51 protein-coding genes and 3 tRNA genes (2 of these 54 only partly in view) are annotated in these 57,223 nt (G+C 69.3%); 37 read left to right on the top strand and 17 right to left on the bottom strand.

Features of this window, described 5'->3' with window-relative positions; translation table 11 throughout:
- A protein-coding gene (locus tag ACFO6S_RS06165) for an alpha/beta fold hydrolase (RefSeq protein WP_378415068.1) crosses the window boundary here: on the bottom strand, window positions 1-526 show its 5' portion. The gene continues 338 nt to the left of window position 1, outside the view; the window shows 526 of its 864 coding nt (coding positions 1-526); the start codon lies at window positions 524-526; its stop codon lies beyond the left edge, outside the window.
- Between the two features lie 283 nt (window positions 527-809).
- Between ACFO6S_RS06165 and ACFO6S_RS06160 the strand changes: the two genes are divergently transcribed.
- From ACFO6S_RS06160 to ACFO6S_RS06150, 3 genes are all read left to right on the top strand, one after another.
- Complete coding sequence (locus tag ACFO6S_RS06160) at window positions 810-2,045, top strand: PucR family transcriptional regulator (RefSeq protein ID WP_378415066.1); 1,236 nt, start codon at window positions 810-812, stop codon at window positions 2,043-2,045.
- Window positions 2,046-2,052: 7 nt separating this feature from the next.
- Window positions 2,053-3,057 (top strand): endonuclease/exonuclease/phosphatase family protein, encoded by a 1,005-nt coding sequence (locus ACFO6S_RS06155; protein ID WP_378415065.1) that lies wholly within the window; start codon window positions 2,053-2,055, stop codon window positions 3,055-3,057.
- Between the two features lie 448 nt (window positions 3,058-3,505).
- Entirely contained in the window at window positions 3,506-3,676 is a 171-nt protein-coding gene (locus tag ACFO6S_RS06150) for a hypothetical protein (RefSeq protein WP_378415063.1), read from the top strand.
- A gap of 42 nt (window positions 3,677-3,718) precedes the next feature.
- On the opposite strand, the gene ACFO6S_RS06145 is transcribed toward ACFO6S_RS06150, so the two are convergent.
- On the bottom strand, window positions 3,719-4,315 hold the full coding sequence (locus ACFO6S_RS06145) for a hypothetical protein (RefSeq protein ID WP_378415061.1): 597 nt from the start codon (window positions 4,313-4,315) through the stop codon (window positions 3,719-3,721).
- On the opposite strand from ACFO6S_RS06145, the gene ACFO6S_RS06140 reads away from it, so the two are divergent.
- Window positions 4,314-4,493, top strand: a complete 180-nt coding sequence (locus tag ACFO6S_RS06140) for a hypothetical protein (RefSeq protein ID WP_378415059.1) — start codon at window positions 4,314-4,316, stop codon at window positions 4,491-4,493. The genes ACFO6S_RS06145 and ACFO6S_RS06140 overlap by 2 nt on opposite strands.
- Before the next feature lie 326 nt (window positions 4,494-4,819).
- Window positions 4,820-5,788 (top strand): glycoside hydrolase family 43 protein, encoded by a 969-nt coding sequence (locus ACFO6S_RS06135; RefSeq protein WP_378415255.1) that lies wholly within the window; start codon window positions 4,820-4,822, stop codon window positions 5,786-5,788.
- 99 nt (window positions 5,789-5,887) lie between these two features.
- Here ACFO6S_RS06135 and ACFO6S_RS06130 read toward each other — a convergent pair.
- Window positions 5,888-5,964 (bottom strand) — tRNA-Arg (locus ACFO6S_RS06130).
- A gap of 124 nt (window positions 5,965-6,088) precedes the next feature.
- Here ACFO6S_RS06130 and ACFO6S_RS06125 point away from each other — a divergent pair.
- Window positions 6,089-8,119 (top strand): bifunctional copper resistance protein CopD/cytochrome c oxidase assembly protein, encoded by a 2,031-nt coding sequence (locus tag ACFO6S_RS06125; RefSeq protein ID WP_378415057.1) that lies wholly within the window; start codon window positions 6,089-6,091, stop codon window positions 8,117-8,119.
- Here the strand turns inward: ACFO6S_RS06125 and ACFO6S_RS06120 are convergent.
- Window positions 8,113-9,060: an oxygenase MpaB family protein gene (locus tag ACFO6S_RS06120; RefSeq protein ID WP_378415055.1), complete on the bottom strand. Its 948-nt coding sequence runs from the start codon at window positions 9,058-9,060 to the stop codon at window positions 8,113-8,115. The genes ACFO6S_RS06125 and ACFO6S_RS06120 overlap by 7 nt on opposite strands.
- 107 nt (window positions 9,061-9,167) lie before the next feature.
- On the opposite strand from ACFO6S_RS06120, the gene ACFO6S_RS06115 reads away from it, so the two are divergent.
- From ACFO6S_RS06115 to ACFO6S_RS06045, 15 genes are all read left to right on the top strand, one after another.
- Entirely contained in the window at window positions 9,168-9,821 is a 654-nt protein-coding gene (locus ACFO6S_RS06115) for a TetR/AcrR family transcriptional regulator (protein ID WP_378415053.1), read from the top strand.
- Between the two features lie 164 nt (window positions 9,822-9,985).
- Window positions 9,986-10,501, top strand: coding sequence for a single-stranded DNA-binding protein (locus tag ACFO6S_RS06110; RefSeq protein ID WP_378415051.1), 516 nt, complete (start codon window positions 9,986-9,988; stop codon window positions 10,499-10,501).
- 100 nt (window positions 10,502-10,601) lie between these two features.
- Window positions 10,602-11,738 (top strand): lipase family protein, encoded by a 1,137-nt coding sequence (locus ACFO6S_RS06105; RefSeq protein WP_417714996.1) that lies wholly within the window; start codon window positions 10,602-10,604, stop codon window positions 11,736-11,738.
- Window positions 11,739-11,746: 8 nt separating this feature from the next.
- A complete protein-coding gene (locus ACFO6S_RS06100; RefSeq protein ID WP_378415048.1) occupies window positions 11,747-12,898 on the top strand; it encodes a lipase family protein in 1,152 nt (383 codons plus the stop codon).
- 76 nt (window positions 12,899-12,974) lie between these two features.
- The gene (gene ettA / locus ACFO6S_RS06095) at window positions 12,975-14,654 is read left to right on the top strand and encodes an energy-dependent translational throttle protein EttA (protein WP_378415046.1); all 1,680 of its coding nucleotides are present in this window, start codon (window positions 12,975-12,977) and stop codon (window positions 14,652-14,654) included.
- A 3-nt stretch (window positions 14,655-14,657) separates the two neighbouring features.
- A complete protein-coding gene (locus ACFO6S_RS06090; RefSeq protein ID WP_378415045.1) occupies window positions 14,658-15,077 on the top strand; it encodes an acyl-CoA thioesterase in 420 nt (139 codons plus the stop codon).
- A 196-nt stretch (window positions 15,078-15,273) separates the two neighbouring features.
- Window positions 15,274-20,205, top strand: a complete 4,932-nt coding sequence (locus ACFO6S_RS06085; RefSeq protein WP_378415044.1) for an NAD-glutamate dehydrogenase — start codon at window positions 15,274-15,276, stop codon at window positions 20,203-20,205.
- Complete coding sequence (locus ACFO6S_RS06080) at window positions 20,202-20,654, top strand: acyl-CoA thioesterase (RefSeq protein WP_378415042.1); 453 nt, start codon at window positions 20,202-20,204, stop codon at window positions 20,652-20,654. The genes ACFO6S_RS06085 and ACFO6S_RS06080 overlap by 4 nt, the downstream gene beginning before the upstream one ends.
- Entirely contained in the window at window positions 20,647-21,330 is a 684-nt protein-coding gene (locus ACFO6S_RS06075) for a DUF8010 domain-containing protein (protein ID WP_378415040.1), read from the top strand. The genes ACFO6S_RS06080 and ACFO6S_RS06075 overlap by 8 nt, the downstream gene beginning before the upstream one ends.
- A gap of 230 nt (window positions 21,331-21,560) precedes the next feature.
- Complete coding sequence (locus ACFO6S_RS06070) at window positions 21,561-22,841, top strand: metal-dependent hydrolase family protein (protein WP_378415253.1); 1,281 nt, start codon at window positions 21,561-21,563, stop codon at window positions 22,839-22,841.
- A gap of 103 nt (window positions 22,842-22,944) precedes the next feature.
- Window positions 22,945-23,685: an ATP-binding cassette domain-containing protein gene (locus ACFO6S_RS06065; RefSeq protein WP_378415038.1), complete on the top strand. Its 741-nt coding sequence runs from the start codon at window positions 22,945-22,947 to the stop codon at window positions 23,683-23,685.
- Between the two features lie 3 nt (window positions 23,686-23,688).
- Entirely contained in the window at window positions 23,689-25,674 is a 1,986-nt protein-coding gene (locus tag ACFO6S_RS06060) for a YhgE/Pip family protein (RefSeq protein ID WP_378415037.1), read from the top strand.
- 94 nt (window positions 25,675-25,768) lie between these two features.
- Entirely contained in the window at window positions 25,769-27,145 is a 1,377-nt protein-coding gene (locus tag ACFO6S_RS06055; RefSeq protein ID WP_378415035.1) for a glutamate decarboxylase, read from the top strand.
- Window positions 27,146-27,366: 221 nt separating this feature from the next.
- On the top strand, window positions 27,367-28,356 hold the full coding sequence (locus tag ACFO6S_RS06050; protein WP_378415034.1) for a linear amide C-N hydrolase: 990 nt from the start codon (window positions 27,367-27,369) through the stop codon (window positions 28,354-28,356).
- 42 nt (window positions 28,357-28,398) lie between these two features.
- Window positions 28,399-30,084 (top strand): MFS transporter, encoded by a 1,686-nt coding sequence (locus ACFO6S_RS06045; RefSeq protein ID WP_378415033.1) that lies wholly within the window; start codon window positions 28,399-28,401, stop codon window positions 30,082-30,084.
- Window positions 30,085-30,687: 603 nt separating this feature from the next.
- Here the strand turns inward: ACFO6S_RS06045 and ACFO6S_RS06040 are convergent.
- From ACFO6S_RS06040 to ACFO6S_RS06030, 3 genes are all read right to left on the bottom strand, one after another.
- Window positions 30,688-31,329: a hypothetical protein gene (locus ACFO6S_RS06040; protein WP_378415031.1), complete on the bottom strand. Its 642-nt coding sequence runs from the start codon at window positions 31,327-31,329 to the stop codon at window positions 30,688-30,690.
- A 93-nt stretch (window positions 31,330-31,422) separates the two neighbouring features.
- A complete protein-coding gene (locus ACFO6S_RS06035) occupies window positions 31,423-33,012 on the bottom strand; it encodes a glycoside hydrolase family 13 protein (protein WP_378415030.1) in 1,590 nt (529 codons plus the stop codon).
- A gap of 67 nt (window positions 33,013-33,079) precedes the next feature.
- Window positions 33,080-33,475 (bottom strand): globin, encoded by a 396-nt coding sequence (locus ACFO6S_RS06030; protein ID WP_378415028.1) that lies wholly within the window; start codon window positions 33,473-33,475, stop codon window positions 33,080-33,082.
- Window positions 33,476-33,642: 167 nt separating this feature from the next.
- Between ACFO6S_RS06030 and ACFO6S_RS06025 the strand changes: the two genes are divergently transcribed.
- From ACFO6S_RS06025 to ACFO6S_RS06015, 3 genes are all read left to right on the top strand, one after another.
- Window positions 33,643-34,302, top strand: a complete 660-nt coding sequence (locus ACFO6S_RS06025) for an HNH endonuclease (RefSeq protein WP_378415027.1) — start codon at window positions 33,643-33,645, stop codon at window positions 34,300-34,302.
- Window positions 34,303-34,412: 110 nt separating this feature from the next.
- A complete protein-coding gene (gene ctaJ / locus ACFO6S_RS06020; RefSeq protein WP_378415025.1) occupies window positions 34,413-34,673 on the top strand; it encodes an aa3-type cytochrome oxidase subunit CtaJ in 261 nt (86 codons plus the stop codon).
- Window positions 34,660-35,130 carry a DUF5130 domain-containing protein gene (locus ACFO6S_RS06015; protein ID WP_378415024.1) on the top strand — a complete coding sequence of 157 codons (471 nt, stop codon included), beginning with the start codon at window positions 34,660-34,662 and terminating at the stop codon, window positions 35,128-35,130. Before ctaJ ends, ACFO6S_RS06015 begins: the two co-directional genes overlap by 14 nt.
- A 105-nt stretch (window positions 35,131-35,235) precedes the next feature.
- Here the strand turns inward: ACFO6S_RS06015 and pepN are convergent, their stop codons facing one another.
- Window positions 35,236-37,815 carry an aminopeptidase N gene (gene pepN, locus ACFO6S_RS06010; protein ID WP_378415022.1) on the bottom strand — a complete coding sequence of 860 codons (2,580 nt, stop codon included), beginning with the start codon at window positions 37,813-37,815 and terminating at the stop codon, window positions 35,236-35,238.
- 96 nt (window positions 37,816-37,911) lie between these two features.
- Window positions 37,912-38,079, bottom strand: a complete 168-nt coding sequence (locus ACFO6S_RS21260; protein WP_417714995.1) for a hypothetical protein — start codon at window positions 38,077-38,079, stop codon at window positions 37,912-37,914.
- A 2-nt stretch (window positions 38,080-38,081) separates the two neighbouring features.
- Between ACFO6S_RS21260 and ACFO6S_RS21255 the strand changes: the two genes are divergently transcribed.
- Window positions 38,082-39,497 carry a TetR/AcrR family transcriptional regulator gene (locus tag ACFO6S_RS21255; protein WP_417714994.1) on the top strand — a complete coding sequence of 472 codons (1,416 nt, stop codon included), beginning with the start codon at window positions 38,082-38,084 and terminating at the stop codon, window positions 39,495-39,497.
- Window positions 39,498-39,517: 20 nt separating this feature from the next.
- Here the strand turns inward: ACFO6S_RS21255 and ACFO6S_RS05995 are convergent, their stop codons facing one another.
- The gene (locus ACFO6S_RS05995) at window positions 39,518-40,750 is read right to left on the bottom strand and encodes an NAD(P)/FAD-dependent oxidoreductase (RefSeq protein ID WP_378415018.1); all 1,233 of its coding nucleotides are present in this window, start codon (window positions 40,748-40,750) and stop codon (window positions 39,518-39,520) included.
- Window positions 40,751-40,973: 223 nt separating this feature from the next.
- On the opposite strand from ACFO6S_RS05995, the gene ACFO6S_RS05990 reads away from it, so the two are divergent.
- Entirely contained in the window at window positions 40,974-41,582 is a 609-nt protein-coding gene (locus tag ACFO6S_RS05990; protein WP_378415017.1) for a mycothiol-dependent nitroreductase Rv2466c family protein, read from the top strand.
- Between the two features lie 68 nt (window positions 41,583-41,650).
- On the opposite strand, the gene ACFO6S_RS05985 is transcribed toward ACFO6S_RS05990, so the two are convergent.
- The 3 genes from ACFO6S_RS05985 to ACFO6S_RS05975 form a co-directional block, all read right to left on the bottom strand.
- Entirely contained in the window at window positions 41,651-42,712 is a 1,062-nt protein-coding gene (locus ACFO6S_RS05985; protein WP_378415016.1) for an alcohol dehydrogenase catalytic domain-containing protein, read from the bottom strand.
- Window positions 42,709-43,926, bottom strand: a complete 1,218-nt coding sequence (locus ACFO6S_RS05980) for an LLM class flavin-dependent oxidoreductase (protein ID WP_378415014.1) — start codon at window positions 43,924-43,926, stop codon at window positions 42,709-42,711. Before ACFO6S_RS05980 ends, ACFO6S_RS05985 begins: the two co-directional genes overlap by 4 nt.
- 164 nt (window positions 43,927-44,090) lie before the next feature.
- The gene (locus tag ACFO6S_RS05975) at window positions 44,091-44,729 is read right to left on the bottom strand and encodes a TetR/AcrR family transcriptional regulator (protein ID WP_378415012.1); all 639 of its coding nucleotides are present in this window, start codon (window positions 44,727-44,729) and stop codon (window positions 44,091-44,093) included.
- A gap of 106 nt (window positions 44,730-44,835) precedes the next feature.
- Between ACFO6S_RS05975 and ACFO6S_RS05970 the strand changes: the two genes are divergently transcribed.
- Window positions 44,836-45,162, top strand: coding sequence for a hypothetical protein (locus ACFO6S_RS05970; RefSeq protein ID WP_378415010.1), 327 nt, complete (start codon window positions 44,836-44,838; stop codon window positions 45,160-45,162).
- Window positions 45,163-45,202: 40 nt separating this feature from the next.
- Here ACFO6S_RS05970 and ACFO6S_RS05965 read toward each other — a convergent pair whose 3' ends face one another.
- The gene (locus ACFO6S_RS05965; RefSeq protein ID WP_378415009.1) at window positions 45,203-46,072 is read right to left on the bottom strand and encodes a M48 family metallopeptidase; all 870 of its coding nucleotides are present in this window, start codon (window positions 46,070-46,072) and stop codon (window positions 45,203-45,205) included.
- A gap of 107 nt (window positions 46,073-46,179) precedes the next feature.
- Between ACFO6S_RS05965 and ACFO6S_RS05960 the strand changes: the two genes are divergently transcribed.
- Window positions 46,180-46,653, top strand: coding sequence for a ribose-5-phosphate isomerase (locus tag ACFO6S_RS05960; RefSeq protein WP_378415007.1), 474 nt, complete (start codon window positions 46,180-46,182; stop codon window positions 46,651-46,653).
- A 9-nt stretch (window positions 46,654-46,662) separates the two neighbouring features.
- Window positions 46,663-47,460, top strand: a complete 798-nt coding sequence (locus ACFO6S_RS05955) for an Fpg/Nei family DNA glycosylase (protein WP_378415005.1) — start codon at window positions 46,663-46,665, stop codon at window positions 47,458-47,460.
- 65 nt (window positions 47,461-47,525) lie between these two features.
- Here the strand turns inward: ACFO6S_RS05955 and ACFO6S_RS05950 are convergent, their stop codons facing one another.
- Window positions 47,526-48,299, bottom strand: a complete 774-nt coding sequence (locus ACFO6S_RS05950) for a DUF1542 domain-containing protein (RefSeq protein ID WP_378415251.1) — start codon at window positions 48,297-48,299, stop codon at window positions 47,526-47,528.
- Window positions 48,300-48,441: 142 nt separating this feature from the next.
- Between ACFO6S_RS05950 and dinB the strand changes: the two genes are divergently transcribed.
- Complete coding sequence (gene dinB, locus ACFO6S_RS05945) at window positions 48,442-49,728, top strand: DNA polymerase IV (protein WP_465269189.1); 1,287 nt, start codon at window positions 48,442-48,444, stop codon at window positions 49,726-49,728.
- A 163-nt stretch (window positions 49,729-49,891) separates the two neighbouring features.
- Here dinB and ACFO6S_RS05940 read toward each other — a convergent pair.
- Window positions 49,892-49,965, bottom strand: a tRNA-Gly gene (locus tag ACFO6S_RS05940).
- Window positions 49,966-50,122: 157 nt separating this feature from the next.
- Between ACFO6S_RS05940 and ACFO6S_RS05935 the strand changes: the two genes are divergently transcribed.
- The 7 genes from ACFO6S_RS05935 to ACFO6S_RS05905 all read left to right on the top strand — a co-directional run bounded on the left by ACFO6S_RS05935 (window position 50,123) and on the right by ACFO6S_RS05905 (window position 56,525).
- Window positions 50,123-50,199: transfer RNA gene (locus ACFO6S_RS05935), tRNA-Pro, on the top strand.
- A gap of 76 nt (window positions 50,200-50,275) precedes the next feature.
- Window positions 50,276-51,634, top strand: coding sequence for a trigger factor (gene tig / locus ACFO6S_RS05930; protein WP_378415002.1), 1,359 nt, complete (start codon window positions 50,276-50,278; stop codon window positions 51,632-51,634).
- 147 nt (window positions 51,635-51,781) lie between these two features.
- Window positions 51,782-52,369: an ATP-dependent Clp protease proteolytic subunit gene (locus ACFO6S_RS05925; protein WP_378415000.1), complete on the top strand. Its 588-nt coding sequence runs from the start codon at window positions 51,782-51,784 to the stop codon at window positions 52,367-52,369.
- Between the two features lie 46 nt (window positions 52,370-52,415).
- The gene (locus tag ACFO6S_RS05920) at window positions 52,416-53,078 is read left to right on the top strand and encodes an ATP-dependent Clp protease proteolytic subunit (RefSeq protein WP_378414998.1); all 663 of its coding nucleotides are present in this window, start codon (window positions 52,416-52,418) and stop codon (window positions 53,076-53,078) included.
- A gap of 232 nt (window positions 53,079-53,310) precedes the next feature.
- Window positions 53,311-54,588: an ATP-dependent Clp protease ATP-binding subunit ClpX gene (gene clpX / locus ACFO6S_RS05915; RefSeq protein WP_378414996.1), complete on the top strand. Its 1,278-nt coding sequence runs from the start codon at window positions 53,311-53,313 to the stop codon at window positions 54,586-54,588.
- A gap of 219 nt (window positions 54,589-54,807) precedes the next feature.
- Window positions 54,808-55,896, top strand: a complete 1,089-nt coding sequence (locus ACFO6S_RS05910; RefSeq protein ID WP_378414994.1) for an S-(hydroxymethyl)mycothiol dehydrogenase — start codon at window positions 54,808-54,810, stop codon at window positions 55,894-55,896.
- The gene (locus tag ACFO6S_RS05905) at window positions 55,893-56,525 is read left to right on the top strand and encodes an MBL fold metallo-hydrolase (protein WP_378414992.1); all 633 of its coding nucleotides are present in this window, start codon (window positions 55,893-55,895) and stop codon (window positions 56,523-56,525) included. The genes ACFO6S_RS05910 and ACFO6S_RS05905 overlap by 4 nt, the downstream gene beginning before the upstream one ends.
- A gap of 205 nt (window positions 56,526-56,730) precedes the next feature.
- Here the strand turns inward: ACFO6S_RS05905 and fdhD are convergent, their stop codons facing one another.
- On the bottom strand, window positions 56,731-57,223 hold the 3' portion of the coding sequence (gene fdhD, locus ACFO6S_RS05900) for a formate dehydrogenase accessory sulfurtransferase FdhD (RefSeq protein ID WP_378414990.1). It continues 332 nt past the right edge of the window; the window shows 493 of its 825 coding nt (coding positions 333-825); its start codon lies beyond the right edge, outside the window — the gene reads right to left on this strand; it ends in the stop codon at window positions 56,731-56,733.

Here is a 57,223-nt window from a genome sequence, read left to right as displayed (position 1 = left end):
GGCCGGCGTCCGCCAGCAGCAACCGCTCGGCGCGGTCGCCGTCGCGGAAGAGGTCGATGTAGCGCGAGCGGTCGCGTTGGTCGTCGTTCTCGCGTCGCGCGCGGCTGAACGCGCCGGGGTGCGGGACCGACACGGCGGTGAGCGTGCGGACCCGCTCCGGATGCGCCGCGGTGAGCGCCCAGGCCACCGCGGCGCCCCAGTCGTGGCCGACCAGGTGGACCGAATCGATGTCGAGGGCGTCGAGCAGGCCGACGACGTCGGCGACCAGGTGCGGCATCGCGTAGTGCTCGACCCCGACGGGCCGGGCGCGGGGGGAGTAGCCGCGTTGCGCCGGGGCGATCACCCGCAGCCCGGCGGCGGTGAGGAGCGGCGTCAGCGCCCGCCAGCAGGCCGGGGTCTGCGGGAACCCGTGCAGCAGCATCGTCGGGGGGCCGTCGGGTGGTCCCGCGGCGGTGACGTCGAAGGTGAACTCGCCCACCTCGACCGAGTCCGTCGGGACGTCGTTCGCGGCGCTGCGTGGCCTCATGGTGCGAACCTACCGGGCGGCCGGTCGCTCGAATTCGAACCCGGCGCCGACGGGGCGCGCGTCGCGTACCCGGCCGAGCGCGGTTCGGTGCGGTCGTCGACGAATTCGCTGGGCAGTGGCCGGTTCGTCACCGCCTCGGCGGGTTGCACTGTGTTGTGCATTTCATTCGTGCGTTTCCATTGCGAATGGACGAGACACCATGATATGCATCACCTGCATAGTGCTGACCAGCGATGTTGCCCGGATTCTCCAGGGGATGGTTGTGACAGATAACAATAGAGTGGTGTGGCAAGACCAGCCCCTGCGGATCGCGGGTCGACCGGTCGCCAACTGGCTCAACTCCGTCGCCGCGGATCTGACGGCGAGGGTCCTCGCCGGTCTCGTCGACGAGCTGCCGATCTACCGTGCGCTGCCGCGGGAAGAGGTGAACGGCGAGATCGCGGCCATCATCCAGTACAACATGGAGCTCTTCGCCACCCTGGTGCGCGAACGCCGCGACGCCTTCGACTCCGAACTGGTCGAGCAGCGGAACTCGGCGGCCCGGCGGGCGGAGGAGGGCGTGCCGCTCGACGCCATCCTGCACGCCTATCACGCGGGTATCGGCGCGGCGTCCAAGGAGCTGTTCGAGGGGGCCGGCCCCGAGGACATGGACGACGTGCAGGTCGTCATGGGCATGGTCCTGGACTACCTGCGGCGGCTCACCATCGCGGTCAGTGCCGCGTACCTCGAGGAACGCCAGATCATGGACAGCCAGGAGAACTCGGGCCGCCGGTCGCTGATGTCGGCGCTGGTCTCGGGCGAGCCGGTGGACGCGGTGGTGCGCCGCACCGGGCTCCGGGTGGCGCCCCACTACCTGGCGCTGAGCCTGGCGATCGACGAGACCAGCGACGAGCGTGGGTACGGCGTCAGCGGAACCGTCGCCGGCCGACGCAAGCTGCGGCGCCTGCAGGCCGAACTGGACCGGATCACCGGCGAACCCGCGCTCACCGTCGTCGACAGCAGCGGCGGGACGGCGCTGATCCCGTGTCCGTCCTCGCCGCCGGACTGGGAGGAACTGCGGCAGATGATCGACCAGGCCCGGGTGGTGGTCGGTGCGGACCTGCGGGTTGCCGGGGCGGTCGCCACACCGGACAACGTGCCCGCCGCGGTGCACGAGACCTCGGAGATCATCGCGCTCGTCGCCCGTTCGGGCCGGGGCCCGGGGCTGTACCGGCTCGCCGACGTCCTGCTCGAGTACCAGTTGAGCCGGCCGAGTCCCGCACACGTGGAACTGGCGCGACTGCTCGAGCCGCTGGCGGCGAAGCCGGAGCTGATGCAGACCCTCGAGGCCTACGTGGCCAGCGGGCTCAACCGCCGGGCCACCGCGGCCACGCTGCACGTTCACGCCAACACCGTCGACTACCGGATGCGCAGGGTATTCGAGCTGACGGGACTGAACCCGTCGGATCCGGCGGACCTGCCACAGGTCGGCGCGGCGCTGGTCGCCAAGCGCGCGCTGGGCCGGCCCGCGCGGGCATAGTCGGCCGATGACCTCGACGGGGAATTCGATGCGGTGGGTTCGGCGTGCGGCGGTGGCGCTCGGTTCGTCGGCGGTGCTGGTGGCGGCGGTCGGGGTGGCGGCGCACTACCTCGACACCTCCGCGACCCTCCTGGTGGTGCTGGCCTCGGCGGCGCCGTTGCTGATGATGTGTGGGCTTGCCGGGTTGGTGACGCTGGCGGTGGCTCGGCAGTGGGCCGGGACCGCCGTCGCGGCGGCGGTTCTCGCGGCCGCGGCGTGGACACAGTTGCCGCTCTACACCGCGGACCGGGTCGACGCCGCCCCGTCCGCGCTGACCGTCCTGCAGGCCAACATCTTCTTCGGTAATGCCGATCTGGAAGGTATTGTCGCGCAAGTCCGTTCGCGAGACGTCGACGTGCTGACCGTCAATGAACTGACCGACGCCGCGGTGCCCCGGCTCGGTGCGGCGGGACTCGACGAGGAACTGCCGTTCCGATACCTGCGCCCGACCGCGGAACTGGCCGGCGGCACCGGGATCTGGAGCAGGTATCCGCTGTCCGACCAGGTCGAGCACCTCGGGTTCGCCCTGAACATGGTCTCGGCGCGGGTGCAGCCGCCGGGGCAGCCGTCGTTCGTCGCGGTCGCCGCCCACCCACTGCCGCCGGTCCCGCGGGCACAGACCGACACCTGGTCGAGGGAACTGGGGCAGCTGCAGCAGATCCTGCGGGGTCTGCGCGCCGGTGGCGATCCCGTCGTCGTGGGCGGGGACTTCAACGCGACCTTCGACCACTCGCAGTACCGGGCGCTCACCGGTGACGGGTTCCGCGACGCCGCAGAGCAGTCCGGCGCGGGGATGCTGCGTACCTATCCCGCGGACCGCTGGTGGCCGCCGGCGCTGGCGATCGACCACGTCCTGGTCGCCGGCGCGGACGTCACCGGCGCGGAGGCGGTCGATCTGCCGGGTTCGGATCACCGAGGGGTGCTTGCCGCCGTCGTGCTGCCGACGGGTGGGGACCAGCCCGGCTCGGACTGAGCCTCGCGCCGCGTACCCTCCCGTGGTTTGACGTACCGATTCGTCGGTAACGGGCACTCACCAGCTGTTACCGTCGGGCGTTCGACGCGCCGCGGTGGGCGGAAGGTGCTCCCGGATCGGCGGCGTGCGGCCGGGTTTCGGCCTCCGTGGGGCGACCTCGCGGCGACGTGCCGCCGTGGTCGAGAGGATCGGGAGCACCGTGGTGAATCCTGCCCTTCGTCGTCGCCGGACCCCGAGAGCTGTACTGCGACGAACGGCGGGGCAGGGCCGGGGCGCGGTTTCGGGCGCAGTTGGAACCTCGGGTGAGGGTCCGACCGGTGACGGTTCGGGTGGTCCGCAGGTGAGGGCCGCGACGCGGCACATGATAATTGTCGGTACCGACATCGAAGTGTCGGTGTCGGTGGCGCGCGTCTGCGCGCCTGGCAGGAGCGTGGAGACGGAGAGTCAGATGAGCGAGACCGTGCGGGTCGGAGACCTGGTGCAGATTTCCGACACGGCTGGAACCTGGTCGGTCGAGGAGGTCCGGTCGGGCATCGCGCTGCTGCGCGACGGCGAGGACCGGCGGATCTCGTCGCGGCTGTCCAAGCTGACGGTGGTGCGCAGGGGCGCGCCGAGCTGACGCGCTCGCCCGACGCACCACCGTCGGCCGTGCTGTGGGTGCCTACGGGGTGGCGAGGAACGCCTCCACCGCGGGCCGCGCCTTCGGATTGCCCTCGTCGATTCCGATGACGGCGCCGACGCCTGCGCCGACCACGTTGCCGATCATGCAGCCGGCCATGAAGTTCGGGAAGATTGCCACGCAGCCGACGAGCGCGCCGACGACGGAGCCGATCATCATCTTCTGCTGACCGCCGTTGGCCCAACCGATGTTGATTTCGTCGGCCGCATTCTGGAATGCGGCCTTCTTGGTCGGATTGTCGGGGAAGGCCTGGTCGGCGATCATGTTGACCACCGGCGGTGCCGGCGGTGCTTCGGGGGCGCCGGGCATCGGGGGAAGCCCCGGAATGGCCGGCATCGGTGGCAGTTGCGGCAGCGGGGGTAGCCCGGGAATGGCCGGGCCCGCGACGGGGGTGCCCAGGGTCGGGAGTTCGGGCAGTGCCGGGAGCGCTGGCAATGTCGGCAGGATGGGTGCCTCGACGTTGACCGGCAATGCGGGAAGTGCTGGGAGTGCGGGCATTTCGGGAAGCCCGGGCAGGATCGGTTGTGCGCTGGCGGTGCCCGCCGCCGCAGTGACTGCGGCGAAGACGAGCGCGGGCATGACAAGAGCCTTGGCCATTTTCATGGCAATCCCCAATGTTGATCTCGACGATCGAACTCGAATCGCCGGCGGCTCGATCGAGGGCCGCTCGACGGCGGTGCCGCTGCTCGCGCGGCGTCGTGTCTCGGTGAAGGCGAAATCTCGCACGGTCAGGGCGCGCGCGGCAGACCTTGGGTGATGTTGCGGCCCAGATGTTTTCGACGCCTGCCGGTGGTAGCGCATCGACCGCTGTCGATGCCCAGCTCGCTGGCTGCTTCCATATAGCGCTCCTCATGAGGTCGCCAAATGTCAGTGTGACTGTACCGCGGAGGCCGGGTTGTTATACGGCAAACGAATGCTTCGGTGCCAGATCGTCGGTTCGAGTTCGGCAGGATCTTCCCCGGTATCCGGGTCGAATCCTGCCGAAGGTCGTCGGCAACCACACATCGCCGTCGATAACGATCCGCCGCGCCCACGGTCGAAGTTGCGCATTGTGCGCGTGCCCTCGGAGATACTGCACCGGTGATGCTGACAAAGCGAGGGTGCTTTTCTGCAATATCAACGGTGACGCTCGCTGTGGCGGGCTTACTGGTCGCGGTCCCGGGGAACAGTGGCGCCGCACCACCGGACTGGCGGTACACGATGGTGGCGTTCAGCAACACCAGCGACCGCGACTTGGATGTGTACGGGTCGGGGGACGGCACCAACTTCCAGCCCCTCCGACTGTCGGCCTATCGGCCTCCGTCCGGGGTGGTGCGCGACTCGAGCATATTCCGGCACACGGACGGGTTCTACTACCTCACCTACACGACGGTCGACGGGGCGAACATCGGCTTCGCGCGCAGCAGCGACCGCATCAACTGGAGTTTCCTGGGGGCCTGGCCGGTCCCGTTCTGCTGCGCCTTCCAGCCCGGCACGGGGGACGGCACGGGTTCCGCGAGTCCGCCGGGCTTCTCGGGGTCGGCCGGTTTCAGCGACGGACCGTCGCTGTCGCCGTTCACCACGAAGGCCTGGGCGCCCGAATGGTTCGTGGACGGCGACCGCGTCCACGTCATCCTGTCGATGTCGACCGGCGGCGGATTCGTGCCGTATCTGATGACCGCGCTGGATCCGGGGCTCCGAATCTGGAGCCCGCCGGTTCCGCTCGACGGAATCGGCGCGGACCACATCGACACCACGGTGGTCAAGGTGGGATCGACCTATCACGCGTTCACGAAGAACGAGACGAAGAAGGTCATCGAGCACGCGGTCGCGCCGTCGGTGACGGGACCCTACTCGTTCGTCCCGGCCGGGAACTGGGGCACGCTGCGCGAGGGACCGGCCGTGGTCCAGTTGCCGAACGGGGACTGGCGGATGTACTTCGACGCCTACGCCGAAGGTAAGTACTTCTACTCCGACAGCACGGACGGTCTGCGCACCTGGTCGCCCGCGCAGGAGCTGCCGGGCCTGTCCGGGACGGTGCGCCATGTCGGTGTGATGAGGGAGCCGGCCTGACGACGATCCGGTGACGGTCGCGCCGTCGGCCCGCGCTGACGACGCGACTACTTCCGTCCCCGTCGTGCGGTGGGGACGGGGGTTCTGGCCTGTACGGACTGGTGCCCCCGGCAGGAATCGAACCTGCGACCTAGAGATTAGAAGGCTCTTGCTCTATCCAACTGAGCTACGGAGGCGTGGTCCCCGGGGGGACCGGCACAGGAGTCTACCGGCACCCCCGCGGCGCCATGGGGGAGGCGTGCGTCACGACGAGTCGACCTGGCAGGAACGCACCGGCGCTGGACTCTTACCCTGGTAGTCATGGCATCACCCGAGCTCGCCCCGTCTCCAGCGCCGAACCCGCGAAGGGTCGGTGAGAGCTCGGCACCGATCTTCGTCACGCTCGGAATCGTCGCCGGACTCGTCGCGGCCATCGTGGTCGGTCTGTCCGCGTCGGAGGCACTGATCCGGCTCGGCATTCCCGACCCGGGCGCGCTCACCACCTATGGACTGCCGGCCGTCAAGGCCGCCGGCGAGGTGGCCGCCGTCATCGCCGTCGGGTCCCTGTTGCTCGCGGCCTTCCTGGTGCCGCCGCAGCGCAGCGGCGTCCTCGACGTCGGTGGCTACCGGGCCGTGCGGATCGCCGGCACCGCAGCGATCGTGTGGGCGGCCTGCGCGCTGGTGATGGTGCCGCTGACCGTCTCCGACACGGCCGGGCAGCCGTTGGCGGAGGCGATCAAACCGGACAACCTGTGGAAGGCCGTCCCGCAGATCGAACTCGCCGGGGCCTGGCAGACCACGGCGATCCTCGCGGTGCTGCTGGCCATCGGCTGCCGCATGGTGTTGCGCTGGTCCTGGACGCCGCTGCTGCTGGTGCTGAGCCTGGCGACACTGCTGCCGCTCGGCCTGACCGGGCACTCGTCGGCGGGTGGCGGACACGACGTCGCGACCAACAGCCTGCTGTGGCACCTGGCCGCGGCGGCGCTGTGGGCCGGCGGACTGGTCGCGCTGCTCGCCCACGCCCGACGCCGCGGCGAGCACACCGACCTCGCGGCCAGACGGTTCTCGCTGGTGGCCACCTGCGCGTTCGTGGTGATGGCGGTCTCCGGCGTCATCAACGGGCTGGTTCGGCTCCCGCTTAGCGACCTGTTCACCAGCACCTACGGACTGCTGCTGGTGGCCAAGACCGTCGCGCTGGTGATCCTGGGCGTCTTCGGCTTCATGCAGCGGCGACGCGCGCTCCCGGCGCTGGCTGCGGACCCCAACTCGCGGGGCGCGCTGATCCGGTTCGCCGGTGCGGAGGCGTTCGTGTTCGCGGCGACGATCGGTATCGCCGTCGGCCTGGGCCGGACCCCGCCGCCGCCGACGGACGTCCGTCCCACCCCGGCGGAGGTGCAGTTGGGCTACAACCTCGACGGCCCGCCCACCCTCACCAGCCTGGCGTTCGACTGGCGCTTCGACCTGATCTTCGGGACCGCGGCCATCGTCGCCGCGGTGCTCTACGTCCTCGGTGTGCGTCGGTTGCGCAAGCGCGGCGACAGCTGGCCGGTGGGGCGGACCGTGACCTGGCTGCTCGGGTGCGCGGTGCTGTTGGTGGCCACCTCGTCCGGCCTCGGCCGGTACTCGCCCGCGGTGTTCAGCGTGCACATGGGTGCGCACATGGCGCTGTCGATGCTGGCGCCGGTGCTGTTGGTGCTCGGCGGTCCGATGACCCTCGCGTTGCGGGCGCTCAAGCCGGCCGGACCCAACGGCGCGCCGGGCCCGCGTGAGTGGATGCTCGCCGCGCTGCACAGCCCGGTCTCGCGTTTCCTCACCCACCCGCTGGTGGCGTCGGTGCTGTTCGTCGGCGGCTTCTACGCGCTGTACCTCGGTGGCATCTTCGGCGCGACGCTCGACTCGCACGGCGCCCACCTACTGATGAACCTGCACTTCATCCTCAGCGGCTACCTCTTCTACTGGGTGGTCATCGGCATCGACCCGGCGCCGCGCACCGTGACTCCGGTGACCAAGCTGGCGATGGTGTTCGGCTCGCTGCCGTTCCACGCCTTCTTCGGAGTCGCGCTGATGAGCATGGGCGAGGTGATGGGCGGCTGGTACTACGGCGCGCTGGCGCTGGGCTGGAACAACGACCTGCTGGGCGACCAGCAGCTGGGCGGCAGCATCGCCTGGGCGACCGGCGAGATTCCGCTGGTGCTGGTGATGCTGGCGCTGCTGGTGCAGTGGTCCCGTGCCGACCGGAAGACGGCGACCCGGGTCGACCGGGCCGCCGTCCGCGACGACGACGCCGAACTCGCCGCGCACAACGCCATGTTCGCGGAGCTGGCCCGGCGGGACCGTCAAGCCGGTCAGTGAGCCCGCGCCCCGTGGCGCTCGCGGGCCTGGGTCGGCGTGAGCGTCTCGGCGCGGACCGGCGGCGCCCCGTGGAAGTGCTGGTCGAGCACAGCGTGGGTCGCCGGGAGCAGCCGCCCGACGACGGCCAGCTCGGCCCTCGGGGCGGCGGTGACCCGCACGGCGGCGCGGGCGAGCGGGGCGACGACCCGGTCGAGCGCGCCGGGTTGGTCGAAGTCGCCGAGTCGACGCATCCACTTCGGGAGCGTCGAGATCGTGGCCGGCGCCATCGCCCGGCTCGCCGCCCACAGGGGGAGTCGGCCCTTCCCACCCGGGGTGCGCAGCAGGTAGTGCATGCCCTCGAGGGCGGGCTCGGAGACGCACAGCCGCGGCCGGACCGCCGCGAAGTACGCGCGCACCTCCGCCCGTGAGCGGGGGACGTCGGCGGGCCTGCAGGTCTGCAGTTCGGCGGCGATCGCGCATTCGGCCCAGTACCGGGTCTCCTCGGCCGGGCTCAGCGGCCCGGGGCCGAACATCTCGTAGCACTTGAGGACGGAGTGCCAGCCCGTCACGTGGATCCACAGCTGGCTCTCGGGGCTGTTCGCGCTGTAGCGCTGCCCGCTGATCGGTTCGATGCCGGTGGCCTTGGTGTGCACCCGCATCAGCAGGTCGGACGTCTCGATAGCGGTGCGGGTGTCGCCGACCGCCACGATCAGGAAGTAGGACAGGGTGCCGTCGAGCCGGCCGCGCGGGTCCTGGTAGATCCCGCGCGCATCGGCGACCGCCGCGGTGAGGAACGGGTCGAAGTGTTCGAGGGTGACCGCGCGCTGGAATCCGAGCAGGGCGGTCGGGTGCGTCCAGACCTTCCACGTCGGCGAACCGGGTCCGAAGAAGCCCTGGTCCTCGCGCCGTCGTGTCGGGTCGAAGGGCCAGCCGCGGTCGGCCAGCATGCGGGGTTCGCTCATCGTGCTCTCCTGCCGAGGGGCAGCGGCCACGCCGGTGCCGGACTTGAATACAACGCGACCGTAGCAATGGGTGCCGGCAAATACAACGGTTGCGTAGGATTGCCGTCGTGAGTACGAGCCCGCAGTCGACGGACCGGCCCCGCCGCAGGTATGCGCCCCGGCTGCCGCCCGAGCAGCGGCGCGCGCAGCTGCTCGACGCGGCCTTCGAGGTGACCCGCCGGTCCGGGCTGCACGAGTTGAGCATGGAGGCCGTCGCGGACGCGGCCGGTGTGGGAAAGCCGGTGCTGTACACGGTGTTTCGCACTCGTGCGGAGCTCGTGGCCGCGCTGCTGCAGCGCGAGCACGAGCGCGCCGTGGCGCAGGTGCTGACGGCGATGCCCACCGACCTCCGGCCGCTCGGACCGGCCGCCGCCTACGCGGGCACGGTCACCGCCTTCGTGCGCGTGGTCCTCGAGAACCCCACCCGGTGGCGGCTGATCCTCACCACTCCCGACGACGCCCCCGGCGAGTACCGGGACCACCTGCGGAAGGCCCGGGGGGCGGTGCTGGCCCGGGCCGAGGAGCTCGCGCACGCGGGGATCGCACTCGAGCCGGGGCTGGCCGGGCTGGACCCGGTGCTGTTGGCCCACACGATGCTCTCCTTCGCCGAGATGCTGGGCAGGCTGGCGGTCGCCGATCCCGAGAGGTACACCCGCGAGCGGCTGGAGGCCTATGCCGCCGCCCTCGCCGCGACGATCGGTGGACGCGGTCCGCAGGCCTAGCACGCCGGTACGACGAGTTGTCCCGTCCGGGAGCCGAATTCGGTCGCCTGTGGACAACCGGATCCGTTCTCCACAGATCCGCGCCGGCCCACCGTTGCGCCGCCGATCGGGGCACCGTTGTCTCCCGAGGGGCCGAGCGGCCCACGGCAGGCAAAGGGGTGGACATGTACGAGACACACACGGCGGTGGTCGGCACCGTCATCACCAATCCGGTCAAGCGGCCCACGAACTCCGGTGACGAGGTGCTCAGCTTCCGGATGGCGAGCAACGTCCGACGCTGGGACCAGGCGACGGGGGAGTGGACCGACGGCGGCACCCTGTACCTGACGGTGACCTGCTGGCGGCGTCTGGTGGCCGGCGTGGGCGCGTCGATCATGCGCGGCGACCCGGTCCTCGCGTACGGCCAGCTGCGCACCAACGAGTACACCACCCGGGACGGCGTCGAGCGCGCGGACCTGGAGATGCGTGCCAGCGCGGTCGGCCCGGACCTGGCGCGCTGCATCGCCAGGCTCGACCGCGGTCCGCGTGGCGCGCAACCGACGCCGGACGCGGCACGCCCGGGCGCGGACGGGGCAGGCGCGGGGGTCGACGACGGCGAGCCGGGCGCCGAGCCGGGCACCGATCCGGAACCCGGCGAGGGCTCGACCGTCGAACTCGAGGAGGTGGCACGCGCGAGCTGACTCGGCGATTCGCCGGCCGGGCGGGAACTGCAGGCCATACTGTGGACCCGTTCGACCGGCGGTCCTGTCCGAGACGTCCAGCGGGGAGACGATCACGATGGTGCACACGAGGTTTGATGCTCTGATCGCCGCAGTCGCGGCCCTTGCGCTGGCCGCGATCGCGGTACCCGCCGTCGCGCTCGCTGCGCCGGCCGTGACGAACGCGCCGGGGGCAGTCCTCTCGACCGCGGAGATGCCTGCCGCGGTGGCGGTTCCCGGCGCAGGCCCGTCGTACCGGCTGACCTACCGGACCGTCGACCACTTCGGCGGGCCCGCGGAGAGTAGCGGGTCGGTGTACCTGCCGCCCGGTCCGGCGCCGGCCGGCGGCTGGCCGGTGATCTCGTACGCGCACGGCACCATCGGCGTCGCGGACGCCTGTGCGCCGTCCGTGGTCGGGCTCTACCAGCCGGAGGCGCAGTACGTCTCGAAGTGGTTGACCCGCGGGTACGCGGTGGTGGCCACCGACTACATCGGGCTCGGCACACCGGGACCGCTGCCGTACCTGGACGGGCTCGCCGCCGCGCATGCCGTGATCGACATGGTGCGGGCGGCGCGGACCGCCGTCCCCGACCTGGCACCGCGGTGGGTGGTGGCGGGGCTCTCGCAGGGCGGTCAGGCGACGATGTTCACCGCGCACGAGGCCACGAGGTACGCGCCGGAACTCGACTACCGCGGCGCCGTCGCGCTGGGCGTGCCCGCGAACCTGGAGCAGATCTTCCCGCTGGCGGGTCCGGGTATTCCGGACATCGGGGTCAAGGGTCTGACGCTGTTCCTGCTGTACACGGTGATGGGCCTCGGTCACGTCCGGCCGGACCTGGGGATGGACGGATACCTCTCGCCGCTCGGACGATCGCTGGCGGCGAAGGCGGAACAGGTCTGCACCGTGGACCTGCGGCCGATCATGGGCAACCCCGCGGTCGGCGAGCTGTTCTCGAAGTCGTTGAACAACCGCACCATGCGGCAGGCCTTCACCGACTACCTCGCCATCCCGACCAAGGGCTACGACCGCCCGGTCTTCCTCGGGCAGGGCGTCAGTGACCTGGTCGTGCCGTTCCCGCTGAACGTGAAGCTCGCCGCGGACCTGAAGTGGAGCGGCACGGACCTGCGCTTCCGGATGTACCCGGGCGCCGACCACGTCGGGACCCTCACCGCCTCGTTCGACGACTCGACGCGGTTCGTCGACGCCGTGCTGCGGTGATCCGGGTGGTGACGAGAACGAGGGCTACTGGTGCCGCGCCCGCGCGCCGCCTCGGCTCCCTCGCGGTCGCGTTGACCGTGCTGGCGTTGGTCGCGCCCGCCGCCGCGTCGGCGGCTCCCGGCCCGGCCGGGGCGCCCGGCGCGGTGGTGTCCGTCGGGTCGCTGCCCGCCGATGCCCAACTCGTCGGCGCCCGCGACTCGCAGCTGCTGAGCTACTGGACCGAGGGGCCGACCGGGGCACCCGCGGTCAGCTCCGGCGCGGTCTACCTGCCCGACGGCCCGGCACCGACCGGTGGCTGGCCGGTGGTCTCCTGGGCGCACGGCACCACCGGCGTCGCGGACGCCTGCGCCCCGTCGCGCGGGGAGATCTCCGACTTCGCCCAGGCCTACCTCGGGACGTGGTTGGCGAAGGGCTTCGCGGTGGTGGCCTCGGACTTCGTCGGCCTCGGCACCGACGGCACCCACGCCTACCTGCACGGCCGCAGCGAGGGACGCGCGGTCATCGACATGGTCCGCGCAGCCCGTGCGGTGACGCCCGAGCTCTCGCCGACGTGGGTGGCGGTCGGGCACTCGCAGGGCGGCCACGCCGCCATGTTCGCCGCGCACGAGGCGACCCGGTACGCACCGGAACTCGACTACCGGGGCGCGGTCGCCACCGGGACGCCGGCGAACCTGGAGGAACTCTTCCCGCTCGGCGGTCCCGGGTTCCCCGACCTGGGGCTGGACGGGCTACCCGCGTTCGCCGCCTACGTGGTCGACGGACTTCGGGTGGCCCGGCCGGACCTGCGTGTCGACGACTACCTCACCCCGGTCGGCGCCGAACTGGTCGGCAAGTCCGAGCAGCTCTGCTTCACGGAGCTGCTCGCCGCGGCGGGCGACGTCGGGGTGGGCGAGATGCTGTCCCGTCCGCTCAGCGACGACGCGTTCCGCACGGCCGTCCGCGACTACCTCGCCGTGCCGACCACCGGCTACGACCGGCCGGTGTTCGTCGGTCACGGGGTGCAGGACACCACGGTGCCCTACCCGCTCGGCGCGAAGCTGGCGGCGGACCTGGCGCTGAACGGCCAGGACGTGACATTCCGGACTTATCCGGGCCCGCACCGGGCGTCGGCGTTGGAGTCGCTGCCGGACGTCACCGCGTTCGCGCGGGCCCTGATCTGACCTGCGGCGCGGCCGGAACCGGTCGCGGTTTCGCGTGGATTGGGGTGCCGACCGCACTGCCGATACTCTGGTGCGCATGGCGGAGTTCATTTACACGATGAAGAAGGTGCGCAAGGCGCACGGCGACAAGGTCATCCTCGATGACGTCACGATGAGCTTCTACCCGGGTGCCAAGATCGGTGTGGTCGGCCCGAACGGCGCGGGTAAGTCCAGCATCCTCAAGATCATGGCCGGCCTGGACCAGCCGGGCAACGGCGAGGCCTTCCTCGCGCCGGGCGCGTCGGTCGGCATCCTGATGCAGGAGCCGGAGCTCGACGAGACCAAGACCGTCCGCCAGAACGTCGAGGACGGCCTGGGCGAGGTGATGGTCCAGCTCAAGCGGTACAACGAGATCGCCGAGCTGATGGCCACCGACTACTCCGACGAGCTGATGGAGGAGATGGGCGAGCTTCAGGAGAAGCTCGACCACGCCGATGCCTGGGAGATCGACTCCCAGCTCGAGCAGGCCATGGACGCCCTCCGCTGCCCGCCGCCCGAGGACATGGTCACGCACCTCTCCGGTGGCGAGAAGCGCCGCGTGGCGCTGTGCAAGCTGCTGCTGAGCAAGCCGGACCTGCTGCTCCTCGATGAGCCCACCAACCACCTCGACGCCGAGTCGGTGCTGTGGCTCGAGCAGCACCTCGCCGCCTACCCCGGCGCCATCCTCGCCGTCACCCACGACCGGTACTTCCTGGACCACGTCGCGCAGTGGATCTGCGAGGTCGACCGCGGTCGGCTCTACCCGTACGAGGGCAACTACTCCACCTACCTGGAGCAGAAGGCGCAGCGCCTCGAGGTGTCCGGCAAGAAGGACCAGAAGCTCCAGAAGCGCCTCAAGGAGGAGCTCGCCTGGGTGCGTTCGGGCGCCAAGGCCCGTCAGGCCAAGAACAAGGCCCGCCTCGACCGTTACGAGGAGATGGCCAACGAGGCCGAGAAGACCCGCAAGCTCGACTTCGACGAGATCCAGATCCCGGCCCCGCCGCGGCTCGGTGACGTGGTGGTCGAGGTCAAGAACCTGGACAAGGGCTTCGACGGCCGCGTCCTGATCAAGGACCTGTCCTTCACGCTGCCGCGCAACGGCATCGTCGGCGTCATCGGCCCCAACGGCGTCGGCAAGACGACGCTGTTCAAGACCATCGTCGGTCTCGAGGAGCCGGACGCGGGCGAGGTGAAGATCGGTCAGACGGTCAAGCTCAGCTACGTCGACCAGAACCGCAGCGGCATCGACCCGAAGAAGACGGTCTGGGAGACGGTCTCCGACGGACTCGACTTCATCGTCGTCGGTCAGGCGGAGTTCCCGTCCCGGGCGTACATCAGCTCGTTCGGCTTCAAGGGTCACGACCAGCAGAAGCCGGCCGGGGTGCTCTCCGGTGGTGAGCGCAACCGCCTGAACCTGGCGATGACGCTCAAGCAGGGCGGCAACCTGATCCTGCTCGATGAGCCGACCAACGACCTGGACGTCGAGACCCTCGGGTCGCTGGAGAACGCGCTCGAGGAGTTCCCCGGTTGCGCCGTGGTCATCTCGCACGACCGCTGGTTCCTGGACCGGACCTGTACCCACATCCTGGCGTGGGAAGGCGGCTTCGGCGACAACGAGGCGGCCTGGTACTGGTACGAGGGCAACTTCGAGGGCTACGAGGCCAACAAGGTCGAGCGCCTCGGCCCCGACGCCGCTCGCCCGCACCGGGTCACGCACCGCAAGCTCACCCGGGACTGATCTGTGCCGGACAAGAAGTACACCTGCGAGATTCAGGTGCGCTGGGGCGATTCCGACCGCCTCGGCCACGTGAACAACGTGCTCTTCCTCGAGTACGCGCAGGAGGCGCGGATCAAGTTCTTCCGCGACTGCATCGTGGCGGCCGGCGTGCCGGCCGCCGCGATGGTGGTGCGCAAGATGGAGATCGAGTACCTGCGGCCGGTCACCGACGAGTCGGCTCCGCTCACGGCGGAGGTGTACATCCTGCGCATCGGTAACAGCTCGTTCGAGATCCGGAACGTCATGCGGGACCGGCACGGCAACACCTGTGCGGTCGCGGACGGCGTGCTGGTCGGCTTCGACGCCGAGACGGGGACCTCGGTGCCGCTGACCGAGGCCGCCCGGGCGGCGCTGGCGGAGTACGCGGTCACCGTCACCGCCTGAGTCGCCACCGAGGCGGTGCCTCGACGTCGCCACCGAGGCGGTGCCTCGACGAACACCACCGAGGCGCTGCCTCGACGTCATTGCGATGCGCGCCTCGCCGCCGTGTCACCCGGCCATCGGATACCGCCGGGTGACACGGCGCGCGGCTACGCTGTGTGGGCACACCTGTCACATCGACCAGGGGGTGGACCGCCGCATGACCGTATCGGCAGATCGTTTCGACGAACAGTGGGCCATGAGCCTGCCCGCGGCCCTCGTCGGCCACCTCCCCGAGGTGGCGGACGCCTACTTCCGCAACACCGACTTCGGTTGGACCGGCGGAGTGGTCACGGACATCGCGATGCGGGGCTTCCGCGAGCACCTGATCTTCGCGCGACATCGCGCTCCCGGTACGTCCCTGTCCCGGGTGTACTCGCCGGCGGTGGGTGCGGCGGCCGTGCAGATAGTCACCGACGACATGCCGATGCTGGTCGAGTCGGTCACCGCCCTGCTCACCAGGCTCGGCGTCACCGTCGTGGAGATCGTGCACCCGGTGCTGCGGGTGCGCCGCTCCGTCGCAGGCGACCTCGAGGACATCCTCGTCAACGGTGCCGCGACCGACGAGGAGGCAGGCCCCGACGTCGACGGGACGCTGTGGTCCGAGTCGTGGATGCACCTGCAGTTGCACCCCGCCACCGACGCGGCCCTGCTCGCGCAGATCGCCGAGGCGGTTCACGACGTGCTGCTCGACGTCCGCCAGGTGATCGCGGACACCGACGCGATGCGCTACAGCCAGCTCGCGCTGGCCGAGGAGCTGGAGGCGCACGCGGACCGCGGGGACTGCCGGTACCCGGAGGACGAGGTCCGGGACTGCGCCGAGCTGCTGCACTGGCTCGCGGGCGGGAACTTCGCCCTGCTCGGCTACCGGCGTTACGAGTTCGAGGACACCACCGGCACCGACCGGCCACGGGCGGTCGCTGTCCCCGGTACCGGACTCGGGGTGCTCGGCTCCCACACCCGAACCGACCACGGCATCGACCTGCCCGCGCCAGTGCTCTGGCCGGAGCGTCCGCTGCTGATGTTCTCGCAGGGGCCGGCCCCGGCGACCGTGCACCGCTCGGTGTACCCGTTCTTCGTCGCGGTCACGGCACTCGGGGAAGACGGCCGGACCGTCGGCGAACACCGATTCCTCGGCGTGTTCACGGTGACCGCGCTGCACGAGAACGTCCTCGACATCCCGGTGATCGCCCGGCGGACCCGCTCGGTGATCGAGCGGGCCGGCTTCGAGCTGCACTCGTTCTCCGGTCAGGCGATGCTCGAGGTGATCCAGTCCTTCCCGCGCGCGGAGCTGTTCGCCAGCGACGAGGACACGCTGTACGAGACGGTGCTGTCGGTGCTGGCCATCGGCGTGCGCCGACAGTTGCGGCTGTTCCTGCGTGACGACCGCTACGGTCACTTCACCTCGGCGCTGGTGTACCTGTCCCGAGACCGGTACAACACCCGGGCCCGGCTGGCGATGCAGTCGATCCTGATGCACGAGCTGCGCGGCGCGAGCCTCGAGTACAGCGTGCGGGTCACCGAGGCCGACCTCGCGATGGTGCACTTCACCATCCGCCGGACCCTGGAAGACGGTGTCCCGGTGGATGTCTCGGCGAAGAATCGGGAACGCATCGAGGGCCTGCTGGCGTCGGCGACCCGGGCGTGGGACGACGACCTGATGGACGCGACGGTGGACGAGCCGCGGGTGACGACGCTGACCGCGCAGCGGTACGCCGCCGCGCTCCCCGAGGGCTACAAGGAGGACTTCGACCAGGCCCGTGCCACCCACGACATCGTCCGGCTCGAGGCGTTGTCGGGCGACGCGATCGACCTCCAGCTCTACCGTCGACGCAACGCGGCACCCGGCCAGTGGCGGTTCACGCTGTACCTCGCCGGCGGCGACGGGGTGTCCCTGAGCCAGGTGCTGCCGGTGCTCCAGTCGATCGGTGTCGAGGTGATCGACGAACGGCCCTACGAGGTGACCCGACCCGACGGAACGAGCTGCTGGATCTACGACTTCGGCCTGTCCGCGGCCCCGGAGCTGATCGACGCCTCGGTGGAGGAGGACCTGGACCGGGAGCTCGACGAGGCCGACGACCTGGACGAGTCGGTGGCCGCCCGCGAGCTGCAGCGGCGGTTCACCGAGGCGTTCACGGCGGTCTGGCAGGGCCGGTCCGAGCCGGACCGGTTCAACGAACTGGTGCTGCGGTCGGGCCTCGAATGGCGACAGGCGGTGGTGCTGCGGGCGTACGCAAAGTTCCTGCGGCAGGCCAGGTTCCCGTACAGCCAGTTCCACATCGAGGGGGTGCTGATCGACCACGCGCACACCACCCGGCTGCTCAGCGACCTGTTCTGCGCGATGTTCGACCCCGACACGGCGTCCGCGGACCGCGCCGGTGCCCTGGTCGCCGAACTGCAGTCCCGGATCGACGCCGTGCTCAGTCTCGACGAGGACCGGATCCTGCGCGGCATGCTCGGGCTGGTGCTGGCGACACTGCGCACCAACGCTTACGTCACCGATGCCGACGCCGAGCACCGGGACGTGCTGGTGTTCAAGCTCGATCCGAGCCAGATCGCCGACCTGCCCAGGCCGCGACCGCGTTTCGAGGTGTTCGTCTACTCGCCGCGGGTCGAGGGCGTGCACCTGCGGTTCGGCCCGGTGGCCCGCGGCGGGCTGCGCTGGTCCGACCGCCGGGAGGACTTCCGCACCGAGGTGCTCGGGCTGGTCAAGGCGCAGGCCGTGAAGAACGCGGTGATCGTGCCGGTCGGTGCGAAGGGCGGGTTCGTGGTGAAGCGTCCGCCCGCGCCCACCGGGGACGCCGGGGCGGACCGGCAGGCCGCCCTCGCCGAGGGACAGGCCTGCTACCGGTTATTCGTCTCCGGACTGCTCGACGTCACCGACAACGTCGACCGGGCGAGCGGCGCGGTGCTGCCCGCGCCGCGGGTGGTACGGCGCGACGACGACGACACCTATCTCGTGGTGGCCGCGGACAAGGGCACGGCGTCCTTCTCTGATCTCGCCAACGACGTTGCGGCGCAGTACGACTACTGGCTCGGTGACGCGTTCGCCTCGGGCGGCTCGGTCGGCTACGACCACAAGGCGATGGGCATCACTGCGCGGGGCGCCTGGGAGTCGGTCAAGCGGCACTTCCGGGAGCTGGGGCTCGACACCGCCGCAGAGGACTTCACGGTGGCCGGCATCGGTGACATGAGCGGCGACGTGTTCGGGAACGGGATGCTGCTCAGCCGGCACATCCGCCTGGTCGCGGCGTTCGACCACCGGCACATCTTCCTGGATCCGAACCCGGTGGCCGAACCGTCCTTCGTCGAGCGGGAGCGGCTGTTCCGGTTGCCGCGGTCCTCGTGGGCGGACTACGACCCCGCGCTGATCGGTGCGGGCGGCGGGGTGTGGGAACGCACCCGCAAGTCGGTCCCGATCAGTGCCGAGGCCCGCGCGGCGCTCGGACTCGACGACGACGTCGTCGAGCTGTCCCCGCCCGAACTGGTGCGCGCGATCCTGCGGGCCCCGGTGGACCTGCTGTGGAACGGCGGCATCGGCACCTACGTCAAGGCGGCCGACGAGACCGACGCGGAGGTGGGCGACAAGTCGAACGACGGGGTCCGGGTCGACGGCGGCGAGCTGCGGGCGCGGGTGGTCGGTGAGGGCGGCAACCTCGGGTTCACCTCGCGCGGTCGCATCGAGTACGACCTGGCCGGCGGCCGGATCAACACCGACGCGGTGGACAACTCCGCAGGCGTGGACTGTTCCGACCACGAGGTGAACATCAAGATCCTGCTGGACGCGGCGGTGCACACCGGCGCGCTGCCGAGGCCGGAGCGCAACGAGCTGCTCGCCTCGATGACCGACGAGGTCACCCGGCTGGTGCTGGCGGACAACGTCCTGCAGAACGAGCTGATGGGGGCCTCACGGGCGGACGCGCCGTTGATGCTCTCGGTGCACGAGCGACTGATCGAACGGCTCGAGCGCACCCGGGGCCTGGACCGCGCGCTCGAGGCGCTGCCCACGACCGCGGAGATCGCCCGCCGCCGCATCGCGGGGATCGGGCTCACCTCACCGGAACTGGCCACCCTGCTCGCCCACGTGAAGCTCGACCTCAAGGACGACCTGCTCGCCAGCGAGCTTCCCGACAGCGACACCTACGCCGGGCGCCTGCCCCGGTACTTCCCGGTCCCGTTGCGGGACCGCTTCGCCACGCAGATCCGGGGGCACCGGCTGCGGCGGCAGATCGTGGCCACCCTGCTGGCGAACGAGACCGTCGACCGCGGCGGCATCAGCTACGTGTACCGCCTCCGGGAGGAGGCCGGGGCGAACAGCACCGACGCCACCCGGGCGTTCAGCGCCGCGGCCGAGATCTTCGACCTGCGGGCGGTGTGGGCCGAGATCGGCTCGGCACCAGTCGATTCCACGGTCAGCGACGAGTTGACCCTGGAATCGTGCCGGCTGCTCGACCGGGCCTCGCGCTGGCTGCTGTCCAACCGGCCGCAGCCGGTGGCCGTCGGCGCCGAGATCAACCGGTACGCAGCCCGGGTGCGGGAACTGACACCGAGGATCGCCGACTGGCTCACCGGGCACCACGTGACCTACCTCGAGGCCCGGATGGCGGGGGTGATCGAGCGTGGCTGCCCCCGCGAGCTGGCGGATCGCGTGTACCGGCTGCTCGACGTGTTCCCGGTGCTCGACATCATCGACATCGCGGACATCACCGAGCGGGAGCACGAGGAGGTCGGTCCGCTGTACTACGCGCTCGACGAGCACCTCGGGATCGACGAACTGCTCACGGCCGTATCGGGTCTCGAACGCGGCGACCGGTGGCACTCGCTGGCCCGGCTGGCGTTGCGTGACGACCTCTACGGTTCGCTGCGGTCGCTGACCATGGACGTACTGGTCGCGGGCGAACCGGACGAGAGCGCGGCCGAGAAGATCGCGGACTGGGAGTCCACGAACTCGTCCCGGCTCGCCAGGGCACGGGCCGCGCTCAGCGAGATCATCGAGTCTGGGACGCTGGACCTGGCGACGCTCTCGGTGGCGGCGCGTCAGGTTCGGAGCATGGTGCGCGGAGCGGGCACCCGATCGGAAGGAACTCGATGACTGTCGAGGCTGTAGGCACCACGACGGCGGGAGCGGTGGGCTTCCACACGAAGGTGCCGGTGCGGTGGTCTGACATGGATGTCTTCCAGCACATCAACCACGCCCGGATGGTGACGCTGCTCGAGGAGGCCCGAATCCCGTGGCTGTTCGAGGACGGCCGGCCGACGGTGTCGCTGCGGGACGGCGCGGTGATCGCGGACCTGCACGTGCGGTATCGCGGTCAGCTGCGGCACGACGACGGCCCGCTCGACGTGCTGATGTGGATCGAGGCCGTGCGCGCGGTGGACTTCACCATCGCATACGAGGTGCGGGCCGGTGGCGCGGATCCGGCGTCGGCGCCGTCGATCGTCGCGTCCACCCAGATCGCGGCGTTCGACATCGACACCCAGCGCCTGCGTCGGCTCACCGCTGCCGAGCGTGAGTACCTGGAGCTCTGGCAGCGTGGTTGAGCGTGGCCTGACGGTGTCGGACCGGGGGGACCGGGAGAACCTGGCGACCTTCGTGGCCCGGGCCGTGCGGCTCGACGAGGCTCTGGTGGTGCGGCTGCGTCAGCGGGGGACCGACCGGGTGGAGGCCTGGGCGACAACCGGTTTCGATGCGCTGGCGTCCCGGGTGGTCGCGGGCACGGTGGCGCCCACCGACACCACGGCGGCCGGTGACGCCCTGCTGGCCACGCTGACCGCGTCGCCCGGCGCCGAGGTGGAGCTGGGGTTCTCGATGGACTCGGCCTGGCAGGGCGCGCTGCCGCCGGTCGACGGCTTCGTGCACGTCGACGACGTGCCGGCGCGGGTGCTCGTCGAGCTGGCCCAGCAGGGTGTGGCCGTCTCCCGCGACTTCGGCAGCAGCCAGGGTCCGCCGGCGTCGCTGCTCGCGCAGGAGGTGCTCACCGTCGACGGTGCGGGGGAGCGTGTCGCGGTGTCCATGCGGACCGTGTTCGCTTTGGTTGCAATGGGATTCATCCCGCAGACCGGTACCGAGCCGGTGTCGCTGGACGCCGACCTGGCCCGGATCGACGCGACCGAGATGGTCCGGGTCCGGGCGAGTCGTACCTGGCTGCGGCTCGACGCCCGGTTCGGGTCGGTGTTCGCGCGGCGTGGTGGCGAGATTCCGCTGTCGGTGCTGTAGGCGCGAACCCGAGGGGTAGTGCGCCTGACCTGCTGATCCACGATTTCCGCAAGTGAAGTGTTCTGTAATTACTACGGATTCATTGTTGCCGGAAATAATGTGTATAGCCGAAAATTACATAATGCATCGGTTTGAAGCGAATGCTCGGTCGGTCTCGTTTGCATAACATTCACCTGATCTTTTGGGTGGCTTCCTGTCTCCGCTTTGGAGATTGCTTACTGTTTGCTCGCATGACGACTTCATCGAAAACCAAGAAGCGGGTTGTTTTCCGTGACGTACGTGTGTTCGACGGAGCTTCCGAACGACTCGTTGTCGGGGATGTCCTGATCGACGGCGATCGGGTGGTAGCGGTGTCGGAGTCCCCCGTCGGCGACGAGCCGGGTCGGGAGACTGAGGTGATCGATGGCGGCGGCCGGGTGCTCATGCCCGGCATGAGCGATGCCCACGTGCATCTCGTGGGCAACGCAAATACCGTTGTCGACATGGTTGCGGGCTCGGCAACGCACATTGCGATAAATGGTCTTGCCGAGGCCAAGAGCATGCTGTTGCGCGGGTTCACTGCCGTTCGCGACATGGCCGGAGATACGAGCGGAATCAAGTCCGCCATCGATCGAGGGCTTTTTCCCGGACCCCGGATCTATCCCTCCCAGGCCGCGATCTCGCAAACGAGTGGACACGGCGACTTCGGATTCGTCTACGAGACTCCGACGACGCTGGGCGGTGAGGAGTCCCGGGCCGAGCAGATCGGATTCATGCGTGTCGCCAATGGTGCGCCCCAGGTGCTGGCCTCGGTTCGGGAACAGTTGAAGAAGGGCGCCTCGCAGATCAAGGTGATGGTCGGTGGCGGCGCCGCGTCGATGTACGACCCGCTGTACACGGTGCAGTTCACGGACGCGGAGTTGCGCGCCGCGGTGGACGCGGCGACGGACTACGGCACCTACGTTGCCACCCACGTCTACAACGTCACCGGCATCCGGCGGGCGGTGGAGGCCGGCGTCAAGTCCATCGAACACGGACACCTCGCCGACGAGCCGACCATCGCCATGCTCGCCGAGCGAGAGGTGTGGCTGTCCATGCAGCCGTTCGCACTCGGCGACCATCACTATCCCGACGCCGACCGCGCCGGCAAGGACCGCGAGATCTGCACCGGGACCGACAACGTCTACGAGTGGGCAACGAAGCACGGCGTAAAGGTTGCATGGGGCACCGATCTTCTTCTCGAACCGCAACTGGCGCCCCGACAGAGTGAGATGGCGGCGCGACTCGGTGACCACTACAGCAATCTCGATGCGCTGCGGATGCTGACCTCGGGCAATGCGGAGTTGTTCCGGCTGTCCGGGGAGCGCGACCCCTACCGCGACGCGCCCTTCGGCGTCATCACGAAGGGGGCGTGGGCGGACGTGCTGCTCGTCGACGGCAATCCGCTCGAGGACCTGAACCTGCTGGCGGACCCGGGCAAGAACCTGTCGGTCGTCGTGAAGAACGGTGAGATCGTCAAGAACATCCTCTGACCGGCTCATCGAGCCGTCAGCGTTGAACCTGAACAGCACTGTCGAGTATGCGCGTCGCCGCCTGTCGAACGGCGGGGCAGGCACTCGGGAAGAGAGGTGTGAGTTGGTCGAAATCACTACAGCGGAACCGGAGAAGTTCTGGGATCCGATACCGGGATCGCTGGTTTCCGCGCGGGGGGTCGAGCTGAAAGGTCCGTGGGGTCACGTCTTCGGACCCCTCGACCTGGACATCGACGAGGGCGGAGTGACCGTGATCGCGGGTCAGGCGGGTGCCGCCCGGACCGCACTGCTCATGGCACTGTGCGGCAGGATGCGCCTGACGGGAGGGTCGTTGACCGTGTTCGGGCATGTGAACCGCCCGGCCAAGGTGTTCGCGCAGTCGGCCATCGCATGCCTGAACGAACTCGACGAGGTGCGGCCCTCGGTGACCGTGCGGGACATGGTCACCGAGCAGCTTCGGTGGGACTCCGCGTGGTACAAGCTGGTTCCGCGGGTTCACGAGGATGCCGTCGAGCGCATGTGTGCAGAGGTGTTCGGTGACGTACCGCTGCCCGCACTGAACGCGTTCGTCGACGACCTCCCCGAGATTTCGCAACTTTTGTTGCGCATAGCGGTAGCCAACACCCGGCGCCCACCGCTGCTGGTCGTCGGGCGAACGGACCGGATCGCCGATGACGACGAACGGTTGGTGTTCCTCGAACGCCTGGTGGCGCTGGGGGAGAGGCAGTCCGTCGTCACCGCCGATGTCAATCCGGTGCCGCCCGGCGTCGGGGTTCGCGGGACAGTCGACCTGCGCGGACTGCTCGGCGCCGGCGATGTCGGTGTCATGACCGAGGGGAGGTGACCCATGCTCGCAGGAGTGTCACTCGGTAGCGATTCCAAGCGGTACTTCCGCGGCACCATGCCGCGGATCGCGATCATCACCATCATCCTGATGCCGCTGCTCTACGGCGCGATGTACCTCTGGGCTTTCTGGAATCCGTTCGGCGAGGTGAACAAGATCCCGGCCGCGATCGTCAACAACGACACCGGTCGCACTGCCACCGGGGAGCAACTCGACGCCGGCGACCAGGTCGTCAAGTCCCTCATCGCGTCCGGCCAGCTGGACCTGGCGGAGGTCTCCGAGGAGGAGGCGGCCAATGGGCTCTCGGACGGCAAGTACTACTACACCATCACCCTGCCCGAGAACTTCAGCGTCGCAGTCGAATCGCCGAACGGCGACAACCCGGAGAAGGCGGAGCTGATCTTCACCTTCAACGACGCCAACAACTACCTGGCGACCATCATCGGTCAGGACGCCTCCGAACAGGTCATCAACCAGGTGAACTCGACCATCGGTGCGCAGGGGGTCGGGCAGGTCCTCACCGGACTGCAGAGCGCGGGTTCGGGTCTCAAGCAGGCGGCCGCCGGTGCGGATCAGCTCGCCTCCGGTATCGACACCGCGAAGAGTGGAGCAGACCAGCTCAGCTCGGGCGCGAACGAGTTGTCGGCGAACATGGTCACCGCGGAATCCGGATCGGCGCAACTGGCCAGCGGAGCAGCCCAGCTCGCAACCGCGATCGACGGGGCCACTACCCCGCTGATCAATGCACTGGGCAGCGGGGCCGTCCCGAACGTCAGCGGCCAGGTGTCCGAGCTGCGGCAGTCACTGGAGACACTGGGGAGCCTAATCCCGGACTCGGGGGAACCCGCACCGGCCACCGCGGTCTCGCAGGCCCTCGACATCCTCAGGCAGAGCTCGGATCCCCTGGTGCAGCGGGCGGTCGCAGCACTGTCGCCGCTCACCGCCGGGCAGGTCCGCACCGACACCGCGGAGTTGCAAGCGGAGATCAGCCGACTCAGCGGCGAGGCACGTGCCGTCGAGTACCAGCTGACCGACCCCAACAGTCCACTGCAGTCCGGTCTGGCGATGCTGCAGAACGGCGGGATCGCGCCGGATCTGCAGCAACTGCGCAGCGGCGCAGACGAACTCAGCAGTGGTGCCGCAACACTGAGCTCGGGAATGGTCCAGTTGACCGACGGCAGCAAGCAGCTTGCCGGCGGCGCAGGTCAGCTCGCGTCCGGGATGGTCGAACTGCAGTCCGGGTCAGGCGAACTCGCCACCGCGCTCGAGCAGGGAGCCGGACAGGTTCCGAGTTGGACTGAGGAACAGAAGACCGCGACGGCGGAGACCCTCTCGACTCCGGTCGATCTCAAGCAGGGTTTCACGAACGTCGCACCCACCTTCGGTACCGGTTTTGCGCCGTTCTTCCTGTCGCTGGCACTGTTCGTCGGCGGCATCATCACCTGGATGCTGCTGACTCCGTTGCAGTCGCGCCCGACGGTCAGTGGCGTCGGGCTGTATCGGACGGTGCTGGCGTCCTACTGGCCGGCGATGCTGGTCGGCTTCCTGCAGGTCGTCGCCATGTACTCGGTTGTGCACTTCGGCGTCGGCCTCGACGTCAAGCACGTGCTGGGGACGATCCTGTTCCTGATCCTGGTCTCGGCCACCTTCCTCGCGATGATCCAGGCGTTCAACGCCGTCTTCGGTGTCGCGGTGGGTCGCGTTGTGACGTTGGCGTTCTTGATGCTGCAGTTGGTCTCGGCCGGCGGCATCTACCCGGTGCCGACCACCGCGAAGCTGTTCCAGATCCTGCACCCCTTCGATCCGATGACCTACACCGTGAACGGTCTCCGACAGCTCACCATCGGCGAGCAGGTCGACTCACGGCTGTGGATCGCAATTGCGGTGCTGGTCGGGATTCTGCTGGTGAGCCTGACCGCGAGTGCACTCTCCGTCCGCCGCAACCGGCAATACACGATGGAGCGGCTCTACCCACCAGTGGAGGTGTGACCAGCAGACCAGCCTGACAACCGGCCGGTGCTCGTCATCGGCCAAGCGATCCCCCCTACTTTCGTGATCTCGTGGACCGAGTATTGGAGAAAAGATGTCTGAATCCTTTGCAGCTCCGGCCGAAACGCTCGCCCCGGCCTACACCGGACGACTCGGAACTGATGCCATTCCGGCGCTGCGTATGCCGAAGTCCGAAACCGATCCGGAAGCTGCCTACCGGTTCATTCACGACGAGCTGATGCTCGACGGCAGCTCGCGGCTGAACCTCGCGACATTCGTCACGACCTGGATGGACCCGCAGGCCGACCGCCTGATGGCCGAGACGTTCGACAAGAACATGATCGACAAGGACGAGTACCCGCAGACCGCGGAGATCGAGACACGGTGCGTGAACATGGTCGCGGCGCTGTTCAATGCGGTGGACCTCGACGAGGCCGATCCGTCCTCTGCCACGGGTGTGTCGACCGTCGGTTCCTCGGAGGCGGTGATGCTCGGTGGGCTCGCACTGAAGTGGCGGTGGCGCGCGGCCCGGAAGGCAGCGGGCAAGGACACGGCGCGGCCGAATCTCATTCTCGGCAGCAATGTTCAGGTGGTGTGGGAGAAGTTCTGCCGCTACTTCGACGTCGAGCCCAAGTACCTCCCGATGGAGAAGGGGCGCTACGTCATCACGCCCGAGCAGGTACGCGAGGCGGTTGACGAGAACACCATCGGCGTCGTCGCGATCCTCGGGACCACATTCACCGGTGAGCTCGAACCGGTCGCCGAGATCGCCGCCGTTCTCGACGAGATCGCCGCGAAGGGTGGACCCGACGTGCCGATGCACGTCGACGCGGCCAGCGGCGGCTTCGTGGTCCCCTTCCTGCATCCGGAACTGAAGTGGGACTTCCGCATTCCCCGCGTGGTGTCGATCAACGTCAGTGGCCACAAGTACGGCATGACGTATCCGGGTATCGGTTTCGTGGTGTGGCGATCGAAGGAAGACCTGCCCGAGGACCTGGTCTTCCGGGTCAACTACCTCGGTGGTGACATGCCGACCTTCACACTGAACTTCTCGCGGCCGGGCAACCAGGTGGTCGGGCAGTACTACAACCTCATCAGGTTGGGTGTGGCGGGGTACACCCAGATCATGGAGTCGCTACGCGACACCGCCCTGATGATCTCGTCGGAGCTGTCCGCCATGGACGACATGCACGTCATCACCGACGGCACCGCGATTCCCGTGTTGTCGTTCGAGGTCGTCGGTGATCCCGGGTTCACGGTGTTCGACATCTCGCACGAGCTGCGAGCCCGCGGCTTCCAGGTGCCGGCCTACACCATGCCGGCCGACGCGGAGGACGTCGCGGTCCTGCGAATCGTGTTGCGGGAAGGTTTCAGTCGGGACATGGCCTACAAGCTGGTGTTGGCGATCAAGGACGTGGTGACACGGCTGAAGGCCGGTACCGGGCACACGGCCAAGGGGTTCGCGCACTGAGTTGAGGAGGGGAGGGTCGGCTGCCGCCGGCCCTCCCCGTGCGTTACGGGACACCCGGCCGAGCTCCGGGTGTCGCGCCGGCGTCCGGAGAGCATCTCCGCGACACCATGCCGGCGACACAAGGGGAGTGGGTGCCGATGCTGGACCGGTACTCCTCTGAAGCGACGAATGTCAGTTCTCTCGAACGCAACTCTCTCGAAAATTCGACGGAAGGTGGAGCTATGTGTACAAGGGTGATGTGGCCGGATGCTGCCGGGGCCGTGCTGGTCGGGCGCAACATGGATTATCACCGCGACACCGGGACGAACCTGTGGTCGCTTCCCCGAGGGATCGAGCGTCACGACGGCGTCGGTGGTTCGCTCGCATGGACAGCCAAGTACGGCAGTGTCGTGGCCGGTGCGTTCGACATGATGACGGCGGACGGCATGAACGAGGTGGGCCTGGCGGGCCACATCCTGTGGCTCGCGGAGTCCGACTACGGCACCCATGACAAGTCCCGGCCGGCCCTGAGCATGGCCATCTGGCTGCAGTACTTCCTGGACAACTTCCGTACGGTTGCGGAGGCGGCCGCGTGGATCGCGGAGTCCGAGGTTCAGGTCGTGCCGCTCGGCGATCCGGCGACCGGCGAGGTGCCCGCGGTGCACCTCGCGCTGGACGACGCGAACGGGGACTCGGCGATCATCGAGTACCTCGACGGCAAGGCCACCGTCTGGCACGACCGCGACTACCGCGTGATGACCAATTCGCCGACCTACGACAAGCAGATCGAACTGCTCAAGGAGGTCGACGGGTTCGGCGGCACCAAGCCCCTGCCCGGGACCACCCTCGCGGCCGACCGGTTCGCTCGCGCCGCGTACTACGTGGGCCGGTTGCCGGAGCCCAAGACGAAGGTCGAGGCGGTCGCGGGAATGTTCAGTGTCATCCGCAATGCCGCGCAGCCCTTCCGCATTCCGGATCCCGACAAGCCGTATGCGTCGCAGACGATTTGGCAGACGGTCGCCGACCTGACCAACAAGCGGTACATCTTCGACTCGACGACACGGCCCAACATCGTGTGGGTGGACCTCGACAAGCTCGACTTCGAGGTGGGGGCGCCGGCGGGCAAGCTCGACCTGATGGGTGACACGGCGCTCGAGGGTGGGCTCGCGGGCAACGTCACCGGCCGCTTCGAGGAATCGGCCCCGATGCAGTTCCTGACTCTGCCGTCCTGATCCGCCGGACTCCACCCATTGCACGATTCCCGAGGGGCACACATGGATATCGCTGATCAGCAACCCGCCGTTCGCCTGGCAACTGGAGACGCGCGCGAGGCGCCCCCCAGAGCGAGCTGGTTGCCACTGGTACTCGTGTGCCTCACGGGTCTCGTGTCGGTGTTCAACGCGTCGGTGCTACCCATGGCGATCAGCGCGGTGGTCGACGGCTTGGACACCACGATCTCGAACGTGCAGCTGGCGATCGTCGCGTACGGGGTGTTCGTTGCCGCCTTCACGGTCACGGGCGGCAAGATCAGCGGAGTCCTCGGTGCCAAGAACGCTCAACTGCTCGGCCTGACCGTCTATGCCGCCGGCATGCTGATCTGTCTCCTGGCCCGCGACGCGTCGGTGCTGATCGCCGGCGAGGCGGTCGCGGGCCTCGGAGGCGCGCTCCTGGTTCCCAACGCGCTGGCGATCCTCGGTCAGGCGTACTCCGGTACACAACGCACCGTTGCGGTCTCGATCCTGGCGGGCACCACCGGGATCGGTGCGGCGCTCGCACTGCTGGTCGGCGGATTCCTCGTGCAGACCTGGGGCTGGCGAGCGCCGTTCCTCCTGCTGCTGGTGATCATCGTCGGCACGCTCGGTATCGCTTCCCGGCTGGTGCTACCCCGGAGCCCCTTCCTGGGCTCCATCGACAAGACGAGTATCGCGTTGTCGGCCGTCGGCGTGCTCCTGTTGGTCGCCGCGATCAATCAGATCGGTGCATGGGGACTTCTCCTCGCCGCCGAGTCGGCGCCGGTGAACGTGCTCGGTCTGTCACCGGTGTTGGTCTTGCTGCTGCTCGGGGCACTGGTGCTGCACGTGTTCGCGGCTCGGCAGCGTTCGTTGGTCGACGGCGGGCGGACGCCTCTGCTCGATCCCCAGGTGTTCGGGTCGGGGCTCAACCGTGCATGCCTGAGCGGTCTGGTCGCGGTGAATCTGCTGATGGCGGGAGTGAGCTATCTGCTGCCGCTGTACACCCAGTTGGTGTTGGGCAAGAGCCCCATGGGATCGGCGATGATGCTGGTGCCGATCTCGCTTGCCGCGCTCGTCTCCGCGGCAGGCACCCCGGTGCTGATGCGACTGTTCGCGTGTCGTCAATTGCTGACCGCTGCTCACGTGCTCGCCGCCACGTCCGTGATAGTGCTGGCGCTGACGATCTCGAATCAGTGGTCGGGTGTGTGGACCGGAGTCAGCGAGGTGGGTCTGGGTCTGGGAATCGGTGTCGGGCTGAGTGCGGGCAGTGCGCTGCTCATGGAGACCAACCCGCCGGCACTCTCCGGCGAGATCGGCAGCGCTCGGGGTATGGCGAACTTCCTCGGGCTGTGCACCGGAACCGCCGTCGCCGGAGCGGTGTTGATGTCCGTGCTCGCCCAGTCCGCGTCGAGCCGGATCGCCGACGACCCGGACCTGTGGTCGGACAACAGAATCACTGTGACCACCAGTTCGGTCAGCTTCGTCGAGAACGACGATCTCCGCGGCCGTCTCGCCGGACTGGATCTGACGTCGGAACAACTCGACCGCGCAGTGGAGATCAACATCGAATCGAGACTGGTCGCGCTGCGCGCGAGCCTCTTTGTGCTCGGCTTGGTGGTACTTCTGCCGATCGTCACGTTCCGGCACCTGCCTGCTCGCCGGGAACCGGAGGGGGAATCCTCGGTTTCGGACAAACCGATCGTCGACTCTGCCACTGCGTTGTCGTAGGCGTTTCCGACGCTGCCGATGGGCGCCATGATCCATTCCATCGCAAGGGTTTTCGCGAAGACAGTTGATGGGTACCGGCAGCCGGCATCGCGGGGGTCCCCGTTGCGCGAAGTGATTGGGGGCGGGGTCCGGCCGGCGGCCGCGGACGATGCCGGACAGGCCTCGTCCGTCATGAGTCGGTCGACGGTGCAGGCGGCGACCGGGTTGTCCGTGCGGCGCAGGTGGGCGGTCGTCCTGCGGCGCCCGTAAAGCCCCTCTGCGGTGCCGGCCGTGCCCCGCAGCGCGTTCGCGACGGGGGTAGCCGAGACGGTCCGCTCCGATGCTGGTGCGGTCTTCCAGTTCCGGTACGTGCGTGCGGCGACCTGGACTCCTGGTGCGGTGAGCACTCGGCAGATCGACACGATCCTGTGGTTCTGTGCGCGCATGTCGTCGGTGAACCGCAGGTCAGCGGCGGAAAGGTCGGGTACCTCCCGCTTGCGGGGGACGAGTTCCCTCGGGTCGCCGAGCAGTATCGAATTGGCCTGTCTGGTCCAGGTCCGCAGCGATTCCGGGGTTGCCTGCGCGGCGCGGCCCGGTTTGGGAATCGCCGTGCATTGCCGACGGTCAGCTGGCGCCGGCCAGCTCTCCGGCGGGCTCGTCGTCCTTCCCGAGGAAGATGGCGGAGGCGGCGAGGAAGCACAGCGCGCCGACGAACGTGCCGCCCACGGAGAGCACCTCGTCCATTGCGGTGCCGTTGCGGGTGATGAAGGCGCCCACGGCGGATACACCAAATGCGATGGAGCCGAGCATGTTGAGCCACACGCTCTGCCAGTCCTTCGAGCCGGGTTCCCAGATCTGGTTGGCGCGCTGCAGCATCAGGACTGCGAGGGCACTGCTCAGCAGGAAGGCGACGGAACCTTCGGCGTTGGGATTCCAGACCAGGTGCATCTCGCCCTTGATCGTGTGGGCGTGTAGCGCCGCTCCCGTACTGATGTTGAACAGCAGGGTACCGAGGAATTGAATCGCTGCGGAGAGCCACTCGGCCCGTATCGCCGGTTTGCCCTGGTCGGTGGTGGTGGCGGGGCCGCTCAGCGTCAGCTGGACGAACGCGGCGCCGGTGAAGAACCACGATCCGACGAAGAAGGCGGTGTTGGCGCCGGTGGCGCCCATGGCTGTGGAAAGCCAGGGTGCGGATCCGAGAGCGAACAGCAGCGCGCCGACGACGAATCCCCATGACTGCATCCGCAAGGTCGGGTGAATCAGCATGGGCCGCAGTTTAGTTGGCGATTTGTCCGAATGCGCGATTTGCTGTCGGTGTGCCGTGAATCGTTGCGTGGCAGGCTCCTGCCGTACCGGCGCTCAGACCAGCCACGCCGCTGCGTTGCACGGCAGCGCCCCGTCGACCAGCGGTGCGCTGGCCAGTAGCAACTCGCCGGGCGGCAGTGGGATCGGCGCGTCGGTGGCATTGAGCGCACAGGTCAGCCCGCCCCGCCTGCGGAAGGCCAGGCAGCCGGGAGGGCTTCCGTACCAGTCGATCTCGGTGCCGCTGAACTCCGGGCGGGTACCCCGCAGGTCCAGCGCCGTGCGGTAGAGCGTGAGCATCGACCCGAGGTCCTCGAGCTGGGCCTCGACGGTCAGCGAGGCCCACTCCGGCGGCATCGGCAGCCACGGCGAACCCACGGAGGTGAACCCGAACGGCGGGGTTGCCCGCTCCCACGGCAGCGGCACCCGGCAGCCGTCCCGGCCGCGCTCGGTGTGGCCGGACCGCTCCCAGACCGGATCCTGCAACGCGGAGTCGGGCAGCTCCACGTTCGGCAGGCCCAGCTCGGCGCCGTTGTAGATGAACGCCGCGCCGGGCAGCGCCAGCTCCACCAGGGCCATCGCCCGCGCCCGGTCGGTGCCCACCCGGCCGCCCCCGTAGCGGGTGACCTCCCGCTCGACGTCGTGGTTCGACAGCGTCCAGGTGGGGGTGCCGCCGACACCCGCGACGGCGGCCAGCGAGTTCTCGATGGCCGCCCGCACGGACTCCGCGCCGAACTCGGCCTCGGCGAGCCGGAAGTTGAAGCCCAGGTGCAGCTCGTCGGGCCGGATGTACTCGCCGAAACGCTCGTTGTCGCGGACCCAGATCTCGCCGACTGCCATGGTGCCCGGGTACTCGTCCATCACCCGCCGAAGTCCGCGGTGGATCTCGTGCACGCCGGGATTGTTGAACCGCGGATCGTCGTCGTCGTTGCTGAGCAGCTTGTTGGTGTCCCAGTCGTGGTCGGGCAGGCCCTCGGGCTTGGCCATGCCGTGCGCGACGTCGATGCGGAAGCCGTCCACCCCGAGGTCCAGCCAGAAGCGCAGGGTCTTCGCCAGGTCCTCGGCCACCTCCGGGTTCTCCCAGTTCAGGTCGGGCTGCTCGGGCGCGAAGATGTGCAGGTACCACTGTCCCGGGGAGCCGTCCGCCTCGGTGACGCGAGTCCAGGCCGGCCCGCCGAAGATGCTCGGCCAGTTGTTCGGCGGCTCCGCGCCGTCGGCGCCGCGACCGTCGCGGAACAGGTACCGGTCACGCTCCGGGCTGCCCGGCGCCGCCGCCAGGGCCGCTGTGAACCACTCGTGCTCGACGCTGGTGTGGTTGGGGACCAGGTCCATGGTGACCCGGATCTTGCGCGCGTGGGCCTCGGTGACCAGCGCGGACATGGCCTCGAGGTCGCCGAACAGCGGGTCGATGTCGCGGGGGTCGGAGACGTCGTAGCCGTGGTCGGCCATCGGCGAGCGCATCACCGGGCTCAGCCAGATCGCGTCGACGCCGAGCAGTTCGAGGTAGCCGAGCCGCTCCCGGACCCCGCCGAGGTCGCCGACACCGTCGCCGTTCGAGTCGGCGAACGAGCGCGGGTAGATCTGGTAGAACACCGCGTTCGTCCACCACGGATCGGCCGTCGGCGATGTCTTCTCGTCGGTGTTCACAACTGCACATAGTGCCAAACCCGGGCCACCGACACATCCCGTGAGACCGGTCGGCGGGGTGTGGCGATCAGATCGGCGCGTTCACCATCGACGCCGCCGCCATGTCCATGTAGTCGATCAGTGCACGCCGGTGCGCGTCGTCGAGGACCTCGGGTTCGATCGAGGCGATCGCGACGTGCATGCAGCGCAGCCAGGCGTCCCGCTCGAGCGGACCGATCCGGAAGGGCTGGTGCCGCATCCGCAGCCGCGGGTGGCCGCGTTCGTCGGAGTAGGTGCGCGGGCCGCCCCAGTACTGCTCGAGGAACATCCGCATGCGGCGCTCGGCGGGCCCGAGGTCCTCCTCGGGGTACATCGGCCGGACGATCTCGTCCTCGGCCACCTCCTCGTAGAACCGGGCGGTGAGCCGGCGGAACGTCTCGGCACCGCCGACTGCGTCGTAGAAGCTCAATTCGGGTTCAGTCATGGCGCCTTCATTGTGCCCGTCCCGCCCGCGCGCTGTCGAAGGGCGTGCGTGGTGAGCGCGCCGGCGGGCCGTTCGTTCACGTCGATGTCGGGCAGATGTCGCGAAAATGTGCGTGCACACGGCGGTAATCCGTGGTCAACTTGGTGGCACTGGTTTCCGGAGGTCGCATGAAGCACCGACACGGCGCACGCGCGCATCGACAACTCGAGCCCACCGTTCCCGGCACGTCACGGGAGCCGGGGGCTTCTTCACTGCAATTGATCGACGAGGGCGCCAGACCCTCGGGCCTGGGCGAGGACGCGGTACCCGCCTGGGTGAAACGCCGGGTGCTGCTGCTCAACGCCACCTACGAACCGCTGACCGCCCTCCCCGTCCGCCGCGCCGTGGTCCTGCTGGTCTGCGACAAGGCCGCCGCCGTCCACGAGGACCCGCTGGGGCAGATCATCCACTCCGCGGAGTACTCGCTGCAGGTGCCGTCGGTGATCCGGCTGCGGAACTACGTGCGGGTCCCGTACCGCGCCCGGATCCCGATGACCCGCGCCGCGCTGATGCACCGCGACCGGTTCCGGTGCGCCTACTGCGGCGACAAGGCCGAGACCATCGACCACGTGGTGCCGCGCAGCCGCGGCGGCGGCCACTCGTGGGAGAACTGCGTCGCGTGCTGCGCCCCGTGCAACCACCGCAAGGCCGACCGGTTGCTCAGCGAGTTGGGCTGGACGCTGCGGGCCGCGCTGGTCCCGCCCAAGGGGCGGCACTGGCGGCTGCTGGCGGACAACAAGGAACTCGATCCGGTGTGGCTTCGCTACCTGGGTGAGGGCGCCGCGTAAGCACCGCGGCCGGAGCCGGTCGAGGCCCACCGCGTCGAAGGATTCACCGGCAGTACAAAAGGTTGGCCCCGACAGCACAAATCGGTGCTGACTGGGCTACCGTTTGCCTGGTGAGCATTATTGAGACAGTGCTGATCTACGTAGCGATCCCCGTGGTCATCACGGCGATCATCGCGGGGCTGTCCTACCTTGCAAAGCCGGTGGCGGGCACCACGCCCGAGCACTACTCGCTGGACAAGGAATGGACGCACAAGCCGGTGTTGTGGTCCGCAGTCGACGAGGTGACCGTTGCCGGTCACCACGGTGGGCATGCGGCAATCACGGCCGGTTCCGCTGATCTGATCGGAGGTACGGCAAGTGGCAGGTGGTAACCGTTTCCCGGCAGTGATCGAGGCCGACCTTCCGGTGGGGTCCGTCGTGACCGCCAGCGGACGCGTCTCGGGAGTGCACCGGATCGGCGAGGAGTTCGACGATCTGCCGTTCAGCGTCGACGAACTGGTGGCGCTCGACGACGCCCTGACGGACGCGACGCGGTCGACCAAGGTGCGGTTCAACGTGTACCTGGGACCGCTCGGCGAGGATCCGGCGGCCGGCGTGGAGCAGCTGTTCCCGACGACCCCCGAGGCCGAGCGTTCGGTCCTGATCGCGGTCTCGCCGAACCAGCGCGCGATCGAGATCCGCTCCGGCAAGGTCGTCGCCGACCGGGTCACCGACCGCGTCGCCCAGCTGGGCGTGACCGCGGCGGTCTCCTCCTTCGGTGAGGCCGACCTGATCGACGGCCTGATCAGCGCAATCAACGTGATGAGCGCGGCCATCGCGCGCCCGTAGAACATCCAGGCACGTCGGGCGTTCGCGCCCGGCCACGTGACCGAATGTCACGTTCAGTCAGTCGGACTGAACGAACGTGACATTCGGTCACTGGCGTTTCCGGGGTCAGCCGGCGTCGAACGCCCGGGCCGCGAGCGACCGGACGATGCCCGCCCGGCCCTCGACCACCAGTCGACGCAGCGCCGGCGGATGCTCGCCGGCGAGGAACTCGTCCGCCGCCGCCACCGCGGCGTCACTGACCGACCAGGCCGGGTACAGCCCGACCACAACCGTCTGCGCCACCTCGCTCGAGCGGCGCTCCCACACCCCGGCGATGTCGGCGAAGTACCGCGCCACGTACGGCGCGAGCAGCTCGCCCTGACCGGTCGGTGCGAACCCGGCGATGATCGCGCGGGCGGTGATGTTCGGGACCGAGTCGTCGCCGACGACGGTCGCCCAGACCTGGTCCTTGACCGCGGCCTGCGGCCGGGCCGCCCGGGCCGCGGCAGCCTGACGGGCACCGGCCGCGGTCGGGTCCCGCTGCTCCTCCGCATCGATGAACGGTGACGCGACATCGCCGGCGTCGACCTCGCCCGCCGCGGCCAGCGCCTGCACCAGTCGCCACCGCAGGTCGGTGTCCACGACCAGTCCGGGCAGCCCGAGCGTCGCCGGGTCCGCGTCGAGCAGCTCGGCCAGCACCTCGGTGTGCCACGGCGACAGCTGCGCGCCTGCCAGTGCGTTGACGAACGCCAGTTGGTGGTCCGAGCCCGGCTCGGCCTCGCGGGCCAGCTCGAGCAGGCGGTTCGCGAAGTCCGGCCAGCCGGTCTCGGCGGCCCAACCCGGCTCGGCGTAGCCGGCCAGCGCGGTGTGCGCCTGCATCAGCAGCCGCTGCACGACGCCGACCTCGGTCTCGGCGCCGATCCCGCGCTGGATCAGGGCGACGAAGTCGCGGGCCTTGAGCTCGGCCTGGCGCGTCATCTCCCAGGCCGCGGACCAGGCCAGGGTGCGGGGCAGCGGGTCGACGATGTCGCCGATCCGCTCGATGAGGGTGGTCAGCGACTTTGGGTCCAGGCGCACCGAGCAGTAGGTGAGGTCGTCGTCGTTGATCAGCACCAGCTGGCCGCGGGCGACGCCGACCAGCTCCGGCACCTCGGTGCGCGGGCCCTCGACGTCGAGCTCGATGCGCTCGGTGCGGACCAGTTTCCCGGCGTCGGAGTCGTCGTAGACGCCGATCGCCAGCCGGTGCACGCGGGTCTCGCCTGCGCCGGGCGAGGCGCCGTCCTGCAGCACCGCGAACGAGGTGAACCGCCCGTCGGCGTCCACCTCGAACTCCGGCCGCAGGATGTTCAGCCCGGTGGTCTTGAGCCACTGCGCACCCCACTCGGACAGGTCGCGGCCGGAGGCGCGTTCGAGGGCGGCGAGCAGGTCGTCGAAGGTGGCGTTGCCGAAGGCATGCTCGGCGAAGTAGGCGCGCAGGCCGGCCAGGAACGGCTCCAGACCGACGTAGGCGACCAGCTGCTTGAGCACCGACGCACCCTTGGCGTAGGTGATGCCGTCGAAGTTCACCTCGACGGCGGCCAGGTCCGGGATGTCCGCGGCGATCGGGTGCGTCGACGGCAGCTGGTCCTGCCGGTACGCCCAGGACTTCTCGACGTTCGCGAAGGTGGTCCAGGCGTTGGTGTACTCGGTGGCCTCGGTCTGGCACAGCACCGAGGCGAAGGTCGCGAAGGACTCGTTGAGCCACAGGTCGTCCCACCACGTCATGGTCACGAGGTCGCCGAACCACATGTGCGCCATCTCGTGCAGCACCGTCTCGGCGCGCCGCTCGTAGGAGTACCGGGTGACCTTGGACCGGAACACGTAGTCCTCGAGGAAGGTCACCGCGCCCGCGTTCTCCATTGCGCCCGCGTTGAACTCGGGCACGAACAGCTGGTCGTACTTGCCGAACGCGTACGGCACCCCGAAGTTGCGGTGGTAGAACTCGAAGCCCTGCTTGGTCTCGGTGAACAGCCGCTCGGCGTCCATGTGCTCGGCCAGCGAGGCGCGGCAGTACAGGCCCAGCGGGATGTGCCCGTGCTCGTCGGAGTACGAGTCGGTCCACGCCGAGTAGGGGCCGGCGATCAGCGCGACCAGGTAGGTGCTCATCCGCGGGGTGGTGCGGAAGACGTGCCGGCCCGGCGTGGCCGCGAGCGTCTCTACGGTGGCCGAGTTCGAGATGACCTTCCAGTCCTCGGGCGCGGTGACGGCGACGTCGAAGGTGGCCTTGAGGTCCGGCTGGTCGAAGCAGGCGAACATCCGCTTGGCGTCGGCCGTCTCGAACTGCGAGTACAGGTACACGGACCGGTCGGTGGGGTCGACGAAGCGGTGCAGCCCCTCGCCGGTGTTGGAGTAGGCGCAGTCCGCCTCGACGACCAGCTCGTTGCGCTCGGCGAGGTCCGTCAGCGTCAGGCCGGTGGACTCGTCGTAGCCGGCGACGTCGAGGGCGCGCCCGTTCAGGGTGGCGCCGTGGACGCGTTCGGCGACCAGGTCGACGAAGGTCTGCCCGCCGGCCCGCGCACCGAAGGTGACCGTGGTGCGGGAGCGGAAGGTGCGCTCGCCGGGGGCCCCGTTGCCGTCGGTCAGGTCCAGCTCGATGCGGTAGTTGTCGACCGTCAACAGCTCCGCGCGCTGCGCTGCCTGGTCGCGGGTCAGGTTCGGTGGGGCCACGTCGGACACTCCTCGGGGTCGGGAAAGGTGAACGCCTCCATCCCATCACGACGCGCCGGGCCCGGCCCCACGACCGCACGCCGACTAGGCCGTGTTTCATAAGTTCGGAGTGCGGAGCCACAGGCCGATCGCGGCGACGCAGACGGTGGCGGTGTAGCGGACGGCGAGCTTGTCGTATCTCGTTGCCACGGCACGGTTCTGCTCGAGCAGGTTGATGCCGCCCTCGACCGCGTGACGCTGCTTGTAGTGCTCGCGGTCGAACACCGGTGGCCGGCCACCGGCTGGTCGAGAACGGTGGCGAACTGCGGACTGTCCTCGCACTGGCCTGCGGTGACGACGAGCGACAGCGGTTTGCGGCCCTGCTCGCACGCCAGATGGGTTTTCGTGGCCCAACCGCCACGCGAGCGACCCAACGCGTGGTCGGCGGGTTCGGTCTCGATCCCGCCGGGCGGCTCGGTCTGCCCGGCACCGTCACGGCGGGCGCCGGCCGCGTGCTGGTGGGCGCGGGCGATGGTCGAGTCGACGCTGACGTCCCACGCGATCTGGCTGGCGGCGTCGGCGAGGGCCTGCAGCAGGGTGTGGACATGCGCCCGCACTCCGGAGTGCCGCCAGCGGCGGAACAGTCCGTAGATCGTCTGCCACGGTCCGTACCGGGCCGGGACGTCCCGGCCCGGTACGGGTCTGCTACCGGATCCCGTCGATCAGCTGTCGCTTCGTCCACTTCGGTGGACGGCCCGACTTCTTCCCCCTCGGCGGCAGCGGACCGAGCTGTGCCCACTGCGCGTCAGGCAGATCCGCTCGCGCCCCTGGCGCCGCTGTGCTGGGCACGTGACTTCGATGACCTCATCTCGGCCGCGTTCGGCGACGCCTCTCCCTTCGCTGTGACGATCGGCAGGAGCCTGGTGAACCCGGCCCTACTTGTCCGTCACCAGGCGATAGACCACGTATCCGACGAACCATGTGGTGAGGAGTACGCAGAGAACGAGGAGGACTTCGATCGCGATCACCAGCATGCAGACTCCTTGGTTAGTGGGTACTCACTAACCAAGATCGTAGGCTACCGTCGGGACATGCCCGACAATGCTGCACCCACCGCGCGTGACCGGATCCTGGATGCAGCCGCGAGCACCATGCGGGACAGAGGGCTTTCCCGGGCAACAACGAAGGAGATCGCGGCGGTCGCCGGCTACTCGGAGGCGATGATCTACAAGCTGTTCGACGACAAAGTCGACCTATTTCTGAGCGTCCTGCGTGAACGGGTTCCCGTCGTCGACATTCTCACCCGCACCGATCGCACCCCCGGCGCCTCCAGCACTCTCGAGGGCAGGTTGGTGGCGACCATCGAGCAGATCACGGCGTTCTATCGACAGACGTTCGCAATCGGCGCCTCCCTGTTCTCCGACGCTGAACTCCTCGAACGACACCGAGCCGCCGTCATGGCACACGGTGCAGGCCCGGCTCTTCTCCCGGCCGCCGTGGCCCGATTCCTTCAGAACGAGCAGCACACCGGCACCATCGTTGCCGGCGCCCCGATCAACGGGGCCGCGTCGGCCATCGCCGGCGCTTGCTACCTACGGGCCTTCCTCGAGCAGTTCTACGGACCCGAGCACCCGCAGGAACCGATGGCCGAGTTCACCGCCTCGGTCATTGCGACGGTGTTGCCTGCTTTGATCGCTGCGTAACACCACCTCTGAAACACGGCCTAGGGTGCGGCGACCTCGGTGAGCGGCACGCCCGGGTCGGACAGCGCCACCGGGTCCACCGGCACCCGGCTCAGGATCAGGGCCCGCAGCACCTCGCCGATCTCCCAGACGTTGACGTTCATCGCGGCCAGGACCCGGTGGTCGCCGTCGAGCCAGAACGCGACGAACTCGCGCCGGGCGACGTCGCCGCGCACCACGATCCGGACGTATTTGGGGGCCCAGCCGACGTACTCCATGCCGAGGTCGTACTGGTCCGTGAAGAAGTACGGCAGGTTGGTGTAGTCGGTGGCGTGTCCGAGCATGGTCGCCGCGGCCGCCGACGGCTGGTTGAGCGCATTGGCCCAGTGCTCCACCCGGATACGGGTTTCGAGCACCGGGTGGAACTGTGCGGCGATGTCGCCGACCGCGACGATGTCCGGGTCGCTGGTCCGCAGCGAGGAGTTGACGACCACGCCGCCGTCGACCTTCAACCCGGCCGACTCGGCCAGCTCGATGTTCGGCTGCGCGCCCACGGCGACGAGGACCGCGTCGGCGGCCAGCACGTCACCGGAGGCCAGCCGCACGCCCGTGGCCCGGCCGTCGGCGGTGGTGATCTCCTCGACCCGGGCCTGGAACCGGAGGTCGACGCCGTGCTCACGGTGCAGCTCGGCGAACACGGTGCCCATCTCGGCGCCAAGAGCGGCCAGCAGCGGCAGTTCCGCCGACTCGACAACGGTGACGATCACGCCGCGCTCGCGGGCGACGGCGGTGACCTCGAGGCCGATCCAGCCCGCGCCGATCACCACCAGCCGGGCGCCCGGGGCCAGGGCGTCGAGCAGGGTGTCGGACTCCTCGACGGTGCGCAGGAAGTGCACGCCCTCGGCGTCGGCGCCCGGGATCGGGGGACGCCGCGAGCGGGACCCGGTGGCCAGCGCGAGCTTGTCGTAGCCCAGCGTCGAGCCGTCGGGGAGGGTGATCAGGTGGGCGTCGCGGTCCAGGGCGGTGGCCACGGTGCCGAGCCGCAGGTCGACGTGGTTGTCGCGGTACCAGTCGCCGTGGTGGACGGTGAACTCCGCGAGGGACTTCCTGCCCGCGAGGTATTGCTTGGACAGAGGTGGACGTTCGTAGGGGAGGTGGTCCTCCGCGCTGAGCAGCACTATCGACCCGTCGAAGTCTTTCTCGCGGAGGGCTTCCGCCACCTTCGCACCGGCCAGGCCGCCGCCGACGATGACAAATGTGCGGTTCGAGGACATCGCGTCACGCTCCGTTTCCCCTGGTGAGGGTGAACTGTCGGATCCGAACGGGTCTTGCCTCCCGACCCTACTGCGCACCGGCGGTCCCGGGGCGGAGACGAATACGGAGCGGTGGGTGCGGCGTGGGAAGCAATTGCGGCCGTGGCAGGTTGGCATGGCAGACAGACCGGTGTCGTGCCGGTGGCCACCGCCCCGGACGACGTAGACGACAGGAGCGCAGCCCGTGACCGCAAAGGACACCGCCGACTTTTGGTTCGATCCTCTCTGCCCGTGGTGCTGGATCACCTCGCGCTGGATCCTCGAGGTCGAGAAGGTCCGCGACATCGACGCGAGCTTCCACGTGATGAGCCTGGCCGTGCTCAACGAGGGCCGGGACCTGCCGGAGGAGTACCAGGACCTGATGGTCCGCGCGTGGGGCCCGGTCCGGGTGGCGATCGCCGCGGCCCGCGACCACGGCCAGGACGTGCTGCTGCCGCTGTACACGGCGATGGGCACGCGCATCCACGACCAGGGCAACAAGGACCTGCCCGTCGTGATCGCGGAGGCGCTCGCCGAGGTCGGCCTGCCCGCGGAGCTGGCCGCGGCGGCGGAGTCCGGCGACTACGACGAGGAGCTGAGGGCCAGCCACAACGCCGGCATGGACGCCGTCGGCCCCGACGTCGGCACCCCCACCATCCACGTCAACGGCGTCGCGTTCTTCGGGCCGGTGCTCTCCCGCATCCCGCGCGGCGAGGACGCGGGCAAGGTCTGGGACGGCACCGTCGCGCTGGCGTCGTACCCGCACTTCTTCGAGCTCAAGCGCAGCCGCAACGAGGACCCGTCCTTCGAGTAGGCACGTCGTGCTCGTGCGCGGTTGACGGGTCTGTGGACCCGTCGACCGCGCACGAGTGGCGGAGCCGCCTACGGCAGGACCAGGATCTTCACGTGCTCGTCGGGGTCGCGCAGCGCGGTGAACGCGTCCTCGACCCCGTCCAGCCCGACCCGGCCGGTGATGATCGCCTCGGCGTCGATCTCGCCGTCGGCCAGTCGCCGCAGCGTGATGTCGTAGGCGTCCTCGTACGGGCCGTGGCCGAAGTTGACAGCGATCCGGCGGAACTGCCCGACCACCGGGATGATCGTCTCGTCCCCGAACGGCGCCGCCAGCACCTGGATCCGCGAGTTGAACGGCATGGTGTGCATCAGGGTGCCCAGAATCCCGGCGCGGCCGCTGCACTCGTAGGCGATGAGGATGCCCGCGCCCGCCTGCCCGACGAGGGTGTTGCCCTCGGCGACCATCCGGTTCCACAGCTCGATGGGATCCTGCTCGTTGGGGTCGACGACGATGTCGGCGCCCATCTTCGCGGCCAGCTCGCGTCGCTTCGGTGACGGCTCGGACGCGATCACCAGCTGCGCCCCGCGGGCCTTGGCGGCGACGACGGCGCCGAGACCGATGGTGCCGCAGCCGATCACCAGCGCCGAGTCCGCGGCGGTGAGACCGGACTGCTGCATGTGCATCTCGCCGACGTGCAGCGGCTCGGCGAGGGTGGCGTGCTCGAGCGAGAGCCCCTCGGGCACGTGGCGGACCCAGAAGGCGTCGACGACGATGTGCTCGCCGAAGGCGCCGTGGTACTCGTTGGAGTAGCCGATGATCTTCGGGATCCCGGTGGTGCTGTCGGTCGCGAGCCCGATGCCGGCAACCCGGTCGCCGACGGCGAACTCGGTGACGGCCGAACCGACCTCGGCGACGATGCCCGCGTATTCGTGACCGAGCACGACGGGGCGGTCGGTGTCGAAGGTGGCCAGCGGGTAGCCCGCGTTCTCCGCGACGAGGACGAACCGGCAGGGGTCCTTGGACATGCTCAGGTCGCTGCCGCAGATGCCGCAGGCGACGACGTCGATCCGGACCTGACCGGGGCCGACGGCAGGCGGGTCCGGGACCTCGGTGACCGTGAACGCGCCGTCGGCGAACTGTGCCGCCCTCACGCCTGTACTCCCGCGGGCTGTCCGTAGTAGTCGGTGTGCGCCTTGGTGATTGCGCCGATCAGCCCGCCGATCAGGTAGTCGCGGTTGTCGGCCGCGTACTGCAGACTGGCCTCGCGACCGGCGTTGCGGTTCTTGAAGTGCGGGATCACCTCGGAGGCGAACAGCTCGTAGCTGCGCTTGGTGTCCTCCCAGCTCGCCATGTCCACGTGCAGGACGAGCAGGGTGCCGAACCCGCCGGTCTGCTCGATCAGTCGCTCGATCTGCGCGATCGCGTCGTCCGGGGTGCCGATGATCGCCTGACCGAACTCGCCGAGGGTGTCGCCGCGCCACTGGTCGACGATCCCCTGGGGGGTCTGCGCCCAGTCCGGGTCCTGTCCGGTCTGCCGGTTGACGTAGGCGGCCATCGAGCCGATCCGGCGGCTGACGGCGCGCTCGGCGTCCGCCCGGGTCTCGGCGAGGAACATCGGGTTGACCACCCGCCAGGTGGACCGGTCCGCGACGTGGCCGTGTTCCGCGGAGACCTGCTCGTAGATGTCCCAGTTGCGGCCGAGCGCCTCGAATCCGGTCGGTGAGCTCGCCGCCAGCGACAGCAGTGACAGGCCGTGCGTTCCCGCGAGTACCGAGCCGTTGGGGGAGATGGTCGAGGCCGTCGCGATCTCGATGCCGGCCGGGTTGTAGGTGGGCAGCTGGGCGCGCGCGTCGCGCAGGGTGAACCAGTCGGTCTCCATGTTCACGACCTCGCCGCGCAGCAGCGGCAGGATCGCCTCGAGCGCCTCGCCCTGCATGCGGCGCTGGTCGGACGGGTCGATGCCCATCATGTGCGCGTCGAGGGGGATCTTGCCGGGGCCGGTCCCGAAGATCAGTCGCCCGCGGGTCTGCAGGTCCAACTGGGTGATGCGGTCCGCGGTGACGAGTGGATGGTGGTACGGCAGCGAGGTGACGCCGGTGCCGAACCGGATCCGCTCGGTGCGTTCGGCCGCGGCGGCGATGAACATGTCGGGCGCCGGGACGATCTCGGCCCCGGTCGAGTGGTGCTCACCCATCCATGCCTCGGCGAAGCCGAGGTGGTCGAGGTGCTCCATGAGGTCGATGTCCCGGCGCAGTTGCAGTGCGGGATCGGCGTTGAGCGGGTGGTAGGGCGCGAGGAACGCGCCGAATTCGAGGGAATCTCTGGTCCACACGAGCGTCATCTCCTGACGGGCGACTGTTGACACGGCGAAGGTCGTGGCGTGAGCGACATCACATGCGCTCGGTCGATTTCTATCACCAGACTGGATCAGGTGATCCAAAAATGTCCCGCTCAGCGGTCACCTGAATTTCTGGATCAGGTGATCTGAATGTTTCCGCGGTCAGGGGCCGGGTGCTGGTGCTGCCGGGTTCAGCTGCCCAGCAGTCGTTCGAGTCCGCCGACCACGAACACGACCAGGTCCTCGTGGAACGAGGCGAGCTCGTCGGGGGACAGGCGGCCGCCGTCGCGTCGCCATTCGTCGGCCCGGCTCAGGGACTGCAGGAAGCTCGTCACCGAGATCGCCCAGCGCCGGTCCAGGCGAGCCGGGTCGGCCTCCGGGTAGGTCCGGCGGACCTGGCCCATCAGGGCGAGCTGCAGTTCCCGGCCGGCCGCCTCCAGCGCCGGGTGCCCTTCAGGCGAGATCTGCGCGATGATCTTGACCCAGCGCATGCCCCGGGTACGTTGGCGCAGAAGGAGTTCCAGGTAGGGCCCGGTGACCGCGCGGACCAGCGCGTCGGCGTCGGCCGGCCGTGGCGCCGCCGCCAGTTCCGCGACGTTCGCCGTGATCTGGTCACGCACCGCGCCGCCGAGATCGACGAGCACCGCCGCGAGCAGGTCCTCCTTGGTGCCGAAGTGGTAGTGCACCGACGCGGGGCCCAGTCCGGCGGCGGCGTTGACCGCACGCACCGACACGGCGTCGACGCCCTGGGTCGCGAAGAGCCGTTCGGCCGTCTTGATCAGGCGCAGGCGGGTGGCGGTGCCCTGGCGGTTCCCGGAGGCGATGGACATGCGCCGAGCATTTCACATCTTGACGGCAGCCCCGGTGATGGATTCCAATGCACCAATTGGATCGGCTGATCCAATTGGTGACATCGATGTCGGAGGAGTGCGCGCCGTGCAGCTCGAGGTGGACCTGGATTCGGACGTCGCGCCGGTGACACTGACCGGTGTCGACGAGTTCACGCGGCTCGCGGTGACGGTGTCCGGCGGTCCCGACGCCGACCGGATGGCCTCGGTGCTCGGTGGGTGGGGCATCGTCGACGGCGGCCATATCTGGCTCGAGATCGCCGAGCTGGAACGCGCGGTGCGGGCGCACCCCGACCGGGTGACCGACTGGCTGCCGCAGTTCGTGTCGATGATCGACTACGCCGAGTCCAGGGGCTGGGTGGACGGAGAGAACCGGCGGGTGCGCGCCCACTGCGAGCGTGTGGTCCGGTCCTAGCGACTCGTGGCCGGTTCCGGCTCCTGCGTGGCGGAGCCGCCTACGGGCGGAAGAAGATCCGGCCGTGCCGGGACCGGTCCCGCAGGGCGGCCGCCCGCCAGGTCAGCACCGGGTGGCTGGCCAGGACGTTGACCAGCCAGGGGAAGAAGCCCCGCTCGGTGACGGCCCGGTCGGCCATCGCATCGAAGCTCACCAGCCCCATCAGGTACTTGCCCGCAGCCAGCACCCCGATCGCCCCGGCCGCGCCGGCGGGCCGGGTGCAGAGCCCGTGGTTGTCGGCGGTGTACTCCTGGGCCCGCGAGAGCGACGAGCCGATCACCGGGATGTAGTTGGCGCCGAACATGCCGAGCTGACGCCAGTACGAGGTGTGCCCGGCCGCGATGTGGCCGACCTCGTGGCCGACGATGAAGGCGAGGGCGTCCGGGTCGCGGGCCAGGCCGCCGACCTCGAACAGGTCGCTGTAGACCACCACGTAGCGCCGGAATCCGTGCCCGGACGCGAAGGCGTTGATCTGGCCGTTGCCCAGGACCACGTAGCCGTCGGGGACCTCCGCCATGCCGAACCGCGCGGCCGCCTCGACGAGCAGCCGGTACCCGTCCGGGAACTGCGTCGGGCTCATCTTCACGCCGTTGACCCGCTGCGCCGCGTACATCCGCCCGCGTGCCAGGTAGACCAGCAGCGGGGCCAGCAGCAGGATGCCGACCCAGGTGCTCAACCGCCCGGTCGCCAGCAGCGAGATCGCGACCAGGTAGGTCAGCGCGGTGACGAGGATCGCGAGGACCAACAGGGGGATCTCGAGGCGGTGCAGCGCCGGCGGGCCCCACGGCGAGAGTCCCGGTGCCGGCATCGGTGGCGTGCCGGCGGTGGGCGGGAAGGCGGGTGGCGGGGCGAGGGGCGGGATCTGCTCCATGGCGGTGACTCTAGGGCGGCGCCGGTGATCCGCTCGAACGCACGGCGCGGTCCGGTCTGGGTGTGGTCGGTTCGGGTGGCGCCGCCGCCACCTGTCAGAATTGGGGCATGCGCGTATACCTGGGTGCCGACCATGCCGGATTCGAGCTCAAGAACCAGATCATCGACCATCTCACCGCCAACGGACACGAGGCCGTCGACTGCGGCGCTCACGAGTACGACGCGGTGGACGACTACCCCGCCTTCTGCGTCGAGGCCGCCCGCCGGGTGGTCGCCGACGAGGGCAGCCTGGGCATCGTGCTCGGCGGCAGCGGCAACGGCGAGCAGATCGCCGCGAACAAGGTCCCCGGCGCCCGCTGCGCGCTGGCCTGGAGCGTCGAGACCGCGCAGCTGGCACGTCAGCACAACAAGGCGCAGCTGATCGGCATCGGCGGCCGGATGCACACCCTGGAGGAGGCGTTGGCCATCGTCGACGCATTCCTGGCGACGCCGTGGTCGGGCGAGGAGCGGCACCAGCGTCGCATCGACATCCTCTCCGAGTACGAGCGCACCGGCGTTCCGCCCGCGCTGCCGGAGGCGTGAGCTCGCCGTATGCCTGAGGGACACACCCTCCACCGCCTGGCCCGGGAGCACCAGCGAATCTTCGCGGGTGCTCCCGTTCGCGTCTCGAGCCCGCAGGGCCGGTTCGAGGCGGGGGCCGCGCTCGTCGACCGCCGGGTGCTGGTGCGTGCGGAGGCGTGGGGGAAACACCTGCTGCACCACTACGAGGGCGGCCGCGTCGTGCACGTGCACCTGGGGCTGTACGGCAAGTTTACCGAGCTGCCACTGCCGATGGGTGCGCCGGTCGGGCAGGTACGGATGCGGATGGTCGGCGCCGAGACCGGCACCGACCTGCGCGGGCCCACCGCCTGCGAGATCTACGACGAGGAGCAGGTGCGGGCGCTCGAGCTCAGGCTGGGCCCGGACCCGCTCCGGGTGGACGCCGACCCGGACCGCGCCTGGCGCCGAATCTCCAAGTCGCGGACCGCGATCGGCGCACTGCTGATGGACCAGGCGGTGCTCGCGGGGGTGGGCAACGTCTACCGCGCCGAGGTCCTGTTCCGGCACGAGATCCACCCCGAGCGGCCGGGTGTCGAGGTCACTGCCGCCGAGTGGGAGGCGATCTGGGCGGACCTGGTCACCATGATGGCGGTCGGGGTGCGGGAGGGCGTCATGCACGTGGTGCGGCCCGAGCACGACAACGGCGACCCCGCGTACGCGAAGGACCGTCCCCGCACCTACGTCTACCGGCGGACGGGATCGGCGTGCCGGGTCTGCGGGACCCCGGTTGCCGGCTCGGTGATGAAGGCGCGCAACCTGTTCTGGTGCCCCACCTGTCAGTCCTCGTGAACGAGATTCGGCAGGATCCCGCCCGGATGCCGGGGGAGAGCCTGCCGAAGATGCGTGGACCGAAACTAGAAGCCGTCGAACCCGCCGAAATCGCCGCCGCCGCCGTCGAATCCGCCGCCACCGAGGTCGTCACCGCCGGCGTAGTTGTCACCGCCGGAGTAGTCCGCGCCGCCCCCGTCGGCACCGCCGCCCCCGTCGGCACCGCCGTCCGCGTCCGCGCCGCCGTCGGCTCCGGCATCGCTGCCGTCGCCCTGGCCGTTCTCGAAGGCCTGCGCGTCGTACGGCACCCCCGCCATGCCGCTGAACATGGCCGAGAACAGCATCATCGAACCGATGCCCCAGGCGCCCGCCACCAGCGCGGGCTTCCACCACGGCTCGGAGTACCAGCCGGCGGGCACGGGTCGGCCCGCGACCCGGCCGCCGGGGTAGTAGTTCGGGGTGCGCGGTGACGGGTTCGGCGATGCGGCCACCCGCCTGCCCTCGAAGTCGACCTCGCGGTCCTCGGTGACCTCGCCTGCGGCACGCTGGCCGTCGATGCTGGGTACCTCGGGACCGGGGTCCATGCCCATGGCCGTGCGAGCGGCGCGGATGTAGTACAGGCCCTCGAGTGCGGTCTGCTTGGCCAGGCGCGCCTGCGCCGGGGTGGTGGCCTGGTCGATCTGCGAGCCGGCGGCGATGTGCCGCTCCGAGGCGTCGGCCAGGGCCTGCTTGGCGGCCATGTCGGTGCCGGTCAGGTTGTACACCTGGCCGCCGAGGCGCTCGATGGCCTGGCGGGCGTCGGCCTTGGCGTCCTCGAGCTGGGTGGCGGTGTGTCCGGCCGCGCGTTTCTGGCCACGCATGACCAGGAAGACGACGACGGCGACGACGGCGATGATCAGAACGATTTCCACTGGAGCCTTCCCGAAGGAGCGATCCGGACAGTGCCCAGCGTACCGGCGATCCGGTCGGACCAGGCGGCATGTCGGTGCCGGATGGGAACATGTGTTCGTGTCCAATTCCGGTTCGGAGATCCCGGGGCAGGTGGTCGCCGGGTCGGCGCGGTCCGACGCGGCGGCGACGATCCTGCACGCCGACCTCGACGCCTTCTACGCCGCGGTCGAGCAGCGCGACGACCCCACGCTGCGTGGGCTGCCGGTGATCGTCGGCGGCGGGGTGGTGCTGGCGGCGAGCTACGAGGCGAAGGCGTACGGGGTGCGCACGGCCGGCAGCGCGGCCCAGGCGTTGCGACTGTGCCCGCAGGCGGTGGTGGTCCCGCCGCGGATGGCCGCGTACGCGGCGGCGAGCCGGGCGGTGTTCGAGGTGTTCGCGGACACCACGCCGCTGGTCGAGGGCATCTCGATCGACGAGGCGTTCCTCGACGTCGGGGGACTGGCCCGGGTGTCGGGCACCCCGTTCGAGATCGCGGCCCGGCTGCGCTGCGCGGTGCGCGAGCGGGTGGGTCTGCCGATCACCGTCGGCGTGGCCCGGACCAAGTTCCTCGCGAAGGTCGCCAGCGCGGTGGGCAAGCCGGACGGTCTGCTGCTGGTGCCGCCGGACCGCGAGCTCGCCTTCCTGCACCCGCTGCCGATCGAGCGGCTGTGGGGGGTGGGCAGGGTGACGGCGGGCAAGCTGCGCGAGTACGGGATCGGCACCGTCGGCCAGATTGCCGAGGTGTCCGAGCGGGAGCTGGCGACGGTGCTGGGCGCGGCCGCGGCCCGTCACCTGCACGAGCTCGCCTGGGCCCGCGACCCGCGGGCGGTCCAGACCGGCGGGCGCAGGAAGTCGATCGGCGCGCAGCACGCGCTCGGCCGCGGGCCGCACCCGCCCGCGGAGGTCGACGCCGCGCTGGCCGCGCTGGTCGACCGCGTCGCGCGCCGGCTGCGCGCGGCCGACCGGACCTGCCGGACGGTGGTGCTGCGCCTGCGTTTCGGCGACTTCGAGCGCGCCACCCGCTCGCAGACCCTCGGGCAGGCGTCGGCCCGCACGGAGGTGATCCTCGCGGCGGCCCGGGAGCTGCTGGCCGCGGCTCGGCCGACGATCGCCGACCGCGGGCTGACGCTGGTCGGGGTGGCGCTGACCAACCTCGACCACGAGGGTGCCGAACAGCTGGCGCTGCCGTTCGAGCGGGACTTCGAGCGATCCGCGGGCGCGACCGCGGCGCCGGAGCGCGGTGTGGAACTCGACGCCACGCTCGACGCGCTGCGTGCGAAGTTCGGTGCGGTCGCGGTCACCCGCGCGGCCCTGCTCGGCCGGGACCGGGGCGTCAGCGTGCCGATCCTCCCGGAGTAGGGCGGCGGCGACCTCGGGTGCTTCTGGGTGGAATGAATTGGCGCCGAACATGTTTCGTCGTCGACACCGTCGGTGTCTCGCGGTCGGGGTCGGTCATCTCGGGTGGCCGGACACGAAAAAACCCGCCACCGACAAAAGTCGACGACGGGCTGTGTGCAGAACGTGGAGGGGATGACGGGAATCGAACCCGCATCATCTGCTTGGAAGGCAGAGGCTTTACCACTAAGCTACATCCCCGCGCATACGACAGCCTGGGATCGCCACTGATGTCGTCTGCGAGACAGACTGTACATAACCTCGCTTTGTCATCGCCAATCGGGTGCCCGTAGGATTCGTTCTCGGAGTCGTCGTGGTGGTCGCAAGACCACGATTCGGCGGAACCTTGTGAGCCTGACGGGGTGTAGCGCAGCTTGGTAGCGCATCCGCTTTGGGAGCGGAGGGTCGCAGGTTCAAATCCTGTCACCCCGACCAGAAAACGCGAGCAGATGTGCGGTGGCGAAGATCGGTACCGCATGGCAACAGTAAGACCACACGAAGGAGCATGTCCGTGAAGAGCACCGTCGAGCAGCTGAGCCCGACGCGGGTCCGTATCAACGTTGAGGTGCCCTTCGAGGAGCTCAAGCCTGATTTCGACAAGGCCTACAAGGCCCTCGCGCAGCAGATCCGTCTCCCCGGCTTCCGTCCCGGCAAGGCTCCGGCCAAGCTGCTCGAGGCCCGCGTCGGCCGTGGCGCCGTGCTGGAGCAGGTCGTCAACGATGCACTGCCCTCGCGTTACTCCGAGGCCGTCGAGGCCGGCGAGGTCAAGGTCATCGGTCAGCCGGAGATCGACATCACCAAGCTCGAGGACGGCGTGGAGCTCGTCTTCACCGCCGAGGTCGACGTCCGCCCGGAGATCACGCTGCCGGACTTCAGCACCCTGACCGTGACCGTCGACCCGGTCGAAATCACCGACGAGGCCGTCGAGGAGCAGCTGCTGCAGCTGCGTCAGCGCTTCGGCACCCTCACGGGCGTCGAGCGGGGCGTGCAGGACGGCGACTTCGTCTCCATCGACCTCTCGGCCACCGTCGACGGCGAGGCCGTCCCGGAGGCCACCGCGTCGGGCCTGTCCCACGAGGTTGGCTCCGGCCAGCTGATCGCGGGCCTCGACGAGGCCCTCATCGGCCTCAAGGCCGGCGAGTCCAAGGAGTTCACCTCCAAGCTGGTCGCCGGTGAGCACGCCGACAAGGAGGCCGTCGTGACGGTCACCGTCGGCACCGTCAAGGAGCGCGAGCTGCCCGAGGCCGACGACGAGTTCGCCCAGCTGGCGAGCGAGTTCGACACCCTCGAGGAGCTCAAGGCCGACCTGACCGAGCGTGTCGGCCGGGTGCGCAAGGTCGAGCAGGCCGGACAGATCCGCGACAAGGTCCTCGAGACCCTGCTCGAGACCGTCGAGATCCCGCTGCCCGAGGCCATCGTCAAGGCCGAGGTCGACGCCGCACTGCACGACGCCGTGCACGGCCTGGACCACGACGAGGCTGCCCTCGACAAGCTGCTCGAGGAGCAGGGCAGCAGCCGCGAGGAGTTCACCAAGGACGCCACCGAGGCCGCCGAGCGCAGCGTCAAGACCCAGCTGCTGCTCGACGCGATCGCCGAGGCCGAGGGCACCCAGGTCGATCAGCAGGAGCTCTCCGAGCGGATCATCTTCCAGGCGCAGCGGTACGGCATCTCGCCCGACCAGTTCATCCAGCAGGTCCAGCAGGCCGGCCAGCTCGGCGCGGTCTTCGCGGACGTGCGTCGCGGCAAGGCGCTGGCCTCCGTCGTCGTGAAGGTCGCAGTGACCGACACGGCGGGCGAGACCGTTGACACCGCCGAGATGTTCGGCACCGTCGAGGCTTCCGCCGAGGACGCGGAGTCCGACGAGAGCTAGATTTCACGCCTACAGCGAACAGGGACGGCACCGGGACTCCGGGGCCGTCCCTGTTCGTTAGTGTCAGTGTCAAGAACCAACGTTTCAGTTATGGAAAAGGCAGGTACCGTGACTTCACAGAACCCGGGGACTTTTCAGAGTCCCGCCATGACTTCGGCCACTTCGGGCCTGAATCTGAGTGACTCGGTGTTCGAGCGCCTGCTGCGCGAGCGCATCATCTTCCTCGGTACGCAGGTTGACGACGACATCGCCAACAAGCTGTGCGCACAGATCCTGCTGCTCTCGGCGGAGGACCCGACGCGCGACATCTCCCTCTACATCAACTCGCCCGGTGGATCGGTCACCGCGGGTATGGCGATCTTCGACACCATGCAGTTCGCGGAGTGCGACGTCGCGACCTTCGGAATGGGCCTGGCCGCGTCGATGGGTCAGTTCCTGCTCTCGGCCGGCACCAAGGGCAAGCGCTACGCCCTGCCGCACGCGCGGATCATGATGCACCAGCCGTCCGCCGGCATCGGTGGCTCCGCGAGCGACATCGCGATCATGGCGGAGCAGTTCAAGCACACCAAGCGTGAAATGGCCGAGCTGATCGCCGAGCACACCGGCCAGACGCTCGAGCAGATCACCCTCGACTCCGATCGTGACCGCTGGTTCACGGCGAAGGAAGCCCTCGAGTACGGCTTCGTCGACCACGTCGTCTCCCGCGCACGCGAGGCCGGTGGCGCCGGCAACTGAGCCGGCCCGCCCCGTCCCCGCGTCCACTTCATCCCTTGGAGAACTGATGAGCAACCTCTTCGAACCCCGCGCTCTGGGCGGCCAGGCACCGGCCGCGCCGCAGTCGCGCTACATCCTGCCGTCCTTCATCGAGCACTCCAGCTACGGCGTCAAGGAGTCCAACCCGTACAACAAGCTGTTCGAGGAGCGCATCATCTTCCTCGGCGTGCAGGTGGACGACGCCTCCGCGAACGACGTGATGGCGCAGCTGCTGGTGCTCGAGTCGCTCGATCCCGACCGCGACATCACCATGTACATCAACTCGCCGGGTGGCTCGTTCACCTCGCTGATGGCGATCTACGACACCATGCAGTATGTGCGGGCCGACATCACCACCGTCTGCCTCGGCCAGGCCGCGTCCGCGGCCGCGGTGCTGCTCGCCGCCGGTACCCCCGGCAAGCGCATGGCGCTGCCCAACGCCCGGGTGCTGATCCACCAGCCGTCGAGCGGTGGCATCCAGGGTCAGGTCTCGGACCTCGAGATCCAGGCCGCCGAGATCGAGCGGATGCGTCGCCTGATGGAAGACACGCTCGCCCGGCACACCGGCAAGGACGCCGCGGTGATCCGCAAGGACACCGACCGCGACAAGATCCTCACCGCCGAGCAGGCCAAGGAGTACGGGATCATCGACAACGTGCTCGAGTACCGGAAGCTGTCGGCGCGCAAGTAGCCGCCCACGCCGCCCGAGCCGACGTTCGGTTCGGGCGGCGTTCCGCGTCGCGACACCGCCGCGCGGAACGCAGTCAAGAGTGACCTGGTTCACGGAGTGCGGGTACCGTCACATCAGGGGCATTCGCCCGCGGAGTCCGTGCAAGTCTCTCGGACCGACCGCCGGAGGGGCCCGGAGGCGCCGAGCCAGGGCAAAGCTAGTGCAGCTGACAAGGAAGTAGGGACCTGACGAGATGGCACGCATCGGTGACGGCGGCGACCTGCTGAAATGCTCTTTCTGTGGCAAGAGTCAGAAGCAGGTGAAGAAGCTCATCGCGGGGCCGGGTGTGTACATCTGCGACGAGTGCATTGACCTGTGCAACGAGATCATCGAGGAAGAACTCGCCGAGTCGAGTGAGGTGAAGCTCGACGAGCTGCCCAAGCCGGCCGAGATCCGCGACTTCCTCGACAACTACGTGATCGGCCAGGACTCCGCCAAGCGCACCCTGGCGGTCGCGGTCTACAACCACTACAAGCGCATCCAGGCCGGGGACAAGGGCCGCGAGGTGCGCGGCGAGACCGTCGAGCTGACCAAGTCGAACATCCTCATGCTCGGCCCCACGGGCTGTGGCAAGACCTACCTCGCGCAGACACTGGCGAAGATGCTCAACGTCCCGTTCGCCATCGCCGACGCGACGGCGCTGACCGAGGCGGGGTACGTCGGCGAGGACGTCGAGAACATCCTGCTCAAGCTGATCCAGGCGGCGGACTACGACGTCAAGCGCGCCGAGACCGGCATCATCTACATCGACGAGGTCGACAAGATCGCCCGCAAGTCGGAGAACCCCTCGATCACTCGGGACGTGTCCGGTGAGGGTGTGCAGCAGGCGCTGCTGAAGATCCTCGAGGGCACCCAGGCAAGCGTGCCGCCCCAGGGCGGCCGCAAGCACCCGCACCAGGAGTTCATCCAGATCGACACCACCAACGTGCTGTTCATCGTGGCGGGTGCGTTCGCGGGGCTCGAGAAGATCGTCTCGGACCGGGTGGGCAAGCGCGGCATCGGGTTCGGCGCCGAGGTGCACTCGAAGGCCGAACTCGACACCGTCGACCGGTTCGCCGAGGTGATGCCGGAGGACCTGATCAAGTTCGGGCTGATCCCCGAGTTCATCGGCCGGTTGCCGATGATCGCCTCGGTGACCAACCTCGACAAGGAGTCGCTGGTCCAGATCCTGTCGGAGCCCAAGAACGCGCTGGTCAAGCAGTACCACCGGCTGTTCGAGATGGACGGTGTCGAACTCGAGTTCACCGACGAGGCCCTCGAGGCCATCGCCGACCAGGCGATCCTGCGGGGCACCGGTGCCCGCGGGCTGCGCGCCATCATGGAAGAGGTCCTGCTGCCGGTGATGTACGACATCCCGAGCCGCGACGACGTCGCCAAGGTGGTGGTCACCGCGGAGACGGTGGTCGACAACGTGCTGCCGACGATCGTGCCGCGCACGGCGGAGCGCGAGCGCCGCGACAAGTCGGCGTAGCTGCTACAGACACCGCGTCAGAACTGACGGTGCCCCTCGTTCGGTCGAACCGAACGAGGGGCACCGTCGTTCCCGGGCGGGTCGGGGTTCTCGGCCGCGTCGGGGTCGCCCGTGGATGGGTTCCGCCGGTGCGGGCATGCGCTAGCGTCGTCGGTGGTCGCCCACGGCGCTATTCGCCGGGGCGCAATCCCCCCGGCACGACGCGAAGGAGTCAGGACAATGCCCCAGCAGGTACGAGGTGTGATCGCACGATCCAAGGGTGCGCCCGTGGAGATCGTGAACGTGGTCATCCCGGATCCAGGCCCGGGCGAGGTCGTCGTCGCAGTCGCCTCGTGCGGCGTGTGCCACACGGACCTGACCTACCGCGACGGCGGGATCAACGACGAGTACCCCTTCCTGCTGGGCCACGAGGCCGCGGGAATCGTCGAAAGCGTCGGTGAGGGAGTCGATTCCGTCGAGGTCGGCGACTTCGTCGTGCTCAACTGGCGGGCCGTGTGCGGGCAGTGCCGGGCGTGCAAGCGGGGCCGCCCGCAGTACTGCTTCGACACCTTCAACGCGACGCAGAAGATGACCCTCGAGGACGGCACCGAGCTCACCCCCGCGCTGGGCATCGGCGCCTTCGCGGACAAGACCCTCGTCCACGCGGGACAGTGCACCAAGGTCGACCCGTCCGCGGACCCGGCCGTCGTCGGACTGCTCGGTTGCGGCGTGATGGCGGGCATGGGCGCCGCGATGAACACCGGCAACGTCGGCCGCGGCGACTCGGTGGCCGTGATCGGCTGCGGCGGCGTCGGCGACGCGGCGATCATGGGCTCGCGGCTGGCGGGCGCAGGCACGATCATCGCGATCGACCGTGACCCCCGCAAGCTCGAGTGGGCGACCGAACTCGGTGCCACCCACACGATCAACGCCGCCGAGGTCGACGACGTGGTCGAGGCCGTGCAGGAGCTCACCGGCGGCTTCGGCGCCGACGTCGTCGTCGACGCGGTCGGCCGGCCGGAGACCTGGAAGCAGGCGTTCTACGCCCGCGACCTGGCCGGCACCGTCGTCCTGGTCGGCGTGCCCACCCCGGAGATGACCCTCGAGATGCCGCTGGTGGACTTCTTCTCCCGCGGCGGTTCGCTGAAGTCGTCCTGGTACGGCGACTGCCTGCCCGAGCGCGACTTCCCGATGCTCGTGGACCTCTACCAGCAGGGCCGGCTGCCGCTGGAGAAGTTCGTCACCGAGCGGATCGCGCTCGACGAGGTGGAGCAGGCGTTCGAGTCCATGCACCGCGGCGAGGTGCTGCGTTCGGTGGTCGTGCTGTGAGTGGCCTGCTGCGGGTCGAGCGGGTCGTCACCTCGGGCACGTTCAGCCTCGACGGCGGCACCTGGGAGGTGGACAACAACATCTGGCTGATCGGCGACGACTCCGAGGTGGTGGTCGTCGACGCCGCCCACACCGCGCAGCCGATCGTCGACGCGGTCGCCGGCCGGAAGGTCGTCGCGGTGGTCTGCACCCACGGCCACGACGACCACGTCACCGTCGCCCCGGAGCTGGCGGAGCGGCTCGACGCCCCGATCCTGCTGCACCCGGCCGACGACGTGCTCTGGCAGATGAGCCACCCGGGCGTGCGGTACCAGCCGCTCGAGGACGGCCAGCGGATCGCGGTGGCGGGCACCGACATCACCGCCCTGCACACGCCCGGGCACTCGCAGGGCTCGACCTGCCTGTACCTGCCGGAGGCGGGGGAGCTGTTCTCCGGAGACACGCTGTTCTCCGGCGGACCGGGCGCCACCGGCCGCTCCTACTCGGACTTCCCGACCATCATCGGGTCGATCCGGGACCGGCTGTTCGCCCTGCCGGCGGAGACCCGGGTGAACACCGGGCACGGCGACGGCACCACGTTGGGGACAGAGTCCCCGCACCTCGAGGAGTGGATCGCCGCCGGTAGCTGAGTTTCACGCGTCGCCGCTCGGGTCGTTCTGGGCGGCGGCGCGTGATCCCACGATGTGAACGGAAGTTTCCGTCGATCCAATCGAATGAACGGAAGCGTTCATTCGATTGGATCGAGTGAACGGTACGTTCACTCGGCGCTGTGGGCCGGTGCCAGGGCCGGTGCCGGGGTCGGCGGGATTGGTTCGCCGACGGCCGACAGTGCGCTCAGCTCAGCTTGATCCGCTGCTCACCGGTGTAGATGTTCATCGTCTCGCCGCGCAGGAATCCGACCAGGGTCAGGTCGGACTCCGCGGCGAGGTCGACGGCCAGCGACGACGGCGCCGACACCGCGGCCAGCATCGGGACCCCGGCCACGACGGCCTTCTGCACCAGCTCGAACGAGGCCCGGCCGCTGACCACCAGCACCGCCTCGGACAGCGGGACCGTGCCCGCGGTGAGCGCCCAGCCGAGCACCTTGTCGACGGCATTGTGCCTGCCGACGTCCTCACGGACAGCCAGCAGTGCGCCGTCCGCGGTGAACAGCCCGGCGGCGTGCAGGCCGCCGGTGCGCTCGAACACCTGCTGCCTGGCCCGCATGGTCGGGGGCATCGACGCCAGCACCGCGGTGGTGACGGTCAGCGGCGAGGCGGTGAGGTCGTACGACGCGCGCACCCGCACCGACTCGAGCGACGCCTTCCCGCACACCCCGCACGCCGAG

It is taken from the genome of Rhodococcus kronopolitis, assembly GCF_042654025.1.
Classification (GTDB): Bacteria; Actinomycetota; Actinomycetes; order Mycobacteriales; family Mycobacteriaceae; genus Rhodococcus_G; species Rhodococcus_G kronopolitis.
This window is presented reverse-complemented; position numbering and strand designations above follow the sequence as displayed.

Coding starts and splice junctions, on each gene's coding strand:
- ACFO6S_RS05920 (WP_378414998.1), top strand. CDS start 52,416: ATGAGCAACCTCTTCGAACCCCGCGCTCTGGGCGGCCAGGCACCGGCC.
- ACFO6S_RS06040 (WP_378415031.1), bottom strand. CDS start 31,329: ATGCTGATTCACCCGACCTTGCGGATGCAGTCATGGGGATTCGTCGTC.
- ACFO6S_RS05995 (WP_378415018.1), bottom strand. CDS start 40,750: ATGTCCTCGAACCGCACATTTGTCATCGTCGGCGGCGGCCTGGCCGGT.
- ACFO6S_RS06030 (WP_378415028.1), bottom strand. CDS start 33,475: ATGACTGAACCCGAATTGAGCTTCTACGACGCAGTCGGCGGTGCCGAG.
- ACFO6S_RS06145 (WP_378415061.1), bottom strand. CDS start 4,315: ATGCCCGCGCTCGTCTTCGCCGCAGTCACTGCGGCGGCGGGCACCGCC.
- ACFO6S_RS05910 (WP_378414994.1), top strand. CDS start 54,808: ATGCCCCAGCAGGTACGAGGTGTGATCGCACGATCCAAGGGTGCGCCC.
- ACFO6S_RS06070 (WP_378415253.1), top strand. CDS start 21,561: ATGACGACTTCATCGAAAACCAAGAAGCGGGTTGTTTTCCGTGACGTA.
- ACFO6S_RS06140 (WP_378415059.1), top strand. CDS start 4,314: ATGACAAGAGCCTTGGCCATTTTCATGGCAATCCCCAATGTTGATCTC.
- ACFO6S_RS06120 (WP_378415055.1), bottom strand. CDS start 9,060: ATGAGCGAACCCCGCATGCTGGCCGACCGCGGCTGGCCCTTCGACCCG.
- ACFO6S_RS06125 (WP_378415057.1), top strand. CDS start 6,089: ATGGCATCACCCGAGCTCGCCCCGTCTCCAGCGCCGAACCCGCGAAGG.
- ACFO6S_RS06050 (WP_378415034.1), top strand. CDS start 27,367: ATGTGTACAAGGGTGATGTGGCCGGATGCTGCCGGGGCCGTGCTGGTC.
- ACFO6S_RS05955 (WP_378415005.1), top strand. CDS start 46,663: ATGCCTGAGGGACACACCCTCCACCGCCTGGCCCGGGAGCACCAGCGA.
- ACFO6S_RS05975 (WP_378415012.1), bottom strand. CDS start 44,729: ATGTCCATCGCCTCCGGGAACCGCCAGGGCACCGCCACCCGCCTGCGC.
- ACFO6S_RS06085 (WP_378415044.1), top strand. CDS start 15,274: ATGACCGTATCGGCAGATCGTTTCGACGAACAGTGGGCCATGAGCCTG.
- ACFO6S_RS05925 (WP_378415000.1), top strand. CDS start 51,782: ATGACTTCGGCCACTTCGGGCCTGAATCTGAGTGACTCGGTGTTCGAG.
- ACFO6S_RS06025 (WP_378415027.1), top strand. CDS start 33,643: ATGAAGCACCGACACGGCGCACGCGCGCATCGACAACTCGAGCCCACC.
- ettA (WP_378415046.1), top strand. CDS start 12,975: ATGGCGGAGTTCATTTACACGATGAAGAAGGTGCGCAAGGCGCACGGC.
- ACFO6S_RS06110 (WP_378415051.1), top strand. CDS start 9,986: ATGTACGAGACACACACGGCGGTGGTCGGCACCGTCATCACCAATCCG.
- ACFO6S_RS05965 (WP_378415009.1), bottom strand. CDS start 46,072: ATGGAGCAGATCCCGCCCCTCGCCCCGCCACCCGCCTTCCCGCCCACC.
- ACFO6S_RS06060 (WP_378415037.1), top strand. CDS start 23,689: ATGCTCGCAGGAGTGTCACTCGGTAGCGATTCCAAGCGGTACTTCCGC.
- ACFO6S_RS05950 (WP_378415251.1), bottom strand. CDS start 48,299: ATGCGTGGCCAGAAACGCGCGGCCGGACACACCGCCACCCAGCTCGAG.
- clpX (WP_378414996.1), top strand. CDS start 53,311: ATGGCACGCATCGGTGACGGCGGCGACCTGCTGAAATGCTCTTTCTGT.
- ACFO6S_RS06045 (WP_378415033.1), top strand. CDS start 28,399: ATGGATATCGCTGATCAGCAACCCGCCGTTCGCCTGGCAACTGGAGAC.
- ACFO6S_RS06135 (WP_378415255.1), top strand. CDS start 4,820: ATGCTGACAAAGCGAGGGTGCTTTTCTGCAATATCAACGGTGACGCTC.
- ACFO6S_RS05960 (WP_378415007.1), top strand. CDS start 46,180: ATGCGCGTATACCTGGGTGCCGACCATGCCGGATTCGAGCTCAAGAAC.
- ACFO6S_RS06150 (WP_378415063.1), top strand. CDS start 3,506: ATGAGCGAGACCGTGCGGGTCGGAGACCTGGTGCAGATTTCCGACACG.
- ACFO6S_RS06080 (WP_378415042.1), top strand. CDS start 20,202: ATGACTGTCGAGGCTGTAGGCACCACGACGGCGGGAGCGGTGGGCTTC.
- ACFO6S_RS06055 (WP_378415035.1), top strand. CDS start 25,769: ATGTCTGAATCCTTTGCAGCTCCGGCCGAAACGCTCGCCCCGGCCTAC.
- ACFO6S_RS06155 (WP_378415065.1), top strand. CDS start 2,053: ATGACCTCGACGGGGAATTCGATGCGGTGGGTTCGGCGTGCGGCGGTG.